Source organism: Colwellia sp. BRX8-9 (assembly GCF_014077245.1).
In the GTDB taxonomy this organism is placed as follows: Bacteria; Pseudomonadota; Gammaproteobacteria; order Enterobacterales; family Alteromonadaceae; genus Colwellia_A.
In genome coordinates, this window is the sequence record NZ_JACGVN010000003.1 from 115343 (window position 1) to 173013 (window position 57671).

Annotated in this window: 52 protein-coding genes and 1 other RNA gene (2 of these 53 running past the window's edge); 14 read left to right on the top strand and 39 right to left on the bottom strand. The window is 37.2% G+C overall.

Annotated elements, in window-relative coordinates:
- From H4J70_RS03590 to H4J70_RS03605, 4 genes are all read left to right on the top strand, one after another.
- On the top strand, positions 1-4914 hold the 3' portion of the coding sequence (locus tag H4J70_RS03590) for a hypothetical protein (RefSeq protein ID WP_182250630.1). 294 nt of this gene lie to the left of the window's left edge; the window shows 4914 of its 5208 coding nt (coding positions 295-5208); its start codon lies beyond the left edge, outside the window; its stop codon occupies positions 4912-4914.
- Between the two features lie 120 nt (positions 4915-5034).
- Complete coding sequence (locus H4J70_RS03595) at positions 5035-5226, top strand: hypothetical protein (protein ID WP_182250631.1); 192 nt, start codon at positions 5035-5037, stop codon at positions 5224-5226.
- The gene (locus tag H4J70_RS03600; protein ID WP_182250632.1) at positions 5202-5708 is read left to right on the top strand and encodes a MotA/TolQ/ExbB proton channel family protein; all 507 of its coding nucleotides are present in this window, start codon (positions 5202-5204) and stop codon (positions 5706-5708) included. The genes H4J70_RS03595 and H4J70_RS03600 overlap by 25 nt, the downstream gene beginning before the upstream one ends.
- A gap of 151 nt (positions 5709-5859) precedes the next feature.
- Complete coding sequence (locus H4J70_RS03605; protein ID WP_182250633.1) at positions 5860-7545, top strand: Calx-beta domain-containing protein; 1686 nt, start codon at positions 5860-5862, stop codon at positions 7543-7545.
- A gap of 227 nt (positions 7546-7772) precedes the next feature.
- Here H4J70_RS03605 and H4J70_RS03610 read toward each other — a convergent pair whose 3' ends face one another.
- The 18 genes from H4J70_RS03610 to H4J70_RS03690 form a co-directional block, all read right to left on the bottom strand.
- Complete coding sequence (locus H4J70_RS03610) at positions 7773-10649, bottom strand: serine/threonine-protein kinase (protein WP_182250634.1); 2877 nt, start codon at positions 10647-10649, stop codon at positions 7773-7775.
- Positions 10650-10771: 122 nt separating this feature from the next.
- Positions 10772-11515: a hypothetical protein gene (locus H4J70_RS03615; RefSeq protein ID WP_182250635.1), complete on the bottom strand. Its 744-nt coding sequence runs from the start codon at positions 11513-11515 to the stop codon at positions 10772-10774.
- A 299-nt stretch (positions 11516-11814) separates the two neighbouring features.
- Positions 11815-12144 (bottom strand): hypothetical protein, encoded by a 330-nt coding sequence (locus H4J70_RS03620; RefSeq protein WP_182250636.1) that lies wholly within the window; start codon positions 12142-12144, stop codon positions 11815-11817.
- Positions 12141-12734 (bottom strand): ECF-type sigma factor, encoded by a 594-nt coding sequence (locus H4J70_RS03625; protein WP_182250637.1) that lies wholly within the window; start codon positions 12732-12734, stop codon positions 12141-12143. The genes H4J70_RS03620 and H4J70_RS03625 overlap by 4 nt, the downstream gene beginning before the upstream one ends.
- A 65-nt stretch (positions 12735-12799) precedes the next feature.
- A complete protein-coding gene (locus H4J70_RS03630) occupies positions 12800-13600 on the bottom strand; it encodes a hypothetical protein (RefSeq protein ID WP_182250638.1) in 801 nt (266 codons plus the stop codon).
- A gap of 523 nt (positions 13601-14123) precedes the next feature.
- The gene (locus H4J70_RS03635) at positions 14124-14453 is read right to left on the bottom strand and encodes a YbaB/EbfC family nucleoid-associated protein (protein WP_146798582.1); all 330 of its coding nucleotides are present in this window, start codon (positions 14451-14453) and stop codon (positions 14124-14126) included.
- Positions 14454-14516: 63 nt separating this feature from the next.
- Positions 14517-16739 carry a DNA polymerase III subunit gamma/tau gene (gene dnaX, locus H4J70_RS03640; protein ID WP_182250639.1) on the bottom strand — a complete coding sequence of 741 codons (2223 nt, stop codon included), beginning with the start codon at positions 16737-16739 and terminating at the stop codon, positions 14517-14519.
- An 8-nt stretch (positions 16740-16747) separates the two neighbouring features.
- Positions 16748-17302 (bottom strand): adenine phosphoribosyltransferase, encoded by a 555-nt coding sequence (apt, locus tag H4J70_RS03645; protein ID WP_220465244.1) that lies wholly within the window; start codon positions 17300-17302, stop codon positions 16748-16750.
- 52 nt (positions 17303-17354) lie between these two features.
- Positions 17355-17747 (bottom strand): response regulator, encoded by a 393-nt coding sequence (locus H4J70_RS03650; protein WP_182221585.1) that lies wholly within the window; start codon positions 17745-17747, stop codon positions 17355-17357.
- 38 nt (positions 17748-17785) lie between these two features.
- Complete coding sequence (locus tag H4J70_RS20435; protein WP_182218003.1) at positions 17786-17962, bottom strand: hypothetical protein; 177 nt, start codon at positions 17960-17962, stop codon at positions 17786-17788.
- A gap of 397 nt (positions 17963-18359) precedes the next feature.
- Positions 18360-20732, bottom strand: coding sequence for a hypothetical protein (locus tag H4J70_RS03655; RefSeq protein WP_182250640.1), 2373 nt, complete (start codon positions 20730-20732; stop codon positions 18360-18362).
- Positions 20733-20742: 10 nt separating this feature from the next.
- Positions 20743-21486: a PKD domain-containing protein gene (locus H4J70_RS03660; RefSeq protein WP_182250641.1), complete on the bottom strand. Its 744-nt coding sequence runs from the start codon at positions 21484-21486 to the stop codon at positions 20743-20745.
- 584 nt (positions 21487-22070) lie between these two features.
- Positions 22071-23342: a lipopolysaccharide assembly protein LapB gene (locus H4J70_RS03665; protein ID WP_182230112.1), complete on the bottom strand. Its 1272-nt coding sequence runs from the start codon at positions 23340-23342 to the stop codon at positions 22071-22073.
- Positions 23343-23347: 5 nt separating this feature from the next.
- Positions 23348-23962, bottom strand: a complete 615-nt coding sequence (locus tag H4J70_RS03670) for an energy transducer TonB (RefSeq protein ID WP_070374081.1) — start codon at positions 23960-23962, stop codon at positions 23348-23350.
- A gap of 3 nt (positions 23963-23965) precedes the next feature.
- Positions 23966-24367, bottom strand: a complete 402-nt coding sequence (locus tag H4J70_RS03675; protein WP_070374082.1) for a biopolymer transporter ExbD — start codon at positions 24365-24367, stop codon at positions 23966-23968.
- A gap of 12 nt (positions 24368-24379) precedes the next feature.
- Positions 24380-24904, bottom strand: coding sequence for a MotA/TolQ/ExbB proton channel family protein (locus tag H4J70_RS03680; protein WP_146798594.1), 525 nt, complete (start codon positions 24902-24904; stop codon positions 24380-24382).
- A complete protein-coding gene (locus H4J70_RS03685; protein WP_070374084.1) occupies positions 24904-26247 on the bottom strand; it encodes a MotA/TolQ/ExbB proton channel family protein in 1344 nt (447 codons plus the stop codon). Before H4J70_RS03685 ends, H4J70_RS03680 begins: the two co-directional genes overlap by 1 nt.
- On the bottom strand, positions 26247-27029 hold the full coding sequence (locus tag H4J70_RS03690) for a DUF3450 domain-containing protein (protein WP_070374085.1): 783 nt from the start codon (positions 27027-27029) through the stop codon (positions 26247-26249). The genes H4J70_RS03685 and H4J70_RS03690 overlap by 1 nt, the downstream gene beginning before the upstream one ends.
- Positions 27030-27478: 449 nt before the next feature.
- Between H4J70_RS03690 and H4J70_RS03695 the strand changes: the two genes are divergently transcribed.
- From H4J70_RS03695 to H4J70_RS03705, 3 genes are all read left to right on the top strand, one after another.
- Positions 27479-28264: a TSUP family transporter gene (locus H4J70_RS03695; RefSeq protein ID WP_182244085.1), complete on the top strand. Its 786-nt coding sequence runs from the start codon at positions 27479-27481 to the stop codon at positions 28262-28264.
- Between the two features lie 22 nt (positions 28265-28286).
- Positions 28287-28892, top strand: a complete 606-nt coding sequence (gene priC, locus H4J70_RS03700) for a primosomal replication protein PriC (protein ID WP_182217995.1) — start codon at positions 28287-28289, stop codon at positions 28890-28892.
- Positions 28893-28991: 99 nt separating this feature from the next.
- Positions 28992-29255: a late competence development ComFB family protein gene (locus H4J70_RS03705; RefSeq protein WP_070374088.1), complete on the top strand. Its 264-nt coding sequence runs from the start codon at positions 28992-28994 to the stop codon at positions 29253-29255.
- Positions 29256-29821: 566 nt separating this feature from the next.
- On the opposite strand, the gene ffs is transcribed toward H4J70_RS03705, so the two are convergent.
- The 12 genes from ffs to pspA form a co-directional block, all read right to left on the bottom strand.
- An RNA gene (gene ffs, locus H4J70_RS03710) (signal recognition particle sRNA small type) lies at positions 29822-29918 on the bottom strand.
- Between the two features lie 170 nt (positions 29919-30088).
- Positions 30089-30946: a DUF3014 domain-containing protein gene (locus tag H4J70_RS03715; protein ID WP_182217997.1), complete on the bottom strand. Its 858-nt coding sequence runs from the start codon at positions 30944-30946 to the stop codon at positions 30089-30091.
- 145 nt (positions 30947-31091) lie between these two features.
- Positions 31092-31745 (bottom strand): maleylacetoacetate isomerase, encoded by a 654-nt coding sequence (gene maiA, locus H4J70_RS03720; protein ID WP_182217998.1) that lies wholly within the window; start codon positions 31743-31745, stop codon positions 31092-31094.
- 33 nt (positions 31746-31778) lie between these two features.
- The gene (gene tyrR / locus H4J70_RS03725; RefSeq protein ID WP_182218000.1) at positions 31779-33329 is read right to left on the bottom strand and encodes a transcriptional regulator TyrR; all 1551 of its coding nucleotides are present in this window, start codon (positions 33327-33329) and stop codon (positions 31779-31781) included.
- A 110-nt stretch (positions 33330-33439) separates the two neighbouring features.
- Positions 33440-33778 carry a 4a-hydroxytetrahydrobiopterin dehydratase gene (locus H4J70_RS03730; RefSeq protein ID WP_182250642.1) on the bottom strand — a complete coding sequence of 113 codons (339 nt, stop codon included), beginning with the start codon at positions 33776-33778 and terminating at the stop codon, positions 33440-33442.
- Positions 33779-33787: 9 nt separating this feature from the next.
- Complete coding sequence (phhA, locus tag H4J70_RS03735) at positions 33788-34600, bottom strand: phenylalanine 4-monooxygenase (protein WP_182250643.1); 813 nt, start codon at positions 34598-34600, stop codon at positions 33788-33790.
- 230 nt (positions 34601-34830) lie between these two features.
- Positions 34831-35874 (bottom strand): YcjF family protein, encoded by a 1044-nt coding sequence (locus H4J70_RS03740; protein ID WP_182230115.1) that lies wholly within the window; start codon positions 35872-35874, stop codon positions 34831-34833.
- A gap of 154 nt (positions 35875-36028) precedes the next feature.
- Complete coding sequence (locus H4J70_RS20445; protein ID WP_220470357.1) at positions 36029-36127, bottom strand: YcjX family protein; 99 nt, start codon at positions 36125-36127, stop codon at positions 36029-36031.
- A gap of 106 nt (positions 36128-36233) precedes the next feature.
- A complete protein-coding gene (locus H4J70_RS03745; RefSeq protein WP_182214950.1) occupies positions 36234-37664 on the bottom strand; it encodes a YcjX family protein in 1431 nt (476 codons plus the stop codon).
- A gap of 132 nt (positions 37665-37796) precedes the next feature.
- A complete protein-coding gene (gene pspC / locus H4J70_RS03750) occupies positions 37797-38243 on the bottom strand; it encodes an envelope stress response membrane protein PspC (protein WP_182214948.1) in 447 nt (148 codons plus the stop codon).
- On the bottom strand, positions 38240-38452 hold the full coding sequence (gene pspB / locus H4J70_RS03755; RefSeq protein WP_182214984.1) for an envelope stress response membrane protein PspB: 213 nt from the start codon (positions 38450-38452) through the stop codon (positions 38240-38242). The genes pspC and pspB overlap by 4 nt, the downstream gene beginning before the upstream one ends.
- A gap of 56 nt (positions 38453-38508) precedes the next feature.
- Positions 38509-39177 carry a phage shock protein PspA gene (gene pspA / locus H4J70_RS03760; RefSeq protein WP_182214946.1) on the bottom strand — a complete coding sequence of 223 codons (669 nt, stop codon included), beginning with the start codon at positions 39175-39177 and terminating at the stop codon, positions 38509-38511.
- Between the two features lie 191 nt (positions 39178-39368).
- On the opposite strand from pspA, the gene pspF reads away from it, so the two are divergent.
- From pspF to H4J70_RS03790, 6 genes are read left to right on the top strand one after another with little or no spacing between them, the layout of a single operon-like run.
- Complete coding sequence (gene pspF / locus H4J70_RS03765; RefSeq protein ID WP_182250644.1) at positions 39369-40460, top strand: phage shock protein operon transcriptional activator; 1092 nt, start codon at positions 39369-39371, stop codon at positions 40458-40460.
- 9 nt (positions 40461-40469) lie between these two features.
- The gene (locus H4J70_RS03770; protein WP_259364600.1) at positions 40470-42095 is read left to right on the top strand and encodes an ABC transporter substrate-binding protein; all 1626 of its coding nucleotides are present in this window, start codon (positions 40470-40472) and stop codon (positions 42093-42095) included.
- A 1-nt stretch (position 42096) separates the two neighbouring features.
- The gene (locus H4J70_RS03775; RefSeq protein ID WP_182214943.1) at positions 42097-43125 is read left to right on the top strand and encodes an ABC transporter permease; all 1029 of its coding nucleotides are present in this window, start codon (positions 42097-42099) and stop codon (positions 43123-43125) included.
- The gene (locus tag H4J70_RS03780; RefSeq protein WP_182214941.1) at positions 43115-44008 is read left to right on the top strand and encodes an ABC transporter permease subunit; all 894 of its coding nucleotides are present in this window, start codon (positions 43115-43117) and stop codon (positions 44006-44008) included. The genes H4J70_RS03775 and H4J70_RS03780 overlap by 11 nt, the downstream gene beginning before the upstream one ends.
- Positions 44008-44997, top strand: a complete 990-nt coding sequence (locus H4J70_RS03785; protein ID WP_182214940.1) for an oligopeptide/dipeptide ABC transporter ATP-binding protein — start codon at positions 44008-44010, stop codon at positions 44995-44997. The genes H4J70_RS03780 and H4J70_RS03785 overlap by 1 nt, the downstream gene beginning before the upstream one ends.
- A gap of 1 nt (position 44998) precedes the next feature.
- A complete protein-coding gene (locus H4J70_RS03790; RefSeq protein WP_182214938.1) occupies positions 44999-45781 on the top strand; it encodes an ATP-binding cassette domain-containing protein in 783 nt (260 codons plus the stop codon).
- 76 nt (positions 45782-45857) lie between these two features.
- Here the strand turns inward: H4J70_RS03790 and yeiP are convergent, their stop codons facing one another.
- From yeiP to H4J70_RS03835, 9 genes are all read right to left on the bottom strand, one after another.
- Positions 45858-46430: an elongation factor P-like protein YeiP gene (gene yeiP, locus H4J70_RS03795; protein WP_182174511.1), complete on the bottom strand. Its 573-nt coding sequence runs from the start codon at positions 46428-46430 to the stop codon at positions 45858-45860.
- Between the two features lie 95 nt (positions 46431-46525).
- On the bottom strand, positions 46526-47446 hold the full coding sequence (locus tag H4J70_RS03800; protein WP_182230117.1) for a M14 family metallocarboxypeptidase: 921 nt from the start codon (positions 47444-47446) through the stop codon (positions 46526-46528).
- A 158-nt stretch (positions 47447-47604) separates the two neighbouring features.
- Positions 47605-50181: an exo 1,3/1,4-beta-D-glucan glucohydrolase gene (locus tag H4J70_RS03805; protein ID WP_182250645.1), complete on the bottom strand. Its 2577-nt coding sequence runs from the start codon at positions 50179-50181 to the stop codon at positions 47605-47607.
- Between the two features lie 14 nt (positions 50182-50195).
- Positions 50196-51467, bottom strand: coding sequence for a sugar MFS transporter (locus tag H4J70_RS03810; protein ID WP_182250646.1), 1272 nt, complete (start codon positions 51465-51467; stop codon positions 50196-50198).
- Positions 51468-51860: 393 nt separating this feature from the next.
- A complete protein-coding gene (locus H4J70_RS03815) occupies positions 51861-52373 on the bottom strand; it encodes a tyrosine-protein phosphatase (protein WP_182214931.1) in 513 nt (170 codons plus the stop codon).
- Between the two features lie 48 nt (positions 52374-52421).
- The gene (locus H4J70_RS03820) at positions 52422-54044 is read right to left on the bottom strand and encodes a glycoside hydrolase family 30 beta sandwich domain-containing protein (RefSeq protein WP_259367990.1); all 1623 of its coding nucleotides are present in this window, start codon (positions 54042-54044) and stop codon (positions 52422-52424) included.
- A 156-nt stretch (positions 54045-54200) separates the two neighbouring features.
- Positions 54201-54968 carry a sugar-binding protein gene (locus H4J70_RS03825; RefSeq protein ID WP_182214928.1) on the bottom strand — a complete coding sequence of 256 codons (768 nt, stop codon included), beginning with the start codon at positions 54966-54968 and terminating at the stop codon, positions 54201-54203.
- 200 nt (positions 54969-55168) lie between these two features.
- On the bottom strand, positions 55169-55990 hold the full coding sequence (locus H4J70_RS03830) for a LytTR family DNA-binding domain-containing protein (protein ID WP_182214926.1): 822 nt from the start codon (positions 55988-55990) through the stop codon (positions 55169-55171).
- 15 nt (positions 55991-56005) lie between these two features.
- Entirely contained in the window at positions 56006-57172 is a 1167-nt protein-coding gene (locus H4J70_RS03835) for a sensor histidine kinase (RefSeq protein ID WP_182250648.1), read from the bottom strand.
- 409 nt (positions 57173-57581) lie between these two features.
- Here H4J70_RS03835 and H4J70_RS03840 point away from each other — a divergent pair, with 409 nt between their 5' ends.
- Positions 57582-57671, top strand: the 5' portion of a protein-coding gene (locus H4J70_RS03840; protein WP_182214922.1) for a methyl-accepting chemotaxis protein. Its footprint extends 1821 nt past the window's final position; only the first 90 of its 1911 coding nucleotides appear in the window; its start codon is at positions 57582-57584; its stop codon lies off the right edge, out of view.

The following is a 57671-nucleotide window of genomic DNA, read 5'->3' on the forward strand; positions in this document are numbered from 1 at the left end:
GAGGAATTTGAAATTATTAATGTCACTTATACCATCTCTGATGGCGAAGTTAGTGACACTAAAAATTTCTCATTTACCTTAAACAATACATCTGGCGCTTGCGAAAGTGATTGTGAAACTGATGAACCTACAGAGCCAGATCCAGAGCCTGATCCAGTACCTCTTGTTTTCACAACTTACTTAGAGCGTCAATCAAGAATGAATGAGGATTCTATTGTTACTATGCCTTTTTCTTTTGAGTATAACGGTGAAGGTGATGTTGTTATTAATGCTACTCTTGATGTCGATAGTGATATTGCTGAAGTTTCCTTTGATGATAGTAACATTGCAGTTACATCAAAGAAGATGAAAGGCACAGATGGAAGAACAGTTAATGTAACATTTACAGCGACTGCTGGTGAAGAAGTTCGCACAATAGTACAAGCGGTAACAATCCTAAATAACATTCCTGATAATTTTTCAATATCAATTAAACCTTTATTATCAGTTGATGAAAATAGTAGTGAGTCTATTGCTATTAACGTTAACTATGATGGTGACGCAGTAACTTCTCACTTAATATCAGATGATAGTGACTACCTATACTCCTATATTGAAGATGGAGAAATCAAAGTGGTTACTCAGCATATTCCTTGGAGTGGCGATGAGAAAGTTACACTCACACTTACTTCAAAAGCTGCTAATCAAACCATTACTAATACGTTCAGTGTTGTTATTAACAATGTCGTACCTGATACTATTTCTATTGAATACCAAAATATTTCAGTTGTTAACGAAAATACAGAAACATCACTTCCTTTTACCGTTAATTATGAGGGTAGTGGCATAACTTCATATGGCGCTGTATCAAGTGATACTAGCCTTATCATTGTAACAATGAAAAACGGTATTCTTAGTTTGACTACAAGTAATTCCGTACCTACATCCAATGTTTCTGTAAAAATCACTGTTAACGCAGTTGCTGACGGCGTTGTTTTTACTGAATCGTTCTTTGTTAGTGTACTAAGTGTAATTACTGACGAGTTATCTTTAAGCTCAATTGGATTAAGCACCTTAAATGAAAAAAGTCGTACAAGTATTCCTTTTGACACTTCTTATACTGGAACGGGCACAGTAACTTATGAAGCCTATTTAAATAACAACCAGAATGCAGAAGTGTCGCTTAATAATGGAATATTAATAATTAATGCAGGTAAATTGTCTGGCGATAATAATCAAAACCTTGTCGCTTATATAAAGGCAACTGACGGATATATTACCGAATTACTTGAGCTGCCATTTACCTTAATCAACAATGCCGCTGACGTTTTAAGGATTTTAGAGGATGATTTAAATGACGTTGCTGAATCGTCAACATTATCTTTACCCTTCCCTATTGAATACGATGGTGAAAGAGAGCTAGTTTATCAAGTTCAGAGCAATAACCCGCTTTTGCAAGTTTTTGTAGAACAGGGAATATTAACAATTACCACTTCTGATGTGCCTTATGCTTCTGATAGTGATGTAAACATTACTTTATCTGCCTCTGATGGTTTTATTAGAGATAGTCATGTTTTTGATTTCAAAATAATTAATAATGCACCTGATACGCTTGAACTCCAATTAGGTGATGATATTGATATCAATGAGAATTTAATCTCTGAAGTTGTCATGACAGTAAACAAAACAATAAATACACCCATTACTTACACTACAACATCTTCAAATGAAGAACTAATTTCTGCTCGTATTGAAGATCATATCTTATACCTAACTTCTTATGACAAGGTAGGAAGAAACAATGAAGATGTTGAAATTACAGTTAATGCCCTACAAGGTTCTCTTGAAAGCAGTGATTCTTTTATTGTTACTTTAAATAATAATATCGAAGATTCTCTTGAGTTCAATGTAGATAGTAAAATAAAACTAGCTGAAAACGCTACAATATTAAGCAATACGTCATTAACTTATAGCGGTAAAGATAATGTGACCTATAGTATTATCACTAAAAATGCTTTTGTTACAGCATCACTATCTCAAGATATTTTAACAGTCAACAGCAACAACGTATCAGGAATTGGAAATGTTAGTGATGTTATAACTATCATTGCTACGGACGGCTATGTATCTGACACACAAAAAATTAACGTTGAAGTTGTAAACAATGAAAGTGATGAACTCACCATAGATCTAACTTCACCTTCGACAATCAATGAAAACAGCACAACGGAAATCCCTGTAACTATTAACTATTCTGGTGATCTTCCTTTATTAAGTGAGCTTGAGGTTAGCGATAGCAATCTTGCTTCAGTTACTTTTGAAAATAATATAATCAACATATCCACAAACGATGTTATCGGACGCACAAACGAGTCATTAACTATCACATTACTCTTTACTGACGGTGTAGTGTCTTACAACAAGTCTTTCTCCTTACTGGTTAATGATACTACTGAAATCACACTAACAACTGACATTGAAGCGTTAGGTGAGATGAGTGAGTCAAGCGAAGAACGTTTACTTATCAGCACTAATTACAATGGATACAGTCAATTAAAATATTCACTATCAAACGAAAATGCGGCTTTGAGCGCTAGTTTAGATGGAAACTACATTGTTGTTAATTCAAGTAGCATTAACGGCACTATTAAGGAATCTGTGAGCTTAACCCTAACGGTGACAGATGGAACATTAAGTACTGATACAACGATATCCTTTAGTATATTAAACGACACACTTAATACTATAGGGATTACGAGTATTGACAGTTTAGTTGTTGATGAAAATGAATCAGGTTCAATACCTTTTACCCTATCCTATTCAGATATATTTACGCTAGTCGAGACTGTTACTTCTAATAACAACAATATGAGTGTTTCGCTTTTAGATGGAAAAATTGAATGGACTACTGAAGATGTTAATTCAATGACTAATGTTGTAATCACCCTATCTGTCACTGACGGTACTGTGACTACTGAACATGATATTTTAATTACTATTAATGATAACTCTTTAGCACTTGATATCGCTAATTTAAATACTTTAAATGAAGCTATTGTACATCAACTATCGTTTTCACTGTCATATTCGGGGACTGATAAAATAACATACACAGCTACTTCAAATGATAATAGTGTTGCTACCGCTTCTATAAACTCAGAGACCAAAAAATTAATTATCACAACGAAAGACATTAAAGGAGCTTCTTTTCGTGAAGTTACTCTAACTATAACTGCCACAGATGGTGTTATTACTGGTTCGGACAGCGTTACCTTCAGTGTCGTAAATAGCAATATCAACACTCTCTCAATCAACGAAATTTCTGACGTAAATATGACTGATAATAGCTATATAAGTCGATCTGTTACAGTTAACTACTCAGACGATTACCCTTTAACTTATAGTGCCACATCCTCTGACAAGACTGTTCTTACAGCCACTTTTAATGGCACATCATTAGTATTGAATTCAGTTGAATTAACTTCTGACGAAAGTGTTACCGTAACCATCACGGCAACTGACGGCGCTATAACAGCAACAAAAACTATTGCAGTAGTCGTTAATGATGACGACCTTATTCTGAATATCGATACTTCTGTTGATAGTGAAATCAGCGAAAGCAACTCCAGCGATTACAATATTACAGCAAATTATAATGGGGTAAACACGCTTTCATACAGTGTTTCATCATCTAACACATCTGCGGCAACAGCAGCTATTTCAGACCGCACTTTAACAATTATTACCCATGCCATTAGCGGCTCTGTAAGTGAAGTTGTTACATTGAACATTACGGTAACGGATGGTTCTACTAGCGACACAATAAGTGTTACCTTTAACGTACTTAATGATGCTATTAACACCATATCAATAACGGGTGCCTCTGATGACACCCTAAATGAGAACAGCGCTAAAACATCTTCAATAACGGTTAGTTACAGTGATACCAATCCCTTAACTTATAGTATTACAAGTAGTAATACTTCGGCACTTGATGTTTTATTTGATGGCTCAATGATGACTTTGACAACAAAAGAAGTCACAAGTGATACTGATGTTAATGTAACACTTACAGTTACCGATGGTATTGTGACTGCTTCTAAGACAATATTAATCAACGTAAAAGATACGATAGCAAACACGTTATCATTTGACCTTACACCTTTAACCACTATTGAAGAGTCCAGTACTGATACGATATCAATTTCTATTAGCTATACAGGTAGTGATGTATTAACTAAAACCGTTTCTTTCTCAAATGCCTTTGCTTCAGGGAGTATTTCAGGAAGCACTCTTACTGTTAACTCCGCAGATCAAACAGGTGGAGAAACCCAAGAAGTAACGATTGAAGTAACAGTAACTGATGGAACATTAACGGAAGTTAAAAGCTTCTCATTAACTATCAATAACACCTCGTACAGCGCTACTGTAGATTCTATTAAGACTAAGCAATTATTAGCTGGCGGATTACCTAGCTATAGTGAATCACTCACAATGTTAAACTTCCTTTCTGATAAAGGTTACTTAGATCAAAACCTAGATACTGACACTTACAACGCTTTACTAACAAGCATTGAGACTAACTTAGCAGCGTCTTGGGTTGATTTACAAGCTGAAGCTGAAGTTGTGACCGGTTATTCATATGGTGGAAAAACGGAAGCGGAAATCGACTTAACATTAATAAACTGGGAATTAGTCGTTGAAAGTTACATTTCAACAGTAAAAACATTATTACTAGACCTAAACAGCAATGGTGTTAACTTTGTTGATAGTAATAGCATTGACAACTTATACAGTAATGGCACAAAAAGTTCGTTATTTCATTTCAACACTAACCTAGGATCTTTTAGCGGTGCCACATGGAATTACAATAACAGCAATGCATTTATAGCTGAGATTATTCCAAGTGATGCGCTTTGCTACACTTCTCCTTAATCAATTAAATCATTAATATAGAAATCTTATGAGGGTATTAACCTTAACTTTGTTATTCCAGAAGTAATCCCCCCAGTAATATTGATACTAATTAGAAATAATTAGGTATTACCTTTACCAATGCAAGACGAACTCATAATACAACCCTCGAATGAGTGGTTGGCAGCATTCGCAGACCTAATGTCTTTATTGAAGCGCTACCGATACGATGTTTTTATTAATTCAATTAAAAATATCAAACATGCATTTTCACAAAAGGAAGTTAAGTTATCTTCAACTATTGGGGAATGTTTAGAACTCGCTCAGCAATAAGAAGTGAAGGGGTATTAGCGGCTGAATCATACACAACCGCAGATCCATTCTTTCAAAAGTCGCTAGCTATGCTTGTTGATGGTCTTTATGACGATACAAAATTAGAGGAAAGCCTTGCTAAAGAAATTTTTCTGACGAGAGAGCGACATAACTCATCGATTGAAGTGCTCAATTCCTTTTCTGAACTTGCACCTGCACTGGGTATGATAGGTACGCTTATTGGACTTGTCGCTATGCTAATGAATATGGATGATCCTAAGTCTATTGGCTCTGCGATGGCAGTGGCTTTACTGACAACATTATATGGTGCCTTAATGGCTAATTGTTTTTCATCCCCTTTAGCTAAAAAGTTATCAGAAAGAAGTCTTGAAATATATCAACATCAATCGCTTGTCAAAGACGCTGTGGTCTGTATATCAAAAGGTGAAAATCCAAGGTATACACTCGAATATATTCAAACCTGTATAGACCATAAATATTGAAAGTAAAATATAAATTTTACACTCCAATTTAAAAAAACCTCATTACGAGGTTTTTTTGAGGGTTTTTCCGTTCATAACGTACCTAATTTCAATAAGCTTACATAGATAGTATTTACTCCACGAGATACGTATTTATATAAAAGGATTGAAATTGAGAAAAATAATAATTACTGGCTTATTATCATTATTTATAGCTAATAGCCTCCATGCAACTACTTATCCTGAAACCAAAAGCAAACAAAGAACAGCACAAAAGTCAGCTAAAGCATCTTCAATTAATGGTTCAGGGGGGCAATTATTAACAGGCAAGAACGGCTTTGTCATGGACTCTAGATATGATGACTCAGCTTACAACCTCAAAGACTTTGATACCAACAATAATACCATTACTGATGTTTTATTCCTTTATACGCCTGAGGCATTGGAAGACCTAGGTCATATTGAAAATATACAGTTATTTATCAAGTCTCAAATTGAAGTTAATAATGTTGCGTTTAAAAATAACGGAATACCCATCACTCGACGGGTTGCCGGCGTACTGCCTTATCATCACATTATCGACCAAACACCTGCCCTTACAGAGCTGATTAAGAGCTTCTCTGAAAGTGATACTCGACATGTCTACGCTACGTATCAAGCATCTTACTATGTCTTAATTACTAAATATCGTGGCGATGGTGCCGTTGGTATGGGTGGCCTCGGCGGAAATCACGTGGTTATGTCAACGTATATGGGCGCACTTGGTACTGGTTACACTCATGTTTTAGCTCATGAGCTAGGTCATAACGATGGGGTTCATCATGACTCTAGCGAGACGGGCTATATGGAAACTTATGCTGTAGGCGCTCGCTGTGGTAACGACTTGAGCATTGTTCACCAATCTGGTGGGAGCTTTAAACATAGAACACCCTTCTTTTCTGATATTAATATAATTAACGGAGATATTCCTTGTGGTACTGCTGGTGTAGCAGAAGCGGCTTTTTCTTACAAATCAGCTACAGACGGCGGTCAATTTTACACAAAGACGGGAACATTCCGCAAAAGAAAGGATGCTAGAGAGGTTTTGGGTAAAGTTACTTTTGATGTCGCTGAGATTACCGTATCAGAGACAGACACTTACCTTACTGTACCATATTCATGGTTTGGCTCTCCTGAAAAATATTCAAGCATTGAGATTTACACAGAGCATGATACTGCATCTGAAAGTGATGTTGCATATACAGCAAAGCGCCGATACTTCGATCACGGTACTCAGGAGGTTGCTATTAATTTAAATAATGACACGCTTTCCGAATTTGATGAGGTTTTCTACATTAAGTTTCGTCAGCCAAATGGGATTGCAGTTGAAGGCATTAGTGCTATTAAGGTGACTATTATTTCTGATGAGAAGGCTGAAGCGGGCTTAATTTCATTTGACGTTTCAAACATCACTGTCAATGAAGGAGCAAGTGCAACAATCAACCTAATTCGAACAGGTGGCTCTGATACTGACATAGAGGTCACCATAAAAAGTAGCAATGTAACAACTAGTGATAATGACTTCATTCCTATTGAGCAGGTAATTACCTTTAAAGAAGGTGAAGTTGAAAAAAAGGTGACGATTCAAACAAATGCTGATCAGGTTAATGAAGCTATAGAATCGTTTAAATTAATAATATCTTCTGAGCTGGATGTTATAGGAACAGTAAATAATATCACTGTTAATATACAAAATGTTGAGCATATTACCGTAACGCCAAACAAAGAGTCAGACAGCTCAGGTGGCGGAACCTTCGGTTGGTTATTATCACTGTTGTTAATAAACCTAACGATATTACGCCTTCGAAGTGAGATTTAAAAATGCTAACACTCAACTTTTTGTAAAATAATAAAAGACTTCAATAACCTTATGCAACGAATTATTGTTGCTATTTTATTAACTATTTTCGTGGCTTGCTTTTAAGTTCTGATCGTTGAATTTAAGCATATTCTATTCATTCAAGTACTTGGAGCTGCCACCATGTTTTCATCACTATGGTTAGTTATAAAAATAAACAATATGTTACTTAGGGTGATGAATAAGAATTAGTGAATTGGTTGGATATACTCTGGATAATTTTTATTTAAAGCATCCAGCTTTTTCTTAGCGAGTATCAACCAATGATTATCTTCACTATTATTTAACTGAGTCTGAAAATTTACAACATCTATGGTTAAATCGTTGGCTTCTTTAAACTTATTGTTTGCAAGTAAACTTTGCTGATAAAACCACACTTCTTTTTGATAAAAATCAATTTTTTGAATAGGGTAATGTAAAAAGTTAGACAATACTTTTTCCCAATAAGCTAAGGCAGGTTTAAAATCTTTATTTAAAGATAAGAGCATCGCCTTAATCCAGTTGGCATACAAAATAGAGCTGTCTGTAAATTGTTCAGATTGTAGTTCCCAATAAGTGATCGCCTCATCAAAGCCTTGCTCTATACCTATTTTATAGGCAGTAAACTCTACAACGCTTTCTACCGGATCTTCTACCACATTAATTTGAGCATCATATTTTGACAAATAAATAAACTCAGAAATATATGGCAATGCCTCTTCAAAACGATTTAGTGTTAATAACAAATAGCAATACTGCCGCAATTCATTCCAATAGCCTATTTTAAATGGAATCGAAACTTTGGCTGTGGGCATATTTTTATAGATATCCCTTGCGCTAAAAATAATTTTCTCTGCTTCAACAATATTGCCTAAAGCTAAAGTTATTTTTCCTTGCTGAAGCAAGCTTTCTAAATATGCATAACTTTTTTTTCCTTCTAACTTCTCATTAATTGCAAATGCGTGATTAGACATTAAAAGTGCTTCAAGCATTTGTAAGTTGTCATAAGCAATAAACGACAGATAAATATAAAAACTCGCTACTAAATGGTTATTTTCTCCAAGCTGTTTTTTAAATTTAACAAGCTGTTGATTTAACAAAGTACGAAATTCTTGACTGTCTTTAGCATCTATTTCAAAGTATAAAGACCTTATTTTTTTTAGTATTAAAAACGTTAACTTAGGATCATCTTTAACTAACTCTAATATTTTCTGATATTTTAAAATCAGAGGCCTAATCGCATTGGCATAACCCTTTTTATCAAAAACATCCTCACCTACAAAGTAGTTCCAGTGTTTTAAGTATTCTTCGTGCACTTCAATAAATAAAAACGTTGCTTTTTCATTATCACTTAACCCACCAACTAAAGACTTGGCTTTATTTGTGTATTCAAAATATAAACTATCTCCTTCACCTTTATAATTTTTATACAGTAAATTTGCCAAGTTTAAATAGCTCGTAAATAGTTCTTTTGAACTTATTGGGTACTTCTCTGCGTGAGTTAAAAGATCTTTAAAAACTGTTTCTGCCTTATTATTCTTAAGTTGCCCTTGTAAGCTTCTCGCTAACGTTAATAGTACTTGCCCATACTGTTTTGGAGTTAACTTATCCTTATTCCTTAGTACCTCTTCTAAAAGACTTTCTGCCTGTTGGTTATAACCAATACCGCTATAGCTTTTAGCTAATACGGTTAACAAATGATACTTAACCTCATCACTAATGCTTTGTGATGACTTAATCGTTTGCTCACCTTTGGTTAAAATATCAATAGCCTTTAAATCAGAATTCCCACCATGGGTGGGATCTGTTGATTCAAACATTGCAGACAGTTGATTAGCAACTTCTAAGGCATTGTTTTTTTCTTTTTCTATTTGAATATTTTGTTGCCAAAATAATACTGAGGCTGACAGTGATATCAACAATAAAAACGCTTGTGCGGGAGAGCGTGCCAACCATTTTTGAGCGTTATAAATACGACTATTGCTTTTAATACTGATAGGCCGTTTTTTTAAATAACGGTAAAGATCACTACTGAAATCAGTTAATGTTTTATAACGTTGCTCTGGCGACGGAGACAACGCCTTTTTAACAATATCATTGATGTCCCCCGTTAATTGCCACTTTGCTTTCAATGAGCTAACTTGACTGATTAATGATGGGACTTGCCCTTTAACCACTTGCTCAATAATTTCATTTATTGCGTGTTTATCTCGAGAAAAAGGTGTTCGTTCAGTGAGTAATTGGTGAAGAAGAATAGCCAAAGAATACTGGTCTGTTTGCAATGTTAATTTATCATTCTTGAGTTGCTCAGGTGAGGCATAATTAATACTGAGTGCACGCAGGTAACGCTGAACCATTTTCTGATGTGGGCTTGTGCTGTCACCGTGAATTAGCTTGGCGATACCAAAATCTAAGACTTTTACCACACCCTCATTATTGACCAGAATGTTTCCCGGTTTTATATCGGTATGGGCAATATTTAACAGGTGTGCTTTGCTAATGGCATCACACACGTTTAAAAATAATTTTAGACGTTGCTTAATCGTTAGCTTGTTTTGTTGGCAATAAACATCAATAGCGATGCCATCAACATATTCCATGGCAAAATAATGATGACCATCTGCTGATGTTCCGGCATCAAGTACATGGGTAATATTTTGATGGTTTAGTTTTGAAAGAATATAAGCTTCGTTGTGTACAAGGTTTTCACCGATTAAATGCATGATGGATGGATATAGAAACTTAATAGCGACTTGTTGTGCTAATTTTCCGTCGGTTCGGGTGCCGGCATAAACAACTCCCATGCCACCTCGACCAATAACCTCTTTTAAAGTAAATTGACCGACCACAGTTCCCGATAAGTGTTCAACACCATCGTCACCGGTCATATCTTTAGCATGACCCGCTATAAGCGTACGCCACTGGGTATTCTCATCGGAAGATTGATAACAGTCAAGTAACGCAATGAGTTCAGCTTTATCGGCTGAGTCATCATTAAAATGTTGATTAAGGTAGGACGTTCTTTCTTTTTCGGTTAGCTCAATTAGACAATTAAAATGCTCGTAAACATTAGTCGTTTCTTTCATTTATTTATTTTCATACAAACCATTTAAAATCTGTATAGATAATAGAAATAACAAACGGTTAAGTCAACTTGCCCTTTCGTTAAAAGACTAATAATTGCAGTAATTATTACACTTTTACATTATCAATTATATTTTAGTAAATAGGCGACTTTAGAATTGATTTGCTCTCCTATAATACTCGCTCTTCGAATGAGCCTCATATAAAAGCACACGACGATTTGGATCATAATAAAATTTGTAACCATTATACTGCCAAGATCAACGTGGCCATAACGACCAAATATCCAAGGATAAGAAACCAGTAAAGCTAATATCAAACAACTTACCCCTGACAGAAGGATCTCTTTGAAAACAGGACTCATATCGATCAGTTTATATGCGTTAAAAATAATGATTGATCCACCTATAAATATTATAGGGCCAAAAATAACGCCCAATAGTGAAGTAATAAATGCGGCAAAAATTGCAACACCATGATAAAAAAAACTCAATAGAGTTATATGCTCATTTTCTACAAAGGCACCTGATTGGTCCCACTCCCCAGTATTAATATTAATTAGCCTTACTATTTCTCCCGTTTTTATATTACTTATCACTTTCATTCGATGTCCGGGTTTGAAGCTAACATCTAAGTCATTAAATTTTAAACAACACTTTTGTTTTGTTAGTAAATTAGTCCCCCATATATCTTGAGAACTATGAAAACTCATATAATTATTAATACTCTCTGTTTGGGTATTTACTTCTGTATAAACTGAAGATGTATCTACTATTTTTCCATCACTTATAACTGACGAAGAATAGCTATCTATCTTTGAGCTATTCACAATGTACTCTGTAACGTCCCAATATTCGTCTAGATTCATTAATATTTTTCTAATAGTTAGCATTAAGATCAAAAGAAGTATTAGGGATTTTTATCTAAGTGTGGATATACGATATTCCTTTTAAAAACCTCATGTAATTATGGATTTTACGAAAATAAAATTAACACGTTCAACATTTTAATGTTTTATCACATATTAGGTTTATTAGATGTTTAATGGAAATTCTGACGAGATGTTCTATAGAGTCGAAGACTATGAATATTTTGATTGGTACTTGAAGAGTGTTGTTTATAAACGATGATGATAAAAGCGCCAGACTTGTGTGTATTCTTATAACGCTACAAAAGTAGATTAGCAGGTAATTGTGACATCGGTAATTCCTTTTTATCACCTAGATCATAAAGAGCTATTTTATAAGGTAGGTTGGATATATATAAACCAATAACTAATAAGCACCGGTGACCCATAAGTTTTTTGCATCTTATCTGAAAGTAATCACCCTGAATTTCTATAATTTTGCTTACACTGCTTCCACCAAACCAGCGAATAAACTTAAGTGAATTATTACCGTTTATTTTTAAGGTAAATTTTCTCAATGAAGATTCACTTTCTATTTGAAGTGTTTCCCCATTAAATTCAGTACTGAAAATATTGATTGGGTGGCTCATGCCATTAACCTAGTTTTCATCCATGTTTTAGCAAAAGCGATATCCTTTTCTGCAGAAGAAAAAGATATATTCAAAGTCTCTGCGATTTCTTTTGTTAACAAACCACCAAAATATTTCAAAATCACGGCCTCAGCTTGTCTGGGAAAGTCTCCTTTCAATTTATCAATACATGATGAAAGGTCTAGTAAGCGTTGGTCTTTATCATTGTTATCAATAATCAATACATCTTTATAATTATGTATTGATGTAATATCCCCTGTTCGCTTAGCGGTTAAAGACTTACGACATTGATCGACTAAAATATTGTGAATGCTTTTTGAAACCATCACAAAAAACTCTTTTCTTGAGCCATACATTTCTGAAGTGCCATTATGCAACTTAAGGTAAATCTCATGAACCAGTGCGGTTGTTGAATTAATGTGATCTTCTAAATGATTATTTGACTCATATTCTTTCTCCGCCATTTTATTTTTTGTTTTACTTGCGAGTTGACGTAAGTGTTCATAAATAATGACATAGAAATTCTCTTGAGAGCCTTCAGTACCATTCTGCCAGTTCATGATTGCTTGGGTAATATCGTTATTTTCCATTTTATTCTCTGCAAAGCGGATAGAATGCAGTGGCAGCTCAAATTAGCCACTGCGTATATAAATAGCTAACTATTAACTACACCCTTGAGTTTTTCTTCTATTTCATTAAATATTGTTGACCAATTAATAGATCGTGTTTGATTGTTCTTACTGCTAATGCCTGTTGCAACAAACTCAACAATAGAACCATCTCTATAAGGATAAAAACCAACACTAATATGTACATCTGTATTGTTATTTAATGTCATTAAATAGGTGTCTTTAAATTGTCGGTGAGCTACATCGGCTTGTCCATTTTCCCACTTATGACGTTTAAGTAGTCGATCAAAATTGCCTTTGATCGCCTCAGAAGAATACTTAGAGGTTATTTTGGAACGAACAGTAACTTCTTGACTAGAAAGATAACCAAAGTAATCAGAAATATTAACATTAGGAAGGCTTATATCCATCAAAAAGCCACCAACCTGTTTTATTTCTTTTTTAGGGGTGATGATAACTTTTAAATCATCTTCCGATCTTGTTGTTTTAACGTCTGCCAGATAATTTATACATGATTTAAATACACTACCTGTTTCAAATTTTTGACCTCGACATATATTTGTTGTTAACTCTGAAGTTGCTGTAACTTCATTATGAGTAACTTGATAGAAGTCTTTTATAGTACTACCTTTTGCTATTGTATAATTAGTAAAAGGCCTAAAATCAATATTCCATCCAGTTGTTCCCTCTGACTCAGCACCTAAAGGTAATATTACTTCAAATGATTCAGCATTAGTTATTAATTCTATTTGAGGTGGTTTTTTTGTTGCCATGCATCCAGAAATTAACATAGCAATTGAAAGTCCTAATAATGTTTGTTTATACATTTTTATTTCCAAGTAAACATAAAATCAGAATTTACTATATAAAAGAAAAGACTTAACGCTAATATACGAGCTTCTGAAAATAACCCTCAAATATTTTTAAATTATCTATTAATAATATTACTACTTGCTGATTGACGACATCCCCCTTATCTGAATGAGAATTAGTTACAAAGTGTTATTTTTTGATATAATGAAGGCGTTCATTTGATACTAATTTATCTAAAAGTCTGGCTACATATATTTATATATCATCGACGTTAACTATTTCAATTGAGATAGATAGCACTCACCGGTGTGTTTGGTTAGCTAAACATATGGGCCATGCTAATTGGGAAATGATCCAATAATTTGATGGGAAGTGGATCGATAAAGAACAACCAAATTATGTTTGTGAGATGGCTGAAAAGCTTGGCCAGAAGTATTAGCACCATATTTATGAAAATATAGTTTATATTATTTGATCCACATATGACCCAAACAAAAAAGCCCGCTTTAAAAGCGGGCTTTTTTATACACTTCAAGCTTAAAACGGCATCTTCATCCCAGGAGGTAATTGCATACCACCTGTTAGAGCGCCCATTTTTTCTTTATTTTGTGCTTCAACGCGACGAACGGCATCGTTAAACGCGGCTGAAACTAAATCTTCAAGCATATCTTTATCGTCTGCCATTAAGCTGTCGTCAATTTCAACACGTCGAACACTGTGTCCGCCTGTCATAGTCACTTTAACCATGCCGGCACCTGACTCACCAATAACTTCCATTTTAGCTAATTCTTCTTGAGCTTTAGCCATTTTATCTTGCATTTGTTGGGCTTGTTTCATTAAGTTGCCCATGCCACCTTTCATCATAATTTTTTCTCCAAAGTTCTGTTGCCGCCAAAGATAGATCTTAACGCGACAAATATCAAGTAGCAGTTACAATGCTACAATCGAATTTTCATCTAATTGTGCTTGAAAATGAGTTTTCAAACCAATAATGATTTCATCATTTTGTAATAATTCTTTCGCATAGTCATAACGTTTATCATTAATATGTGATTGAATTTGATACGGATCATGAGAGGTCTCATCGACAATTGTCAATTCTACCGTAATTTTTCGTTGTAAAAAATCAGAGATACATTGTTCTAACTTTTTATGAGCAACATCACTGTTTAAATGTTTAGTCGCTTGATTCAAGTTAAGTAGCAATAAATCGTCGGTAGACCTTTCATCAACGGTTGCATGTATTGCCAATTGACGCAGTCGCCCTGTTAACGACATGGCGTCAATCATATTTGCCCATTTGTCGACTTGATTAGCAGAGCGTATTTTTGCTGGGTCTATCGCACTAACATCAAAAGCCTGCTCAGAAATAGATGTTAATGCAGGAACATCTGAACGAGGCTCTTCTTGAGTTATTGCTTCAAGAACATCTGGACTCTTTGTGTCTTGACGCCCTTTAGCGTCATTTGACTTTTTTGCGCTATTTTCCAACCCTTTTTTTCGACTACGTAACATGTTCCGGGTCGCTATAGCTTTTTCTATAGGCGATTGAGAAGTAGGCGTATCAATATTTGGGGCTATTTCAGCTAAATCTATAGAGGGAGGCATCGCACTATGCTCTTGCTCTGAGGGCGCATCGGGTACAGCAAAATACTCAGGCGCAGTAATCATAGATTGTTCTTCTAAAGGGCTTGCTGTTGCTGGCGAAGCATTGCCCGTTATAAGGTTAGGTCTACTTTCTTCAGCTGAGTCTATAGAGGGAGACATCGCAGGATGCTCTTGCTCTAAGGGCGCTTCGAGTACAGCTGAGTACTCAGGCGAAGTAATAATAGATTGTTCTTCTAAAGAGCTTGCTGTTACTGACGAAGCATTGCCCATTATAAGGTTTGGTCTACTTTCAGCTAAATCGGCTATAGGCTGATCAACTAATGGTTGCTCGACTAGGGGCTGCTCAACTAAAGAAGACGCAACAAAATTATCAGGTTTATTAATATTGCTTTTAGCAAAGCTTACATCGTCAAAGTCGCTGGTTTGACTAACCTGAGTATCGGGTAAACTTTCGCTATTTTTGATCGGTGTAAATGCTAATAATCTCAATAAAAGCATATCAAAGGCTGCTTGTTCATCAGACGCATAAGGTAAGTCTTTACGGCCATTGAGCACTATTTGATAATAAAGTTGAATATCTTCAGCACTCATTGCTTTACTGAACTTATCAACCAATTGGTTATGCTCAGGCGACAAATCAAAGTGTTGACCAACAACTTGCGTCATAGCTACTTGATGGAGTAACTGAATAAGCTCTGCGGTTAAGCGGCTGTAATTAGGTGCGTATGAGGCTATATCGAGTGAAAGCAGCATCAGTGCTTTAGGATCTTGCTTTAATAAGCTTATCAGTATTTTAAAAACCCAATTTTGATCGACACCGCCCAACATCTGTTGAACATTGGCGAGAGTAATACTTCCCTGCCCTTGGGCGATACTTTGGTCGGTTAAACTTAAACAATCACGCATACTGCCGCGAGCGGCTTTAGCTAATAAGGTTAAAGCACCGGGTTCAACTGAGACGTTTTCAGCGGTCAGAATTTGCTGAGTCTTTTGTTCAATTTGGCCGACGGTTAATGCTTTTAGGTGAAATTGCAAACAACGAGATAACACAGTTACCGGAAGCTTTTGAGGATCTGTGGTCGCTAAAATGAACTTCACATGTTCAGGTGGCTCTTCAAGCGTTTTTAATAACGCATTAAAGCTACTACGAGACAACATATGTACTTCATCAATTAAATAAACTTTATAACGGCCACGTGTCGGTGCGTATTGAACGTTATCAAGTATTTCACGAGTATCATCAACCTTTGTTTTAGAAGCCGCATCAATTTCAAGTAAATCGATAAAACGGCCCTGGTCAATATCTTGGCATGTATCACAAACACCGCAAGGCGTTGAAGTTATCCCTTGTTCACAGTTCAAGCTTTTAGCAAAAATTCGAGCTATCGTTGTTTTACCGACACCACGAGTACCGGTAAATAAATAGGCATGATGAAGACGTTGCTGCTCTAGTGCGTTAACTAGCACAGTGACAACATGCTCTTGACCCACTAATTCTGTGAATTTTTTAGGGCGCCATTTACGTGCTAATACTTGATAACTCATATGACTGCCTAATCGCCGTTATATTGCAGTAAAGAATAAATCGATAAGCCAAGATCCGTTAAACGTTTTTCACCGCCTAAATCAGGTAATGAAATAACAAATGCAGCATCTGTAACTTCTGCACCAAGCTTTTTAGCAAGCATGAATGTTGCTTCGACAGTGCCACCGGTGGCAAGTAGATCATCAACTATCAAAACTTTATCATCTGCGGTTAGTGCATCTTGATGAATTTCTAAGGTGTCTGTTCCATATTCAAGTTGGTAACTTTGGCTAATTGTCGCTCTTGGCAACTTGCCTGGTTTGCGGACAGGAATAAAGCTAATACCAAGCGCTAATGCCAAAGGTGCACCAAAAAAAAAGCCACGAGCTTCAGTACCAAGAATCTTAGTAAAGCCAGAATCTTTATATTTAGCAGCAAATAAATCTATGGTTAACTGGTAAGCAGCCGGATCATCAAGTAAGCCGGTAATATCACGAAATAAAATGCCTGGTTTAGGATAATCAGGTACGGCGTGAATAGAGTTTTGTAAAAGAGAGAGTTCTGTATCGGTCATCGTTAGCATATCAAAAGTAAAAATTTATCATGGCTAAAGAATAAAGCAAAAGTACGATGATTTACAGTGAATAACGACTTGTATTGGTATTATTTAATTGATTTATTTCATTTACTGCATTTAACAAACTGTTTTCATTAATAGGCTTGGCAATAATGGCATGAAAATAGAGTGAACGAGTTAAAGCGATGACATCAGTAGTGTTTTGAGTTGTCATGAATATTATAGGAGTGTTAACGGTAAAAGGTTTTTTTTGAAGGTTTTTACTTAACTGAATACCGTTCATAAAAGGCATAAGATGGTCAATAATATAGAGGTCAAAATGCTGCTGTTGCGCCTTTTCAAAGGCAGCTAAACCATTGCCTGCAGTTTCAACGATATGACCCTGTTGTTCGAGTAACGGGGTAATAAAATCTAAAACGTTCTGCTTATCATCAGCGAGTAATATAACCATAGTATTAATACTTCTTATTTTAATTAAACGAGAAAATACTAATTTGAAAGCAGAGTGAACCAACCCATTACCATAGGCAAAAGTGGCGCTGAAACTAATACAATAATCGCTGCTAATAAATGAAATATAGATGAGCTGTCTTTGAAGTCTTCGCCGTGTGACATGTTGATCTCGTTAACTTGAAAATATTCAGCGCGCATTCTAGCCGACAACAAGATTTATTTCTAGTAAAAGTTGATCTAGAACAATGATAAATCATGGCCTTTGTGGCTAGGCATAATGATTGATATTAGTCTCATTTACGCTTGGTCGTTTTTAAGGGGTGCAGTTAAGATGGCTTTTTGAAAAGACGACGGTTCAGTCATAATACTTGAGATAAACCGGAATATTTAGGATCACTTTGTGCGCATTCCTGACATTAACTATGGTTTGTTCTTTAGGTCACTGATTAGCCAAAAGCGGAAGTCGATTCCCCAGATTACACTTATTGATATTTGGTTCAGTCTAAAATAAAAAAAGCAGCCTAAGTAAAATACTAGGCTGCTCTGTAAGAGCGCATTTTTACTATCAACGAAGTAAGGTCACTAAATTAAACTTACTCTTTCTAAAGAACTACATCTCAATAAAAACGCCATCACCAGCACTTAAACTAGTAATAATACCAATATCCTTATCATTCATTTGTTGAATCGTATTAGAATTTGAACTGTAAGCAGTCCATGCTTGAGTCACGTTATTAAAGAACCATACAATTTTAGCATCATCAAAAATACTTAAATCAGTAACATCTTCAGGTATAGAGATCATCTTCCAACCAGTAGGTAACTGAGCAATACCTTCTTTAGACAAGCCTACAACTATATTAAGACCATAAGCTACTGGGTTATTGATTACATTATTTTCACCATCAGTTATACCAGAAGTATTTGAGGCTGCTACTGCGGTTGCTTGAGCAGCTTCAGTAACTAAACTGAACTCAGAAAGGTTATCTTGTACGTATTGCTTACCTGTTGCTATACCAGAAGTATTTGAGGCTGCTACTGCGGTTGCTTGAGCAGCTTCAGTAACTAAACTGAACTCAGAAAGGTTATCTTGTACGTATTGCTTACCATCCGTATAGTGTTGATTGGCTTGTTCTTCAATAGACAGTGTTAATTCAGATAAATATTCAGCCGGAACAGCGCGTTTTAGTTTTTGCTCTAGTGTTAACTCACTAAAAGGTAGTTCATCTACGACAATGGATTTTGAACCAATAGAAAACTCGCCTTCATTATCAGTAATTTTTACTGAAATAGTATATTGTCCTGGAGAATCGTAAGAATATGAATCTACCTCTAGATAGCCAACGCTTTCTTCGAAGGAATATTCTACTGATTGAAGAGTTCTATTTTCGGATAGTAGATAATCTACTTTAACCTCTAATTCATTGAACTGTTTTAGTTCTCCAATAATTTCAATTGCTTCTATTGTAGGTTTGTTAGAGCTAAACTCATACGGCCCAATATCTATCGAAGCACCAACCACTCTTTTTGAACCAGACATATCAAATACAGGGGCGTAACTTTCTATTCCCTCTACCGAACCAGCATCCACTAAATCAGATATCTCAGTAAGCCTATAATCGAAATTATCAACATCACTGAAGCCTAATTCAACATTTTCATAGATATTAGAACTTGTATCACCCGAATACCCAATCACCTTACTAGTATCTAAATAATTGTGTTTAATCTGTGTATTCGTAAACTCGTTAAACTCAAGAATGATCTCAGTCTCCGAAATGAATATATTGTTATAAATTACGTTATCGTCTCCATCAGATTTAACCAGTGTGTCATTTAACAATGTATTTATTAGATTTAATTGGTTTACTGAGTAAACCCCCGTTCCTAGCGTTAATGGATCGCCAGAATCGTTGATAAATTTCGAATTAATTATCGAAAGATAAGGTTTGTAAGAGTTGCTGCCGTTATAAATTCCATTATTAATAAAAGTTGAGCCTGTTATCACTGAGCCATATAAGTAGGCTGCACTGCCTTGTGTTGGCGATTGATTAGAATCGAAAGTTGAATCAAATATATCAACTTGACTCCCCCAAATAGCCCCTCCATTTCCCCAACCAGAATGGTCACCTGTACCTGAAACGCAATTTTTAAGCTCATTTCTAACAATGTTCGCTTTTTCGGTATGGATACACCCACCGCGTTGAGCCGCTGTGTTACTGTCAAAAACGTTGTCAATAAAGTTTATGACGTAAGTATCTGACCATGAGTGAGTTGATAAGAAAACAGCTCCTCCACTACCACCTCCATGACTATCAGAACCAACTGAGGAGTTTAACTTAAATGTTGAATCTTCTATGGTGGCAACGACAGAAGTGATATCCCCGTGAATCATAATTGCACCTCCCAAAACGTCAGCTGTATTCCCTTCAAAGGTTGAATTCACAATAACTATATTTTTCGCGTCATAACTGTAAATAGCACCACCTTGGAAGGCTTGGTTATTTGAAAATTTTGAGTTACTTACCGAATAATTGTCCCCAATGAACTTGAATGCACCCCCATCACCCCCTGTGATATTATTGGTAAAAATACTATTGGTAACAAATGCCTGTTGTCCACTGTCAATCGTAAGAGCGCCACTTGCAGATTCTGAATAACCATTTTGAAAAGTAACACTATCAATAGTTGCTGAACCTGGAGTGTTAATGTATAGAATTGGATCGCTTGAATTACCATCCAAAACTGAGTTTTCAATACCACTTATAGTTAAAGAAAAGTCTTCTTCACTTTGAAAAATAAAGCTACCTAACTCATCGTCCTGTGTGGAAATGTTAGCTGCTTCCACTTTTATAATATCATTTTGTCCATTAGAGGCGGCAACCGTCAGAGCAGAACGGAATTCTTGAGAGGTAGAAACACTAAATGTTTCAGCTTTAGTAAATGAAGAAACTACAATTAGTAGTAATAAATATTTTTTCATGATTCTTTCCTTAGAATACTGGCATTGGTGGTGGTGTTGAAATTTCATCTGATGGTATTTGTGCTATAGGGGGAATTGAAACTTGAAGAACCTGCAAGGTAAAATCAGTACTGTCTTCTAGCTCACCATCAGACACATTTACTGTAATCACCTCATCGCCAAAATATTGATTGATAGGCGTTATATGTAGAATACCATCAGCAATCTCGACTTCAAAACTAGCATTATTTAACAGTGAGGTATTAAAGGTAAGTGAGTCATCATTTGAATCACTAGCAGTTAGAGCTATTTCTATGGCTGTATCTTGATAAGTAACTTTGTCTTCAATTGTAGCTAACACAGGAGCCGCATTAATAGGGTTTATTGTGAAGTTAACCGTGTCGCTACCCGTTGCCCCATCATTATCTGTTACTGTTAACTGAAAGGTTAAAGTAACTTGAGTAGCGGTTGTTACATCAAAGCTTGCTGAACCAATAGTAGAATTATCAATCGTTACAGACTCCCCTGATGTTTGAGTCCAACTGTAACTTGAAATTGAGCCATCCGTGTCAGTACCACTGCCTGACAAAGTAATACTATTTCCTTCATCAACAGTTTGATCTTCCCCTGCATTAGCTGTAGGTGCTTTATTAGTAGGAGTAGGCGCTGTTTTTTCTCCACCATCTGACCCACCACCACAGGCTACCAGCGAAAGAATTAATACAGATTGTATTAGGGTTTTTCTAAAAAAATGATGTGAATTATATTGAAGCAAAATTAGAGTCCTTCTAATCAATTATTGTAACAATATGGAGATATGAAAAAAATAAGGAGGGATTCCTTTTTAACTTGTCATTTACATTTCAAGTAAATAGCACATTCCATTGTTAATGGTATCTTCCCTAATAATCTTTTTCATGTCAATAATTAAGGAAGCTTTGATTGAACAAACAATACAATATTTCATTTTATGGAAAGAAGTTAAGCATACCGTAAAAATCTTTAAGATGACCTTAGTAATGGCAAATAAAACAGGGAAACGATATAAATTAAAACGGAACTCGCAATGTCTTCTTTCGTATCAGAGAAGACCTTTTTGGTGATGATTTAGGGTGTTAGGAAAGGTCTCTTTTATGGCAAAAGTGATCATTAGAAGGCAATCTCATTTAGTGATTGGTAGTCTCAAACATTATGTGCTGTAACACTATACAAGGGCTCAATTATTTTAATGAGGCGGTCAGTCTAAAAATTTATCAAGGATAATCAACTAAATTTAACAAAGTATCTTTTGGATTGAAGGAATTTTAGCGATAAAAAAACCAGCCATAAGGCTGGTTTTTAACGCAAAGACAAAAGAAGTTAAATAGAAACGTTCTTACGTGCTGCGGTATCTTTGATATAAGTAACCCAACCTTTAGCCGTTCTACGTGACTTAGGGTCTTTTAATGCTTTTTGTACATAAACATTGGCTTGCTTATAATTTTCAAGATAAAAGTATGATTCTGCAATACTTTGGTTCAAGCGACCTTCGTTACTAACACCAATCTCGATGGCTTTCTTTAAAGCAACTATCGCTTTAGCAAATTGCTCATCTTGATTTAACAACATACCTTGCTTGCTGTAATGCTTAGATAAATTAGTCATTTTGGCTAATTCACCGTAGTAAGCAGCAGCTTTACCTATATGCTGAGCAGCATGCCAGCTGTTAGCTAAAGTAAAGAGGTTTTTGTCATCACGAGGTACAACGCCCGAATCAATATACTTTTCCATTAAAACAGCTGCTTTATGTGGAATTTGACTTTGAGCATACAAGTTAGCAAGCATCTTAATTTCGTTTTCTTTATCAAGATAGCCTTGCTTATAAGCTAGATCCAATGTCTGTAAACTTTTTGGGTAATCTTCAACCATCGCATAAAACGAGGCTAACTGAGTCCAAAATAGTTTAACTTCAGGGAATAATTGCACTGCTGTTTCTAAAACTTCAACACATTCTTTAAACATCTTACGTTCATAATAAGAGTTTAATTTAAGAACATGTGGGTTTTGGTTTTTCTTATCACCAAAAACCGCGATAGCATTATCGGCAGCAGGAATAACCTTAGCGTATTGTTTAAGTTCTAAATTAGCCTGAGCTATTTTGATCCAAACATTACCATCAGTTTCCCCTGTAAATTTCATCCAAGCATCATAAGCAACAAGCGCTTCTTTATAGCCTTGTACTTGCATCTGCAAGTCACCCACTAGTTTCAGTGAGTCGGCATGCTCTTTCTCATTTAAGATATCAGGTGCAAGTGCTTTATTAAGGTAGATAATTGCATTCTTTTCATCACTTTTCTGCGCATACATCACGCCAATAAAACGATCTAAAAAAGCAATATCATAATCTTTTTTTGCATTTATTTCTAAAAGCAAAGTCAGAGCATTATCGATGTTAGAACCATCTTCAGCTTCAACGCCGTAAGCTTCAAAAGCTTTGGCTACCTTTTTACCAACAGTTGGACCAACAAGCTGTGTTTTACGCTCTTGTCTCTCACTCTGTTCTTCCCCTATAGCATAAGCTACAGGAGATAAAGGCAAATGAGCAATCGTTACTGAACCTATGATCAATATAGATATAAAAATCTTATTCATTCTGATTACTCCTTATTCATACTAAAGTCTAGTTGTACCGTTAAACCAGGACGACGTTGAGCAACACCGTCAACAACTTTTGGCTTGTAACGCCATTTTTTCAAAGCGCGTTTAGCCTCTCTGTCAAATATACGTTTCGGTTCTGAATCGATGACTTCAACATCTTCAACACCACCAAGTTCGGTAATGGTAAATGAAAGCTTAACCCAGCCTTCTTTACCATCACGAGCGGCTTGCTGTGGATACTTAGGGTCAATACGTACGATTGGCGATGCATCACCGTCACGTCCAAAACCAGCTCCCGGAGCAGACATACCTGAATTAGCACCAGATAATTGCACACTAGGCATATTAAACGTTAGTCCACCTGAGTTGTTATTAGCTTCAGGCTCTGGAGCTTGAGGCTTAGGTGGCGTTTTTGGCGGCGGTGGCGGCGGCGGCGGTACACGCTGTCGACGTTCTGCTGCTGACTTAGGCGGCGTAGTATTAACTTCTACAATAATATTATCTAATGGATCTTGTTTCGTCATGTCACCACTTGAAACAAGAAAAGCCATAAAAGAAAATAGTGCAAAAGTAACCGCTGCGCCTAGTAGTAATGAAACTAAAAAGCGAACCATAAACTACCCCTTCGCTGCAGCAATAGAAATTCTATCTATACCTGCATCTTTAATCGCATCCATCACTTTAACAACTATGCCATGTTTTGCATCTTTGTCTGCTTGAATGATAACAACATCAGTTGGTTGCTCTGCTAATAATTTTTCAATGTTAGCAGCAACACGTTCGACATCAACGCGACGTTTATCTAACCAAATTTCGCCATTTTCTCTAACAGCAATAAAGATGTTAGCTGATTTTTGCTTGCTTTGGTTAGCGGCTTTAGGTTTGTTAACTTCAATACCAGCTTCTTTTACAAATGAAGTGGTTACTATGAAGAAGATCAGCATGATAAATACGATGTCTAGCATCGGTGTCATATCAATTACTGCTTCTTCGTCTTCACGAATACGTTTACGTGCCATTCGAATATCTCTCTAGTGATGAGGTAAACTGTCAATCAGTTTAGCCTTTGCTAGTTTAACTTTAGCGTCTAACCTTGTACTGAAAAACACTCCTGATAACGCAGCAACCATTCCCGCCATTGTCGGGATAGTAGCCATTGATATACCAGCAGCCATCAGACGCGGATTACCTGTACCTTGTTGAGCCATTGTCTCAAACACACCAATCATACCGGTGACTGTACCTAGCAATCCAATCAGTGGACACATTGCCACTAAGGTTCTAATTGTGAGCATACGTTGCTCTAGTAATTCTGTCGCTTCGGAGATCCAAGTATCTCTAATCCGATGGGCATACCAAGATGTAGTATCTTGGCGTGCATCCCAACGATTGACGATATCGTCTTTCATTGCAGGATAAATTCTTGATAAGAACCAGTAGCGTTCAATCATCATTACCCACATCAGTAAGAGAGCGAAGGCAACAACATATAATACGTTACCACCTGTCGCAATAAAACTCCTGACAGATTCCCAAAGCTCTATCAGGAATAACATTATTTAGACTCCTTCTCAGCAATGGCAGCAATTAATCCTGCGCTTTGCTCGTCAAGCTTTTGCAATACTGACTTACTTTTACCCGCAACAACGCTGTGGATTAAGATAAGTGGTAATGCACAAATTAGACCTAATGCAGTTGTTACAAGTGCAAGAGAGATATCACCAGCCATTATTTTCGGGTCGCCTGTACCAAACAATGTAATCGTTTGGAAAGTCATAATCATACCGATTACTGTACCTAATAGACCCATTAATGGAGCAATAGCAGCAAACATTTTGATTAAGTTGATACCGCGATCAATTTTCGGTGTTTCGCGTAAAATAGCTTCATCAAGTTTAAGTTCAAGTGTTTCAGCGTCAACATTTTTGTTTTCGTGATAAACCTTGATTAAACGTCCTAGTGGATTGTTATCATTAGGCTGTTCAATATTCTTTTCTTGAGTCTTGATGCGAGAGCTAATAGTCGTTAAGAAAATCATACGCTCTAAAGCAATTAAGAAACCAATAACAAGTAATACTGTGATTGCATAACCAACAGTGCCACCTTCATGGTAGAACTCCATAAGAACTTTCTTACGAGTTTCAAGAGCTAAGATACCGCCACGTGAAGGATCTACGTATAGAGGATGATAGCCAGAAGTTTCGCCAAAGAAATCAGAAGCTGTGCTAGAAATATAACCCGCTGGCTGTTTAGCCAAAGGTTGAATTTGACCAACTTCATCATTGTAGTTTAAGAAACCGTCAGCAGATACTAAGTTAAAAGTACCAATACGTGTAACAGTTTGCGTAGAGGTTGAACCATCTAAGCTTGTTACTTCAGCGCTAAACTGTGAAATTTTACCCGATTGAGTCATTTCAGTTTGTAAAGCAATCCATAACTCTTCAAGTTGCTCAAGTTCAGGTATTTTCTTAGAGTTGGCAATAACATCTAATGTTGCGCCACGTCCAGGAAATTCAGCACTTACAATTGATGTTACGATTTGACCGTAAGCATCAGCGGCAGCAGCACGAGTAACACCAAACATTTCGCCAAGAGTACCTTTAGCGTTGTCTAATTCAACTGAACGTTGCGCGATAGTAATATCGTTAGCAGCATATTCTTTAGTTAAACGGTCGTTACGTGTATTTTGATTAGCTAATTCTTTCTTAGCTTTATTCAAAAGTGCTTGCTTGTCTGCACGAGCTGAAGTGAACTCTGCTTCGCGCGCTTTATCAAGCTTGCCTTCAGAAATTCGATCGTTTTTAACTTGTTTTAATAAATCATCCAAGTCATTAGCTACGGCTGAAGTTGCTACAGTCATTGACGCAGCAAGCATTACAAAATTAATAATTTTTCTCATTATTTCGCTCCCGCTGCAAATACTGGTAATTTAGTCAAGTCTTTTGGTAATTGGTTACGCGCCATAGCGATTGCATCTTTAGTAGGCTTTAAGTATTCATCGCCTAATGCTTCCCAACCGCGTGTTTCATTGTTCCAAACCCAAACATTTTTCATGTCTAGTGATTGAGCAACTAGAGCTACACGGCCCATATGAACGAAGTCAGCAGTAATTGTACGGTCGCCTAAATCAAGCTCACCTTGGTAAGCTGCAAAAACAGTACCGTAGTTTGCTTCAATTTCGTAAGCTTCAAGTACTAAACGAAACTGTTCAGATACCGAAATATCAGAAGCGCCTAGCACGTCACGTAAATTAGCAACGCGCTCTTTACGATTTTCAATATTCACAGGAATATCTAACGCTACAAACTTGTCTAACGTATCAATCATCTTATACATAAGAGGAACGATACCTTGTTTAGTTTTGTCAATACCAGCGATCTGATCTTCTAAAGATTTGATATTCGCAAGTTGGTCATTAACCATCAATTGAATGTGATCATTGTATTGAGATAAAGTTTCAGCTTCATCAACAGTTAAACGATATTCACCTAAAAGCTCAATAGTTTGTTCATAAATACTATTGATTTTTTGTTGTGATTTTTTAGAAGCTTGAAAAGTGCTAGCTTCTGCTTTTTGTAGTTCTGATAATGCATCTGCAGAAGCGAAGTTGCTTGCTGTTAATGCTAGTGCGCCAATTATCGTCGAAGCGATAAGGCTTTTCTTGTTGCTAAATTTGGACATAGTTCCCAACCAATTGCTATTGAATGTGGATAACATGGAGATGTTAACGCAAATTTAATAATCTGCCATTTTAAGTTTTTATTTCTCTAGAATAAAACAATGCAATACTCCCAGACGACAGCGTTGCTGTCAACTAGGTACATAAAAAAGGCTGCTAATTACCAGCAAATTACATAAATTTGCTGGTTTCGTTACAAAAAATAAACATTAAGTTAAAAAAATCATAAGTGATTTGCAGTAACTTTCTGAATAAATTAGGCGACTAAACAAACACAATTTTCTGTAAATATATTTGCTCCTATTAGTTTTACTAATTCATTCGTACTAAGTCAAATTTATTTATTGAAATATTGATAATATTTATAAAAAAAAGGTTGGTAATTTGACATATTTAAAGATTAAAACCGTGCTACTATTCGCCTATAGCACTAATTTACCTATATTTATTTATGTTTATAGATTCAACTTTTAATTTTGAAATATGGTTCACTTTATGTGCCATTGGATTTATCGCAGGACTCATTGATGCAATAGCTGGCGGTGGTGGTATGCTAACTGTTCCAACATTACTCTCGGCCGGTTTACCACCACATCTTGCTTTAGGTACCAATAAGCTTGCCGCTACTTTTGGTTCATTAACCGCTTCAGTGACTTTTTATCGTAAAAAGCTATTTGATCCCAAATTTTGGCGTTTATCTATTTTATATACGGCGATAGGTGCTGTTGTGGGCACGTTTGCTGTTGGCTATTTGTCAGGTGATTTTCTAGAAAAATTTATTCCTATTGTTATCGTTATCACTGCCATTTACACCCTGTTTTCTAAAACCATTGTCACTGAGTTAAAGGGGCTACCTGCGTTAACTTTTCGTTTAAAAATCACCCAAAGTATTCAGGGTTTACTCTTAGGATTTTACGATGGCTTCGCCGGTCCTGGAACCGGGGCATTTTGGACCGCATCCTCAAGTGCACTCTACAAAATAAACATATTACTGAGCTGCGGATTGGCGCGTTCAACTAATTTTGTCAGTAATTTCTGTAGTTTATTAACCTTTATTTATTTTGGTTATGTTAATTTTATTATCGGTATTTCGATGGGTATATTTATCATGCTAGGTGCTGCTGTGGGTGCACATTGGGCAATAAAGTTTGGTAACCGCTTTATTCGTCCTGTTTTCATCATCGTCGTTATTTCTATGTCAGCAAATTTAACTTATCATGCGTGGTTCACTCAATAACAAGGTCAAGAGGTCGTCAAATATGCAATTAGCAATCGACAGAATTACAGCTGTTTTAGATAGTCTAGCTGAGCAGGCTAAAATTATTGATACTGAAAATCAGCAGACTAAATCACATTATCTTTTAAAAGATAAAGATATCTTTTCAGAAGCTTTATTTGCCACCAATAGTGATAAAATAGGCGCATATGTTGATGAGGTACGTGGTAAAACTATCGAATTAGCTCGGTTATTAAAGAGTGGAAAAAAAGAACTATCGCAAAATAGATTACAAGGTATTGAGCAACAAATATCATCAATAATCAATGCAATAAGATCAAACAAAGGGCTTCATCAAGAAGCACAATACCGATTAACAGCGATAAACGCTAGGCGCTATAAAAAAGCGGCAAAAGAACTCTTTAAATCCAGTCAAGCGCTCTATCAGCAATTAGCAGAGCACCACGAGTTTGAGCGCCGCTTACTTGCTATGCTCAATGAAAGAGAGCAACTTCGTCAAAGCGCAACGCCTGCCAAAGCAAAGAAAATATTGGATGAAGTCCTTGCCCTTCACCAAAGGTTAGGTCGATGTCGTCAAGCTATTTCAAAAATAGAGCGCGAAATAGAAGTTTCAGAAAAACCGCGATGATATCTGTTAAATAACTCGCTTTTTGCTTCATCTCGCATTAATCTTAAATAATAACAAACAATAAATTAATCTATTATTTAATCGTAAAAGAGGGCTGGAATGAGAATATCTGATGACATTCATAACTATTATGAAAAACTAGTCGTACAACATTTTGCCGCGCTAAAATTAGAAGAGAAATATGAAGCTGATTTTATTGCTGACCTAACCTGTGTAGTGCTAAATCAACTACCCACTCGTTATATTAGACATGAAGTTGATATGTCATTCTACTTGCCTGCTTCAGAACGTTTTGAAATGGAAAACAATGTAAAAGTTGCGATTAGTAAGGCAATAGAGTTTATGAAAACTCATAACACTTAACTACTGTTCTTTGATTTATTAAGAAGGCAAGTGGTCAAGTCAATGCTCACTTGCTTTTACCCTTAAGCATTCCCTTTAAATGATGACCTGCCCTTTTATTAAACCGTTAAAATTTTAATACCGATTAATATTCATTTTTTTAGCCATTAACTAGCTAAATGCTTTTTACTTCATCAGAAACCAGCTAACCCACTTAAATGGCCTTAAAAGTATAAAGACATAAATACACCTGCATTATATCTTTGCACTCATTTTTGAGCGTTTCAGTGCTTACAAGTAGGATTTATAAATGTGTGATGACATTAGCAAATAATTTATTAACGGCTGACAAGTATCATAACCCCTTTAGATAACATTGCTGCCAGTAAAATTATCTGTTGGTAAGTTGATATTTTCTTGGCTTGTTTGTTACTGGATATTCTTGGGACTTTAGATGGAATTATTTCGCTAGCGATAAATACCGGCTCGAATGTATAAATGGGGAATTTTAGTCGTAAAGAGTTGGTACTGAAAGTTGCAAGGTAACTAAAGATTGTAAGTGATTGATATAAAAAGAGTGGTGGCAACCCTAGCAGCCACACCTCGGCACATGAGTCGTCTGCTGCGGTTGCTTCCTTCCGGATCTGGCCGAGTTCACAGAGTATCATTGCGAGGGGACCGAAAGGGTCACCATAGAAAGTTGTCGTTCTCACTTCAACGGCGCGAATTATGGCTAAAGATTTAGCTTGATGCAAGCGCTAGTTATATAAATAAAATCGTTCGCTGTTTTTTTAACCACACTAGCAGGTGTATAGCTAAAATCACCTTGAAATTAGCTTAGAATTACCTTTAAATTATGGACGCTCGCGTGCCAACCGTTCATTAATTTCTAATAAGACTGATTTAATAACCAATAGGTTTTCTTTACCTAAACGTAATAACAGTTTGTCGGCAGCATCAAGGGCTTCTATTTTTTCATCTTTAAAGCGAAACATCACACTGGGGCGAACTAAGTCTAATGATTCTTTTGGAATTTCCATATCCAAGACCTTGGTAATAGCATCATGTAAAACCTCAGTAAAGTTGTCGTCTGGATAGCCTAGCTCTGCATAAGCTTGATCAATCAAAGGCTTCATTTCAAAGTACGACTGCACCAGTGTTTCACTGTCAAATGAACGCAGTAAATCAACATAAAGTGTAAAGCGTCGCGCTGCTGACTCATCCCACTTCCAATCACTACTTGCCCCGTTGCTAACCTCATTTGCTAAAAATTTAGTATTAGGTTTAATTAACGGACTATGAGCGTAAGCGATATTACCTTGTGCAAAATTATCAGTGAATACCACAAAACGGCGGATCATATCTTTATCAATGACCAACTTTAACAGTTCTTTACGCCAGGTAAAACTTGGTAGCTTTTCTTGTAACCAAACATCACTTTCATTTAAGGTTGGTAATATCGGTTCTGGCTCAATAGCAACGACGGGTTCTGTCACAACTAAAGGAAAAACTTCTTCTTCAGTTAATATCGGCTCTACTATAGGCTCGGGCGGAATTTCAGCTTTAACGATAGCCACTGGCGCCACTTCAACAACTTCTTGTTCGGTTGTCGATGACATATATAACCAAACTAAGGCGGCTATCACTATAGCAATAATAACGGCAATAATGCCCCAGGAGGTTTGTTTACCTTTTTGCGCTTGATCTTCCATAGGTACCTAATATTCAATTTATCTAAAGAATGCATGATGAATAACCATTGCAACCCGTTTTCATCTAAGTTGCAAGGGAATACGTGATCTAAAATAACTTTTATTTGAAATTGAGTTTTTATCTTTTTATATTATTACTTAACAATTATAAAATAGCATCGTCTTGATTTTCTGGTAGTGCTTTTATAAAAGCAGGTAACTGGTTGCAACGCTCAACAATGGCATTAATAAGCGGAAATGCTGACATATCTACTTTAAAACGATTTGCATTGTAAACTTGTGGAACAAGGCAAAGATCAGCAATAGTGACATCATCACCATAGCAATATTTTCCTGATACCTTTTGTAGTTTTTCTTCAAAGGCAGCAAAACCTATGCTCATCCAATGGTGACTCCAAGCTAATTTATCTCTATCTTCAGCACCTAGTGTATTGACGAGATATTGTTGTACACGTAAGTTTGTTACTGGGTGTACTTCACACGCGATATCTAAGGCAAGTGCTTGCACTTGTGCTTTAGCATAAATACTTTCGGGATAGAGCTGTGGTTGAGGGTATTTATTATCAAGGTAATCAAGTATTGCCATACTTTGATTTAATACCAAGTCGCCATCAACTGTCTCATCAATTAACGTTGGAACTAAATGGGTTGGATTAAGTGCAATATAAGCTGCACTGTGCTGTTCACCGCCATTGTTAACTAAATGAACGGGTACAGATTCACAATCAATGTTTTTCAAGTGCAAAGCAATTCTTACTCGATATGCAGCGGACGAACGCCAATAACCAAAAAGTTTCATTTTATATCTCTATTTGTTATCTGTATGAATTATTTAAATTTTAACGGTTTTTTTATTGATGTCATATTCACGTAATTTATTTGCAATGGCGGTATGGCTTAATCCTAATTTTTTCGCTAATTGTCGCGTACTAGGATAAGCCGGGTATAGTTTTCTAAGTAAATCAGCTTCAAAACTTTTAACCGCAGCATCTAAAGTTCCTTCAAATTCCTTTTCTAGATAACCATGTTCACGTGTATATGCAGGTAATTGCAGATGAGAGGTCATCACAATACTGCCTTCCATTAATGATACCGCACGAATTAATACATTTTCGAGCTGACGAACATTACCTGGCCAAGGATAATGTTCGATAAAATCACGACAGTCATCTGACATAGTGACAATCGTTTTACCAATACGTTGACCAAATTTTACAATAAAAAATTCAGCCAGAGGGATAATATCCGAACGTCGGTCACGTAATGAAGGTATATTTAGTCCAAGTACATTTAAACGGTAGTAAAGGTCTTCTCTAAAATCGCCGGTAGAAACCATGCTAAGCAGGTCACAGTTGGTTGAGCTAATGATCCTGACATTGACCCTAATCTCTTCCTCGTCATTGACGCGACGAAAAGTACCATCTTGAATGACACGCAGTACTTTAGTTTGTAATTTAGGTGACATCTCCCCCACTTCATCTAGAAATATTGTGCCACCGTCTGCTGATTCAAATAAACCCCGCTTAGCTTTATTCTCGCCTTTTGAACCTGCACCAAAAAGTTCTGTTTCTGCATCGTCATCAGGTAATGCTGCACAGCTTAAAGTCATAAAAGGTTTGTTACTGCGATCACTCGCGGCGTGACAAGCATGAGCTAACAGCTCTTTGCCCGTGCCTGTTTCACCAACAATGAGCATTGAAGAGTCAAGGAGTGCCATGCGTTTTGCTTCACGAATAACTTTACGCATCGAGCCACTACTTGCTTGTATACCGGCAAAATTGTTTTCATTCGCTTGTTTAAAAGCACTTATTTGTTGGCCTAAACGTGCTTCTGATTTTAAAATTAATACCGCACCCGCTAAAACGGGGATACCGCTTTGATCGGTCACATGGATAGGCATGATATCAGCCACAAAGTCATCATCTTGAAACTTTAAGCGACGCGTTTGAGCAAGTACTTCATCGGCATCTAACCAGCGATTAAAGTTAAAGCCTTTTAACCAATTGCCAACATTATCGCCAATAATTTCATGATCTTTACAGCCCATAATACCGGCAGCTACGGTATTTACAATACGGATATCACCTTTTGCATCAATAGATATAAAGGGATCAGGAAAAGTTTTAATGAGCGTGGAGAGTTCATTACGCTCACGTTCAGAGGGCATAAAAGGTGTTGTTTTTACATCATTCACGCCTTCAATTAAACGTAAACGTGGCATAAAAGTTTGTAATTGGCTAAATTCTAAGTCAGGTATGTTGATAAAAATTTCGCCTGGCTGCTTTAGTTCGATGCCACGTAAATTAATTTCATGTTCAACAAATATTTCTAATACTTCTCGGGCAATGCCGACTCGATCGCAACAAACAATTTCTAAACGCATTTACCTTACCTTAATAGCCAAGTATTCCTGTTCGGTATTGTAAACTAATTTGTACAACAAAAAAAAGCCCCCTGAGGTAGGAGGCTGCTATTATCTAATGTAAGCAAATATTACAAAAGTTTGTCAGTTTTTGCTGCACAAATAAAATCATTACGGTGTAGCCCTTTAATAGCATGTGTCCACCAAGTAATTTTTACTTTGCCCCACTCTAATAAAATCGCTGGATGATGGAATTCTTCTTCGGCTAATGCAGAGACTTTATTTGCAAATGCCCATGATAATTTATAGTTCTTAAATTTATACTCACGTTCAAGCATCATAACCCCGTCACGTACTTCAGGGATCCAGTCTGGTATTTGTGCTAATAGTGCCGGTAACTCTTCATCACTCACTTGTGGCGCGCCAACTTGGCATGCTTCACATTTTTGTACAGATAATTGTTCAGTCATTATTTTTCCTTAACTCACATTATTAATTTCTTTTGCTGGAAACTTCGCTGGGTGTAAGCCTAAGGCTTGTGCTTGCTCAACCAACTCCATAATATCAGCCACTTCAAACTTTCTTAAATCATCTAAATCACTTACTTTATTCAGCATATAATAAATAGGCTGCATAACATCTATTCGATATGGCGTTCTTAATACGTCAAGTATGTTAAGTTTTTCACGTTCAACAATCTCGCTTTCAGTCGCGTGAATGGTTTCGCTCGGTGAAGACAAAATACCACCGCCATAAACTTTAATACCCTCAGGGGTATCTAATAAACCAAACTCGACCGTAAACCAATATAAACGAGCTAAAAATACTCTTTGCTCTTTAGTCGCATTAAGACCCATTTTTCCATAAGCCTCAGTGTAATCAGCAAACGACTTATTGGTTAATAAAGGACAATGGCCAAATATTTCATGAAAAACATCAGGTTCTTGCAGATAATCAAACTCTTCTCGGCTGCGAATAAAAGTAGCTACTGGGAATTTTTTTTCTGATAACAACTTAAAAAACGCACCAAAACCAATCAATGCCGGTACTGGCTCGCACTGCCAACCTGTTGTTTCTTTAAGTACTTTACTAACTTCTGCCAACTGTGGAATTCGGTCATGTGGTAAATTTAATAATTTTGAGCCTAATTTATATTCGTCACACGCTTTGTTTTCAACACATTTTAATTGACGAGTGATCAATTCCTGCCAAACGCTATTTTCTTCATCTGACCAATGAATGTGACCATTTTCATCAGCAACTCGCGAAATATACTTCGTCGCCATCCCCATGATATTACCTTATTTTAATTTTTATCATTATTCACTCACCAATGAGTGAGTCATGTTCTTCACTGATAATAAAACAAGCTTGACGGGAAAAATACCAAACGCTAACTGACTATTATTTAACCAGACAATAATAGCGTATAGAAAAAATTACAAAAATGTAAATACAAAAACAATAACAAATAAAATCAATAAGATAAAAACAACTTATTTATTCCTCACAAGGAATAAAACTACCTTATTAATAATTTTTTTACCTGACTGAGTATTTTTTTCCTCACTTGAGCTATTTTAGGGGTGTTTTCTTCAAAAGGAATGGGTCGACAAAGCTTAATAGTTTGAATACCCAAGCGTGACGTTAACATACCCGCGCCGAGTCCTTGTGCCATGCGCGCAGATAATTTACCTAATAGTTCAGCACCAACCAAGTCAGCTCCTAAATCAATGACTAACTCACTCGCGCCGGCATAAGCCATGTTAACGAAAACTTGTTTAATTAATTTTATTCGACTCCAGTAGCCAATTTTTAAACCATAAAGGCCGGCAATTTTGTCAATCATCCGTAAATTTCGCCAAAACATTAGCATCATATCAACAAGAGCAATCGGGCTTAAAGCAACTAATACTACGGCTTCTGTTGAAAATTTAGCGACTTCATCTAATGCTTTCTCGTCAACTTTTGAGAGTATTTCACGGGAGTATAATTGGAGTAACTCTTCATCACTGTATTCCTCTTTGACCAACGACTGCCAACTTTTTTCATGCTCAGACATCAAATCACAAGGTAAGTTTGCTGAAATGCTTTCACATAAAGCTTTTGCGTCAATATGTCGAGGGGAAGCTAAGTCAGTTGCTAATATATCTTTTGCTTTTGCTTGTGTACTTTGCTGGCGTTTAAATTGTCTTAATGCTGAATACTCACGTATCGCCGTTGAACCAACAATAACTGACAAACCAAAGAGCAGAACACCATACATACCAGCTAAAATAGGAGATTGAGCAAAGCCCTGTTGAAAAAATGTAAAGGTTTCTACCATAACAACGCCAGCAAAAACAGTGCCTACAACCCGCCATAACCAACGAGGCCTAGTTTTTTCCTGTGGGTTATCATCATTTAAATACCCTTGCTTAATTAATGATAAATCTTCTGATGCCTGCCAATCGTCATTACCGACAATAACTTGTTGGCCATTTGAAGGTAAATGACTTTTCTTTGTCGTTAACTCATCATTTTCAAAAAGAATTTGCTGTTGATATTTTTCATCGAGTTCATTCATCTATTTTATCTCCAAGCAAAATTGTATTACTTGCTTCATTCTTATATTTATCAAGGTCGATCATTTTATTTATCACCGGGTAAAAACTGCATCACTTGATCCATGCGTATCGATGGCTGGTAAGCACTATGCTTAGCGGCCAACACATCAACAATCATTTCATTTTATCACCAAGTAAAAACTGCATTACTTGGTCCATGCGTATCGATGGCTGGTAAGCACTTTGCTTAACGGCCAACACATCAATAATCATTTCATTTCATTTCATTTTATCACCAAGTAAAAACTGCATTACTTGGTCCATGCGTATCGATGGCTGGTAAGCACTATGCTTAGCGGCCAACACATCAACAATCATTTCATTTCATTTTATCACCAAGTAAAAACTGCATTACTTGGTCCATACGCAGGTGAGGTAGACATTCATGTTGTCCAATCGGATCCATCGGAGCAAAGCTAATAAAATTAAAAGTCTCTTGCTGCCAATAATCTTGTTCGGGTAATTTACTCGGCACCGCACCCGGAAAAACCGTAATTAGCTCTCCATTTTCAGAGCGTTTGCCACGAAGCACAGGAATGTCTTGCCCTTGGTAACGACTCGTTCCTGCTTGTGTCGTTTTAACAGAAGCTAGCGCCAGTGTTTTCATTTCAATAACATCATAATTTAACTGATGTTTAGTTTGATAAACAAGCTGGTCGAGTAATTTTACTAAGTTATGGTGTTGCTCTGGCGTAACATGGTCAGCTTTGGTCGCAGCAAATAATAACTTATCAATTTTTGGCGCAAACAAACGAGAAAACAAACTACTTTGACCATAGCTAAAGCTTTCCATGATCATGGTCATCGCTGTTTTCAAATCAGCAAAACTCTCAGGACCATTATTTAACGGAGTTAAACAGTCTGCTAATACAATTTGTCTATCGAAATTAACAAAATGTTCTTTATAAAAAGCTTTAACAACACGTTCTTTATATTCAATAAACCTTGCTCTTAGCATACCGATTAAACAGTCATCACTGGCATTTTGATAAGCATTTTTATCCATTGTTTCAAAAGCAGTGAAAGGGAAAAATTGCAAAATGGGCGCATCTGCTAATTCTCCAGGTAAAATAAAGCGTCCGGGCTGAATAACCGACAAACCAAGTTCGTGACGAAAGTGTAATAAAAGCTCAGTATATTCTTTTGATAAGTCAGCCAACCTTTGCTCATCGACCTTGGCAAAGGGATCTATTTGATTCACTTTTTCTATAAAGCTTTCTGCTGATTTAAACCTAGGTTCGGTAAGCAATAATGCTGTTGTTTGTTGTGACCACTGTTCAAACGTTTGATTTAACATCGGTAAATCAAGTAACCACTCTCCTGGATAATCAGTAATATCTAGGTATAAAGTTGCTGTATCACTGGCATATTTCAACAATGACTCTTTGGGCTTATAACGAATAGCAAGTCGCATCTCACTAATACCATGGGTCGGCTCAGGCCATGTTGGTTCATTTTGCGAAAAAGCTGACATTGCTCGGTCATATTCAAAACGGCCAATGTGTAAATGCTTTTGAGGCACTCGTTTAGCGGCAATGAAGCGCCCTTGATGAACAACATTAAAAAAACCAAGCTGTGAATGATTGCTTTCATTAACGAGTTGGTTGACTAAAGAAGTAATAAAGGCTGTTTTGCCACTACGACTGAGACCTGTAACGGCCAAAGTAACGTGTTGGTCGAGCGTTCGATTTAATAAATCACTCGCTTTTTGCTTTAATTTATTCAGCTTTTTTTTATTTATAAATGCCATGAATTATCTTACTGAAAGTTATATTAATATTTAATGGATACACTTAATCACAAAGACAAGTCGTACGCTTAACTATTTGTTAAGCGAACAAGCTAAAAAAGCGGCAAAAGCCGCTTTTTAATTTTTTGTTGATCACAACTTATTGATTTCTCGAGAAACAGTAAACTCAGGTGAGGTAACATAATGCTCCATCGCTCGAACTTCCCTTTCTAGGGATTTAAATTTATGTCTAATATCCTGAAAAGCTTGTTTAGGCGGCTCTCCAGATTGCCAAATACGCGACTTCACCTTGATAGACTCAGAAGAAAGTTCTTCTTCTGTGTGCATGGTAGCTGATGCATATTGTGATTGTGCTGGTTGTGGTTTTTTAGCGGTAGCGCCTGGTTTTTTATCTAAAATAAACCAACCAGCAATATAAATAACCACAAACCAACCCATACCTAGTAAAACACCCGAAACCACTAGAATACGCACTAACCATGTTTCCCAGCCAAAGTAATCAGCTAGACCAGCACAGACGCCAGCAATTTTTCCTTGGCTCGAGTTTCTGTATAATTCACCACGGCGCTTGTCTGTCATACCTTGCTTCTCCAGTCAGGTGTTTCAGCATCTAAAATAGCTTCAAGCGTTTTAATTCTCTCGGTCATTTTATCGGCTAATTCAGAAAGTTCAGATAATTGCTTGTACTCTTCTTCACTAAAACCTTGGGTTATCTGGCGCTTACTTCGGTAATGTAAAATCAACCAAATAGGGGCAACTAACAACATAAAAATGATGACAGGAACCATTATAAGTTCTTCCACAGTACTTCTCCTTATAAGTTATTCAACACAAACTGAGTTATTTAGTTTTTCTTATCTGATTTCATTTTAGCTTTTAATTGCGCTAATTCATCATCAATATTTTCATCAGATTCTAAATCAGAGATTTCATCTGCTAATGATTTGCTCCCTAAATCAAGGGACTCAACTTGTGATTCGATATCATCAATTTTACGTTCATAACTATCAAAGCGACTCAGTGCGTCATTAACTCGACCACTATCGATATTCTTTTTCACTTTTAAACGAGACGTCGCTGTTTTTTCTCGCATGATAATTGCTTTTTGTCTTACTTTTGCATCCGCTAATTTTTCTTGTAACTGAGAAACTTCACTTTGTAATTTAGCAATATGATCATCAACGTGGTTCAACTCATCTAAAAGTGACAATGCATTCTCAGCACACTTTTTCTTTTCAACGAGCGCCGCTCTTGCTAAATCTTCACGGCCTTTGCTTAAGGCTAGTTCAGCCTTTTCTTGCCATTGTTGCTCATCTTTTTCAAAACGAGTCGCTTGACGAGATAAATCTTTCTTATCTGCTAAAATTTTAGCAGATGACGAACGTACTTCAACTAAAGTATCTTCCATTTCTTGAATGATCAATCGTACCATTTTTGCAGGATCTTCTGCTTTATCTAACAGGTTGTTAATATTCGAATTAATAATATCTGTAAACCTAGAAAAAATACCCATAACAACTTCCTCATTCAATAATTTAATTTAATGTTACTGATATTCTTTATTCATGTTTTGCGCCAAGTTTTACTATTAACTTAACTTCATGTTTTAAATAAAGTTATTATAATTAAAAAAAACACTTCAAACCTGGTGATTAATAAAATACACTATTTGTTAGTGAAATAAACCAATTATTAGGTCAAGTAATGTCGCGTTTTAACCAAAAGGATAATCTTCTTGGACAAGCAAATAATTTTCTTGAAGTTTTAGAGCAAGTCTCACAAGTAGCGCCTTTGAGTAAACCTGTGCTTATTATTGGAGAAAGAGGGACAGGTAAAGAGCTTATTGCGGCTCGGCTTCATTACTTATCTAAACGTTGGGATCAAAATTATTTAAAGCTTAATTGTGCGGCATTAAATGAAAATTTATTAGAAACAGAATTATTTGGCTATGACAGTGGTGCATTCACCGGCGCGAGTAAACGCCATGAAGGTCGTTTTGAGCGTGCGGACAATGGCACCCTCTTTCTTGACGAAATAGCCAATACCTCAGGGTTAATACAAGAAAAACTATTAAGAGTCGTTGAATACGGTGAGTTTGAGCGTGTGGGTGGCTCAAGAACTATTAATACCAATGTGCGCTTAATTGCCGCAACCAATGAAGACTTACCCACCTTAGCCGATGCGGGTGAATTTAGAGCAGATTTACTTGACCGACTTGCTTTTGATGTTATCACCCTACCACCGCTTCGAGAACGTATTGAAGACATCATGATGTTAGCTGAAAGCTTTGCGATTAACATGGCGCGCGAATTAGAATTTGAGCTCTTTAGCGGTTTTACTGAAAAAGCGAAACGTGCCATGCTTGAATATCATTGGCCTGGAAACGTACGAGAATTAAAAAATGTTGTCGAGCGTAGTGTTTATCGTTGCAATAACCCACATTTACCCGTGCATGACTTAGTCATTGACCCGTTTGAGTCACCTTACCGACCTTCTCAGCGTATTAAAACCCAAGACAGGATATCGGTAGCAGCGCCGAGTGTTGATAAAGAGAACAACGAAGAAAAACGCCAAGAGGTAATCCATCAACAGTTGCCTGTTAGTCAATCATTGGTCTTCCCTTTATCATTAAAAGACCTTTCTCAAGACTATGAGATTGATTTGATTCAATCAGCTTTAGAAAATTGTCAGTATAACCAAAAGAAAACTGCCGACGCACTCAAATTAACCTATCATCAACTAAGAGGTTACTTGAAAAAGTATAACTTATTAGAAAGTGCAGTAGACGAAGGGTAGTTGAGTTATATGTCGATATTCGCTGTTAAAAAACATTTATTGAAGATAATGACCTTGCCATTTTTATGTTGGATAACGGCATGTGATATTGATAATGATCCCTCATTAACTGACCATAGTATTGTCTATTGCTCTGAAGGCTCTCCTGAAAGTTTTAATCCGCAAACGGTTACCTCTGGTACCACCATTGATGCTACGTCTAATCAACTCTATAACCGATTAATTTCATTTAGAGGCGAAGAAAACACTATTGCTCCGTCGTTAGCAAAGTCATGGCATGTGACGCGTGACGGTAAAATGGTTACTTTTTATTTACGCAAAAATGTTGCCTTTCATCAAACCGATTATTTTACCCCAACACGTTTTTTTAATGCCGATGATGTACTGTTCAGTTTTAACCGTATTTTATTACCTAAGCACCCTTTCCATCAAGTTTCGGGTGGAAAATACCCTTTTTTTCAAAGTGTAAGTTTTTCAAATGTCGTTGAAAGTATTGAAAAAATCAATGAATACACTATACGTTTTAAGTTCAAATACGCAGACAGTTCAATTTTGGCTAACATTGCCAGTGACTTTGCCGTTATATTATCAAAGGAATATGCTGACACCTTAGTGTTAAAAAATATTAAGCGAGAAATAGACACGCTGCCCATTGGCACGGGTCCCTTTAAATTAAAAGATTATCGTCCCGGCGCCTATATTCGCTATGCTCCCCATAAAACGTACTGGGATCAACCAAGTACTTTAGAGCAACTTATTTTTGATATAACGCCCAGTAATACAGGGCGATTAACAAAATTATTAGCGGGTGAATGTGATGTAATTGCTTTCCCCATTGCTCATAACAAAATAAAAAGTAAACCTGAATTAGAGCTACAAGCGGTGACTTCTTTTAATGTCGGTTATCTTGGCTTTAATACCTTAAAGCCACCTTTTAATAATGTAAAAGTACGTCAAGCCGTTGCATTAGCCGTTAACAAGCAAGCCATTATTGATACTGTCTATCAATCTAGAGCCGATATAGCACATAGTTTATTACCAACAACCTCTTGGGCTTATGATAAGAATACTTTACCGCAAACATTTGACTTAGCTGAAGCTAAAAGATTACTAACTGAGGCTGGATTTCCTAATGGTTTTACTATGAACCTCTGGGCGTTACCGGTACAACGGGCATATAATCCAGACGCGGTTACTATGGCAAAGTTAATTCAAGCCGATTTAAAGAAAATAGGTATTAATGTGTTAATTGAAAACTCTCTCGATATGGGCTCTTTTCTTGAACAGCTGTCAAAAGGTGAGCATCAGAGTGTTTTATTAGGCTGGTCGGCGGATCACCCAGACCCAGACAACTTTTTTACACCACTGTTGAGCTGTTCATCGGCTAGAAGTGGTAACAACAGAACATTTTGGTGTCATAAAAAGTTTGATAACTTAATACAGCGAGCATTAGAAACAACAAATGTGGCCCAACGTAAAAAGTTTTATAGTCAAGCGTTAGCGATTATTTCAACTGAAGTGCCGTTAATTCCCATTGCTCACTCTAAACGATTTCAAGCAAGGAAAAACATTGTTAAGGGTGAACTATTATCTCCCTTTGGTGGCATCGACTTTAGCAGGGTGAGTAAAAACTAATATGCTGATATTTACCCTACGCCGTCTAAACTTATTCATTTTCACCATGTTTCTACTGACATTGCTGTCTTTTAGTTTGAGCTTTTTATTTCCTGGTGAACAGTTAATCAATATTTCTGGGCAAATCAATGCGACACCTAAGCAATTGATAGTTTTAGCTGAGCAGTATCAAACAAATAATAATATTGCTCAGCAATACTTTTCGTATATAAGTCATCTTTTCCAGGGAGACTTAGGTATTTCAATGGCCAGCCAATTGTCTATAAGTAACGAGATCATGCGCTTTTTACCCGCGACAATTGAACTGTCTTTAGTGGCACTTTTCATTGCTATGGTCTTTGGTATTCCTATTGGCTTTATTGCCGCCATTAAACACCGTAAAGCTACCGATAATATTATTTTAACTATTTCTATGCTGGGTTATTCAATTCCTGTTTTTTGGTTAGGCCTATTAGCCATTCTTATTTTTTCTATCCAATTAGGTTGGTTGCCATCAGCAGGACAGCTCAGCTTAGTGTTTGAAATAGAACATGTTACTGGCATACAGTTTATAGATATTTTATTAAGTGACAGTCCTTATAAGTGGCAAGCCTTTCAAGATGCCAGCGCACATATATTTCTACCTGCGTGTGTTATCGCCCTAGCTCCAGCGACCATCTTTGTACGCTTAGCTCGCACGGCAATGATGGATGTGCTCGACAGCCAATACATACGTGCGGCTAAAGCAAAAGGGCTAAGCTTTAAGCAAATTATTTATCATCACGCGATACGAAATGCTATGGTGCACGTTATTCGAGATGTTGGTTTACAGTTTGCTAACTTAGTAACTATTGCCATGGTGACTGAAGTTATCTTTAGCTGGCCAGGCATCGGCCGATGGTTAATAGAAAGTATATTTCAGCGTGACCACACTTCAATTCAAGGTGGGCTTTTAGCGCTTTCTAGTTTTATTTTTATTGTGCATATTGTCATCGATTTTATCTATGCAGCACTTAATCCTTTAGCAAGAGAGAGTCGAAATGGCGCGTGATAAAATATACTTAGAGGAAGAGTTTCCTTCACCATTACTGCAACTTTGGCATAATTTCAAAGTAAAACCCGTAGTGATGATAGGTTTTAGCTGTTTTATTTTCTTAACAATTCTCGCTTTATTTGCACCTTTTATTACACCTTATACTCCCGTTGAAAATCACTTAGATTTTTTATTACTGCCACCAGCATGGCACGAAGATGGTAATGTCAGTTTTTTATTAGGCACCGATAATTTGGGTCGTGACATGTTGTCTCGCTTAATGCACGGCACATCACTGACTTTTGGCTTAAGTTTTGTTGTGGTGCTTATTTCTTTAGGTATTGGTGGTGTTATTGGCTCGGTATCTGCTTTAACATCAGGAATAAAATCAAGTTTTCTTAACCATTTTCTTGATGTGATTTTATCTATTCCTTCTTTATTGCTGGCAATTGTTATTGTCGCTATCTTGGGGCCAGGGTTGAGCAATACCTTATGGGCGATTATTATCGTGCTTATCCCACAATTTGTTCATATAACCCGTAATGTCGTTACTCAAGAGTTCAGAAAAGACTATGTTCTGGCTTCACGATTAGACGGAGCAAGTTCATTTAGAATTTTATATCATTCTGTTTTTCCTAATGTTTTAGAGAAATTAATTAGCCAAGCAACGTTAGCCCAGTCTGCTGCGATACTTGATATTGCTGCATTAGGCTTTCTTGGATTAGGCGCACAAATTCCCATGGCAGAATGGGGGGCGATGCTAAAAAATGGTATCGATTTATTCTATATTGCCCCGTGGACGGTTTATCTACCTGGTTTGGCGATTCTTTTTGCCGTGGTGGCAACTAATTTAGTTGGTGAAGGCATGAGACACGCCCTTAAAATCAGTAAGGAAGCTTGATGAACCTTCTCGATATCAGAAATTTGTCTATTGTGCTGAAATCAGCGACTAACCCTATTTTAGCGGTTGATCGCGTCAGTTTAACCATGAAAGAGGGTGAAGTTCGTGGTTTAGTTGGAGAGTCTGGTTCAGGAAAATCTTTATTGGCTCAGGCTATTATCGGCGTACTTGATGAAAAGTGGCATGTTGACGCTGATAGGTTTCACTGGCGAGGAAAAGATTTAATGCGCTTATCTGTTGATGAACGCAAAGCCATTATTTCAAAAGATGTCGCGATGATATTTCAAGAGCCGATGGCGTGCTTAGACCCAACGATGACCATAGGGATGCAACTTACCGAGGCGGTTGATGGCGAACAATTAACGGGTTATTTTTGGCAAAAAAATCAACAACGTAAAGAAACCGCGATTAGTCTCTTACATAAAGTCGGTATTAAGCAGCATAAAATTTGTTTAAAAAAATATCCTCATCAGCTTAATGAAGCGTTATGTCAGCGAGTAATGATCGCAATGGCACTCGCTAAACGCCCTATTCTCCTCATTGCAGATGAACCCACCGCGGCAATGGAGAGTACCAATCAAGGGCAAATTTTTCGCCTATTGGCGAGTTTAAACCAATTAAAAAACATGTCGATATTATTGATAAGTCATGACCTTGAGAATGTCACACATTGGACAAATACCATTACGGTGATGTACAGCGGACAATTTGTTGAAGCGGGTACCACCAAGCACATATTTGAACAACCGTTTCATCCCTACACTCGAGCACTCGTTGATAGTAGCCCAAAGTCAAATAGTGGCTTGCCAGCAAAATCACGGTTAATGGCGCTACCTGGCAGTATTCCTATTTTACAACATTTACCTATAGGTTGCCGATTAGGCCCAAGATGCCCTAGAGCGCAACAGGCCTGTGTTGTAGCACCTAAGGTAACAAACTATCATGGTCATCAATTTAGTTGCCACTTCTCGCTAAAGGGAAGTTATTAATATGCCAATATTATTACAGGTTAATAACTTAAGTAAGTCGTTTAGAATAGGCAGAAAATGGTTTAATCAAAAATATTTTACCGCACTCGAACCGATTTCATTTGAGGTACAAGCTCACCATACCTTGGCTATTGTTGGAGAAACAGGATCGGGTAAATCAACCTTAGCAAAATTATTGGTTGGTGCGGAACTGCCTTCAACGGGCAGCATAAAACTTAATGGCCAAACATTACAACCTGGAGACTTTAAGCAAAGATGCCAGCATGTACGGATGATATTTCAAGACTCTGGGACAACATTGAACCCAAGCTTAACCATTGGGCAACTACTGAATGAACCTTTGTTGATCAATACCAAATTAAATGAAGAAGACCGCCATTGTCTAATACGAGAAACATTACAAAAAGTAGGTTTGCTCGCTGAACATATGAATTTTTATCCACATATGTTCTCTGGTGGTCAAAAACAGCGCATATCATTAGCTCGGGCGATAATATTACAACCACAGGTGATTATATTAGATGAGGCCTTAGCTTCTCTCGACCCTTCGTTACGCTCGCAAATGATTAACCTGTTGCTCGATTTACAAGAACAGATGGGACTCGCTTATATTTTAATTTCTCATAACTTAGGTATTGTTAGGCATTTTAGCGATAAGATAATGGTTTTAAGCAAAGGACAAGTCGTAGAGATGGGCGACACAGCAAAAATTCTCAGTCGACCAAAACATCAATATACCAAGAAACTTATTCTCAACCAAAGATTCCAACTGTTACACCGCTAACAACTAACCTAATGGTTAGATCAATAAAGCCAGCAAATGCTGGCTTTATAAAAGTGGAGATAAAGTAAACGAGACTTTATTTCTCAGCGCGTCCCATAAATTTACGTTCTTCAGTGTTCACTTTGATTTTATCACCGATTGAAATATGTTCAGGCACCTGTACGGTTAAGCCCGTAGATAAAATTGCCGGCTTAGTGCGAGCTGTTGCCGAACCACCTTTAATTGATGGGTCTGTTTCAGTAATAACCAGTTCAACACTCGGGGGTAAATCAATACCAACCGCAGCACCATCAACAATAATAATTGATAAACCTAAGGTATCTTCACAAATAAATAGAGCTTCGTCAGCAATACTTTCTTTATTAAGGTTGTATGGCGTGTAATCTTCATTGTCCATAAAGACATATTCATCACCATCGATGTATGAAAACATCGCGGGACGTCGGCTTAGGTCAGCGAAGTTCAGCATATCTGAGTCTTTAAACGTCTCATCAATCTTACCGCCAGTGACAACATCGTACATACGCATACGGTATAAACTACCACCGGCACGACCTTGAGGAACTGAACGCTCTATATCTCTTACAATAAATACTTTTCCGTTATGCTCTACCGCAGCATTTTTCTTTATATCACTGGCCTTTGGCATGGATAATAATTCCTAAAATTAAATGTCAGAGAAAAATAGCACGAACTTAACATTATGAAAATGTTTTAGTGTGCAAATTTTTCGGTTTTATCAGGTTATTCACTTTTTAAAATATAATCTAAACCACCCGTTATAGCAGCCACTTGCGCTAGAATGCAGTTTTCATCATCAACTTTTGGGCTGTCGGGGTAAACTTCGGTGGTGGTCAAGAATTTAGCATTGGTTAAGCCCATACATAATCCTAACTCGCGCGCAGCATAATTAATAACGCCCTGCTGTTCAAGGGGTACACCGATCAATTTACCGCTTTCGTCAGCAGGCGCTATATGGGTAACTTCTTCAACGGCATCAATAATCGCTTTTTGAAAGTCAGCGACTGGCTTCACGCTATCGGCGACTAAATAAAAGCCATCAGGGATTTGCCATTCTTTTTCTTCTATCGCATCTCGAGCACAAAGTGCTGGTCGAAATGTTGAATTATCGGTGTCAGTCGTTTCGTGTAAATCTATATGCACAAAAATATCACTGTTGAGCTCGGCAACATACTGCATTATCGCTGCTGACTCTTGGGCTGGGCTGTTTTGATAGAAAGAACGATTGGGATCTATCGCTTTGCAATTCCAACGGTTAACTGTTTCATAACCCCAAGGGCTGATACAAGGCGCAACGACAATATTAAAGTGTTCCGCATATTTGCCGGCTTGTGTTTGGGCAAAGCGTAATGCCCCCTGCACTCCACTGGTTTCATAGCCGTGAACACCACCGGTCACTAAAACTGTTTTTTTATTGTCTTGCCAGTTTTTTGTTTTAATCACATACAAAGGATAACGACTTTCATCAAGCGATAATGCGCCATATTGAAGAACATCAAAATCTTCTTTTAACGCGTTTATCTTTTCAACGACTTCATCTTGATATGAACGGGTTACCGTTTGTGCTTTAAACCACTGAACATTTTCTTTTTCAGTCCATTTTTTGCCTGGCGTTCCAATCGGATAGTTTTCTTCTTGATTCATATGATTTTCTTTTGATATTGTAAATATTATCAGCAAGTTTACACGCACATAGCGACAACCGTAAGGTCATTATCAATAAATACGCTGATTCGACCAGAAAAAAGGATAAAGCTCAACAATCAGACTTATCCTTATCCTTATCCTTTAAGTTAAATAGACTACTGCGGGCAGTTCAATGGCGCGCTAGTCGCTTTATTTGGCACTAATCGAATATGGTTAACAGATAAATTAATCGCGCCCGAGGTACGCAATTCAAAAGGCACAGCAACTTTACTCAGCTGCAGACCTTTTTCAGCAAAGCAATGTAAGCTAATAGCAATATCTTGCCACTCACCCTGCTTAAATGCCGCTAATTGTGCTTGAATATTATAACTTGCCTGACAATTTGCGCTGTCGCCAAGCGTTTCACAATTCATGGTGATATAAACAGGCGCATTAATATCACTGTCTCTTTTAACTGAAAATGTTAAGTCAGCATTTTTTTCGAGTTCACTAGTAAGATCTTCTCTAAAACCGTTGCTGTTAATAAATTTAACTCCCGCACTCGCTGCGCCAGTGGTCTTAAGTCGAAATGAATCTTCTTGTATCTCTTTATCAACCGTTCGATAAGAAATTCCTTTAAGTGATTCACTACTCGACTCTATTTCAATGTTTTGTTGTTGAGAAAACAATAACATTTTCCAAGGCGCTATCGCCTTACCTAAGAAAATATCGGTAATTAAATGCGTATTAAGCGCCACATTAGATTGCTCAGACAAGTCAGCTAATAAAGTGTCGTCTTGGTAGGTTAAACCATAGCCATATGAAAATAATGGTTGGTAGTCTTCGTCAAAACGATTGACAATTTGTGTTGGTAATTTAGGCCAAGAGAAAGACAATTTACCGGTAAAGTCGTGTTGGATATTATCAGTTGGGCTTTTCAATAAAACATCTGCGATTGCCTTACCCTCAGAGCCCGGTAGCCACGCAGCGACAAATGCATCGCTAGCATTGAGTTCAGCATTGACCCACATAGGTCGACCACTAATAAAAACAGCAACAACAGGTACTCCTTTTGCTTTAAGTGATGTAAGTAACGCTAAATCTTTTTTATGACCACGCTGATATTCAAGGTTATCAATATCACCATGCCCTTCAGCATAAGGTTCTTCACCAAAAACGACAATCGCTACATCGGGTTTGTTTGTGTAACTGCCATCAACACTCAAGGTTACTTGACCACCTGCGGCACTGACTTGTTGTTCTATCCCAGAATAAATAGAAGAGCCACCGATAAAGTCTGAATTTTTATTACCAGTTCCTTGCCAAGTAATACTCCAGCCCCCTGACTGTTTACCGATATTATCAGCGGCATCGCCAGCCACTAAGATATGTTGCTTAGGTGATAAAGGTAAGAGCTGTCCGTTGTTTTTTAACAACACTAAGGATTCGCGAACCGCCTGACGAGCAACTTCGCGGTGCGACTCCCCGCCAATTAAAGCGATGTTCCCTGATAAAACACGCTTGGCAGGACTGGGCTTTTCAAAAAGCCCGGCGCGGACCTTTACCCGTAAAATACGCGTTACGGCATCATCAATACGTGACTGCAGAATATCGCCTTGCTTTACTTGTGCAATTATATTGTCATAAAGTGGTCGCCATGCTTCTGTTGGCACCATAAAAATATCTAAGCCAGCATTAACCGCTTGAGCGCAATTTTCTTTGATACAGCCTTTAACTTGCCCGTGACCATTCCAATCACCGACAACAAAGCCGTCAAAACCCATTCTATTTTTCAAGACATCGGTTAGCAAATATTTATGACCATGGACTTTATCTCCATGCCAACTATTAAATGAAGCCATTACCGACTGAGCACCCGCAGTTAAACCGCCAACATAGCCTTGGGCATGCACAGTAAAGAGCTCTTGCTCGCTCGCTATGTTTTCGCCTTGATCATCGCCACCTTGCGTACCGCCGTCACCGATAAAATGTTTAATGGTACTGATCACGCGTTTATCACCTAAAAAATCTTTATTGGCATGACCTTGTAAACCTTTGACGACTGACGCTGCGTATAAGCGAACAATTTCAGGATCTTCTGAGTAGCCTTCATAGGTTCTTCCCCAACGATCATCTCTAACCACGGCAACAGTTGGAGCAAACACCCAATCAATACCGGTAACCATGACTTCGGTCGCGGTTATTTCTGCTATTTTCTCAATAAGTGTCGGATTATTTGCTGCACCCAAGCCAATGTTATGAGGGAAAAGTGTCGCCCCGATAACATTATTATGACCGTGCACCGCATCAGTGCCCCACATCGTTGGAATTGTTGAACCGTCGAGTGAATCATCAACAGATGCTTGATACATTTTTTCAGCCAATAAAACCCAATCTGCAGGGGTAGAATGCTTATTATTATTGGGGAAACCCCCACCACCATTTAAATATGAGCCAAAACCATAGGTTCGCATATCCTCGAGGGTAATATCACGAATTTCTGGTTGGATCATTTGCGCCACTTTTTGTTGCAAGGTCATATTAGCGAGTAAGTCAGCTACTCTTTGCTCGACTTGCGCATCTTTTTTAACGTCACTTTCAAGTTGAGGCCAAATCTTATCGGCTTTATTGCTATCAATAGCTTGTGTCTCTTGCCCCGTTAACGTCGAATTTTCAGCAGGGCTGCAACCAAGAATTAATAACGAAAGCGTGATAAGAAACCAATTTTTTTTGTTAAATTTTAAGTATTTCATTGCGTTCATATTCATTATTTTTCTGTGACTACCTTGCTACCCTTCAAACCGTAAAAGACGATATAGACGTAACAAAACAAAGGTAAGATAAAAGCAAACTGCACACTAACACTATCCGCTAACAGGCCCTGTAATACAGGGACGATGGCGCCACCAACGATCGCTAAGCAAAGGATGCCCGCTCCCTGGCTGGTGTGCTTTTTAAGGCCACTTAACGCCAAACTAAAAATAGTTGGAAACATAATAGAGTTAAATAACCCTACTAATAAAATTGCCCACATCGCTATGGTGCCAGAGCTTAAAATAGTGATGGCAATTAAAACCACTGAACAAAGCGCATTAAAGGCTAAGGTTTTACCCGCATCAATTTTTTGCATGACTGCAGCGCCAATAAAGCGCCCAACCATAGCTCCGCCCCAATAATAAGTAAGGTACTTTGCCGCTTGAGTTTCTTCTAAACCGGCGATATCAGTTTCGCCTAAAAAGCTCACCAAAAAGCTGCCAATTGACACTTCTGCGCCAACATAAACAAAAATACCGATAGCACCTAAAACTAGATGGCGATACTGCCATGCCGACCCTTCAATTTTTTCTCCGTCAACCACCTCAGCACTTTCAATATGTGGAAGTTTTAAGAAAGCAAAAATAGCAGCAAGCACTAACAAGGCCGCCATCAGTCCTAAATAAGGCAGTTGTACCGATTCAGCACTGTTCGCTGACATTGAATCAGTGACTTCGTTTAAAATTAATAACGCGCCAAAATAAGGTGCGATAGTTGTGCCTAAAGAATTAAACGCTTGGGTCATGGTTAATCGTGACGAAGCGGTTTCTTTTTTACCCAGTAAGGTCACATAAGGATTTGCAGAAACTTGCAAAACGGTAATACCACTAGCTAAAACGAATAAAGCCGCCAAAAAAACGGGATAACTATGTACAGAAGCGGCGGGATAAAACATTAAACAACCCAAAGCCGCAATCACTAAACCGACCACAATGCCTTTTTGATAGCCCATTTTTTCGACAAACCATCCTGCAGGCAGAGAAACCAAAAAGTAAGCACCAAAAAAGCAAAATTGCACTAGCATAGACTGTGCATAACTTAACGAAAAAATGGCCTTTAAATGGGGGATCAAAATGTCATTTAAGCAGGTAATAAATCCCCACATAAAAAACAATGATGTCAGTGAAATTAACGCAAAGCGAGTAGAGTTATCTCCACCAAATCCATTAGATGAATTCGCTTGTGAGGTTTTGCTTTGATCTAAAGTAAAAGATGTTCCAGCCATTGTGGTGAGGTCCTATTGCTTAAAAATAAACACAAAGAATTTAGCTACGTCAGGTAGCAAGTTTATTCTTTATATCGCTTAAAATTGGTGTTGTTAATAACAAACCTATATCAGGCTTTATTATTTATCTATTTTTATTATAATTTGGCAGTAAAACCGCGAGACCACGGCTTACTGTCATTAATTTATCTTGAGTGATACAACAAATAGTTGCAATTTAAATGAGGTGTAGTGGGTAATCAATGCGTTAAAAGCGAATTTAAATAACACCGTAAGTTGAATTAACACGATAGCAGACAAAATTAAATCGCTAAAGGGTTTAACTAATTACCTCTGAGCTAAGTTAACATGAAATCAGTACTCTTCTGGCTGAAAAGTGGCTTTATATTGTTATCAAAACAGTGTCTCGGCTTTTGTTAACTGACGATTCAAATAATCTCGTTGTTTTTTAATTTTCAAAGCTTTAGGTTTCACTTTTTGTACTTCTGTAACAATTTTATCGACTGGCCAACCTAGTGCTAATAGTAATAGAGCAATAACAGTTCCCGTTCGGCCTGTGCCGCCTTTACAATGAATAGCCACCGTACCTTTATTCTTCAATTCATCGACTATGGTCGTTTTATTTATTGCCCATTGCGCTTCAAAAGCAGTACTCGGCGCTTCATCATCAATAATTGGCAATTGTAGCCAACTAAGCTGATACTGGCGACAGAGTTCAGGTAAAGAAAGTACCTTGTTACTTGCCATTTCTTCATCAAACATTAATGTGATCAGCATTGAAACACCCTCTTGCTTCAACTGCTTAAGTGATTGTTCAAGGCTAACTAATTTAGTGCCAGGACAAGGGGTAAATATCAGCTTAGCACCGTTATCCAGCGCTATAACTTCAAAGGGATGTTTATTCACTTAATCTTTACTCTTATTAATTATATGGCTTGTTAAAACGATTAAAAACTAAAGCTTAACACGTACTGTTTGCACGGCATTAGCGGCAATAGTTACTTGCGCATATTGACTACCAATTTGTAATGAATAATTTATTGGTGCTTTAGTGGTATTAAGTAACTGTACACTGACCAAACCATTGTCATTAATTGCAGCGCTGGCGTGTAAAGCATCTTTGTCTAAACCTTCTAACTGCTGATTAACCTGTAATGCCGTATCACCTGGTCGAATGGTTTTACTAAATTGTGCTAATACATAATAAATCGGGGTGTAATAAACCTCACCTGTGTCAGTATCAATCATGATAGGTGCACCACAAAAGTTACCTACGTGATTAGGCCCACCATGCTTATCGAGTACGATATTCCAATCTATCCAGCCCTCTAACCAATGATCTAAACTAACAATAATATTACGTGCATAACGATGAACGGGGGTGTAAATCGGATGATCCTCAGGTTTAGGTGCCCAAGTTGCGGTGTACGCCCAGTCGGTCGCATTTTCGTTCCACCAAAAATCATCATTATTGAACCAGTTACTTTCTTTAAAGCGGACAGGATCTAAGATACCTGCTGGTGCATCTTTACCTAGATCATCAATCGTGCCTTCGGTATGTATAATTGAAAACTCTGGAAATTTTTCATGAACCCGGTCAAACACATCTTCATTAACTTGATTACTGCTTTCGTACCAATGAACGGCTGTACCATAAACATACTCAGACGTTTCTTTATCCCCGAGTATTTCATCAGTCCAATGCTCCATTTCATCACGATTTTGGTCATAAATAAGTAATTTAACCGCTTTGTGCGCACTCGCTTTTAATTTTGGTCCTAAATGGTCCTTAATAAAAGTATTTTGGCTTTTAGGCGTAAAATGCATACTTTCCCATTGACCACTGTTGCCATGAGGTTCATTTACTGGCGTTAGTGCCCAGAGTTCAATACCTTCTTGCTGATATGCATCGAGGTACTTAATAAGATAGTCTGCATAAGTAGCGACGTACTGTGGTTTTAATTCGCCGCCCGTGCCTTGGTGATTATTTTCAGGTGTTGGTTTAACATAATAGTCTTCAATTGTTTTCATCCAAGGTGGCGCAGTCCATGCGGAAGCGACAATTTTTAAATCTTTATCGACTTGCTGATTTTTTATCGCGTAAGCTTCTTTTATCATTGGCAACAAATCAAATTTCTCATCTTTAATACCAGGGTAATCTTGAGCGCTAAAACCATCGCTATCTACCGCGATACTGAATGATGTTAAGTTAGCGTCATCTTTACGTTCTGCATATGAATAGCGACCGTCCACGGCAAAGTCTGTTGCGCCAATATGCGTGCGTGCTATTGAAAAATTAGCGCCCTTTTCGCCATAAATATTTTCCATCACCTCTGCACGCTTATCTTTAGGTAAGTGTGCAAGCACAAAAGCGGAAGATTCAGTGAACGATGTACCAATACCAACAATCTTTTGTTTTTTAATATCTGGCCTTACCACAATAACCTTGCCCGTAGCTTTACCTTGTTGAAAGCTTAAATTCTGCTGTGGCGCTATTTTGTCACCGGCTTCGCTAGTCAGTAATATTTCTTGGGTCATTGAAAGCTGGTAATTAATATCGGTGGTGTCTTTATTCATTTGAGTTGCCTGATTTACCGGTGCACAACTCATTATGGTGAGAGAAGTGATTGTTATAATAAATAACTTATGGATGAATTTTTTTTCAATATTGTTCATTTTATAATGCTCATGTCTAGGAGAGGGAAAAGAAAAACTTAACGCTTATCTAAGCGATTATTTAGCCAAGATAAGCTTACCGAACATACCCGCATCTATCCAACCACGATCGGGCGCTCCACCCTCTGCAGACTCAGAGCCAATAAAATTTTCACGTAGTTCACTGCCGTCGTTATCACAATAAGCCACCATGAGTCCCATCACTTTGCCAGCAAACAAGGCGACTGGTTTGTTAATACTGCTTGAGTCTGTTGTGGTATCTTGATATTCATCGTTATAAATATCGATGCTTAGTTCCCAAATAACCGTATTGCCTTGTTGTTTCCAGTTGCTTTGAACATGATGTGAATAGTTCTGCGGCTTTTTGTTGGTGCCTATATCTATGGCTTGGTTATCAAGAGACATATGGTAGGCAAGTGCATTATGGTTATATTGGTGATCACCGCCAGAGAAATCTTCATCAATAAAAATCTCTAAGCAATCGTCATCCCAATATTGGCTCAAGGGGTCGCGATGGGTATCAATGAGAATGTCATCAATAATTTCAGCCATAATATATAATTTAGCTTGCGTCCAAACCACTTTGTATCGGCCTTGAAAGTCTTCTTTTGAAAATTCTGGACCTAACCATCGTTGATCTAAATTTTGCCACTGTGCTAATTGCCAAACACTTTCATTGGCAATACCATCAACACTTGGCGCTTTTTCAGCATGTGGTGCATAATAATTAAGTCGATTAGCCGCGTGACTATCGGCTGCATAGCAAGGCACTATTAATGCCATAGAAAAAATGGACGCAATAATTATCTGTTTAATACTTAACATTTAATATCCCTTAATTAACAATGACTGTTTACCCAAGTGAGTAACATCTACAGTTATATCAATCATCTAATGAGCGGCTTTTTTTAACAACCGTATTACGATAAAGGGGATTTTAGAAGCGGTAGGCTGGTCAATATAGGGCAATAACAAGATCACTTAAATAAAAAATGGCATATTGACCACGAGTCGTCGTCAATATACTACATGTCAGTTAAAAAACTCTTGATCACTTCTCGATAATTACGGCTCACTTTAACTTGGTCATATTCACCTAATTTAAGAAAAAACTCACCTTTAGTATGCGGGATCACTTTTTGAATATAATTAAGATTAACAATCGTTGAACGGTGCACACGTTTAAACATTTCAGAGTCTAAATCTTCTAGCAAATTTTTCAAGGTGCAGCGTTTAATATGAGTAACGCCTTGCGCATGAACACAAACATAATCTCCTGCTGCGTCAACCCATTCAATATCGGTTTGTTTTAACAAGGTTATATCGTCTCGGTCTTTAATGACGATTTTACGCTCAACTTTGTCGGTATTAAGCTTAGGAAGGCTGATACTCTGCGAAGAAGCATTATCAGGGTTTTCCATTTCATTGATTGAGTCTATCGCACTAATAATGCGAGATTTGTTTAAAGTGTCTTCATCACTTTCACAACGAACCAACGCACGCTGAATGGCGCGCTGAATTCGTTCGTCATCAATAGGTTTAAGAATATAGTCAACGGCATGCACATCAAACGCATCTAAAGCATATTGCTCAAATGCGGTCGTGAAAACCACCATAGGAACAATATCAGATTGTAATTTTTTAATAACGCCAAAACCATCAACACCTGGCATCTGTATATCTAAAAAGAGTAAATCAGGTGCTAAGGCCATCGTCGCTTCAATCGCTTCACGGCCATTTTTACATTCTGCAATAATTTCTATTTCAGGAATTTTATTTAACTTTGCACGCAAGAGATTAAGCGCTAAAGGCTCATCATCAACAATAATTGTTCTTAACTTATTCATAAATTTAACTCACCGTCATTGAGTTTGGTACTGGCTAGCAGGTGTTATTTCATAAAGCGTTTCAAAAGGCAGCTTAATGATAGTTTTTAAACCACCTGATGGGATAATATTAAGGTTAAATACGTAGTCATCTGTATATAACACTTTAAGTCTTTCATCGATATTACGCAAGCCGACACCTCGACTCCTTTTTCCTTTCATTTTACTACCGTCAACCGCGGTTCCAGAACCGGTATCACTTAACTCTAACACCAACATTTTATCAACAACGTCAGCCCATAGACTAATAGTGCCACCCTCTTCATTTTGAGCGATAACATGTTTCATTGAGTTTTCAATAATAGGTTGTATTAATAAACTCGGTATTAAAGCTAACTTTGCTTTATCAGAAATTTTAAAATCTAATTTAAGTCGCTCGCCAAAACGGGTTTTCTCTATTTCTAAATATAAGTTAAGTGCGATAATTTCAAATTCTAACGCAATTTTAGTATCAGGGTTATTGTCTAATGAATAACGTAAAAACTTACTTAATTGAACGGTCATCCGCTGAGCTTTCTCTGGAGCTTCGCATTCGATCAGAGAATTAATGGCATTGAGGGTGTTACAAAGAAAATGAGGGTTGAGTTGGTAACGTAACATTTTTATTTTTGCATCTCGGGCTACCGATTGCGCGTTCACTCTTTTTAATTGCTCTTCTTTAGCTTCCGCTGCCTTTGAAAGCAACATTTTATGCTCAAATTGCAACAATTGATAATAGCGAATACCATGAAAAAAACCGGTCCAACAAAAGAAAATAAAAATACTACTAAAATACCAGCCGCCAAACTCGTCCCAATTACCGGCAGAGCTGGTCAGTTCTATATAAAGTTTGACTCGGATAAGTGTCCAAATAAAGGAAATACAAATCACTGAAACGATGGTTATCAGTACGCGGGTAAAAATAGGTGAGTGCCAACACCTCATGAAAATCCAATACAGTGGCAATGAACAAAATATCCCCACAACAGACTGCCAAAAAGTGTGATTAAGGTGCTCGACATCGATTTGGACATACCAAAGTGTCAGTGATATCAGACTAATTAATGAAACGAAAGACCAAAAGCAGATTTGTAAAACCCAAAATAGATACTCTGGCTTTTTTGAAATAAATTTATTGAAACGTAATAGTGGGTTGTCAGACATATTTGCTCCGAAATCATCTGATATTATACTACCCCTTCCACCACTGATGGTCGAATAAAAATTTCCTTACTATCGTTGCTAAAGACCGTTTCATCTCATTAAGGTAAAAATAGCTTAACTTAACTTAACTTACTGAGTCATTAAGTCAGTAAGTTAATCGATAGTTCATTGTCATCAAAAAATATTTTTGGTATTTAAATAAAGTGATTTTATATTTAATCAGCTGAAATAATTAGCTATCTTGAAAGAAAGTTAAATTGTTGTGGTTTTAAATGGTGCGACTACATGGATATGTTAAGCTCAAGCAAATTGAGAGCGAATCTATTTTAAAACCCTTATAAAAAGGATTTTATGGACAAATCGCCGTAACCGAAAAGTTTGTGGAAAACTTGCAAATAGGATCTATTTAATGAGATTTTTAACCACCCTTTCTATCCGATCTAAGTTAGTCATTGCCATGTTAATGGCCGTTATCATATCGACCAGCATTGTTGGCTTT

Coding starts and splice junctions, on each gene's coding strand:
- H4J70_RS03595 (WP_182250631.1), top strand. CDS start 5,035: ATGCAAGACGAACTCATAATACAACCCTCGAATGAGTGGTTGGCAGCA.
- H4J70_RS03600 (WP_182250632.1), top strand. CDS start 5,202: ATGTTTAGAACTCGCTCAGCAATAAGAAGTGAAGGGGTATTAGCGGCT.
- H4J70_RS03610 (WP_182250634.1), bottom strand. CDS start 10,649: ATGAAAGAAACGACTAATGTTTACGAGCATTTTAATTGTCTAATTGAG.
- H4J70_RS03615 (WP_182250635.1), bottom strand. CDS start 11,515: ATGAATCTAGACGAATATTGGGACGTTACAGAGTACATTGTGAATAGC.
- H4J70_RS03620 (WP_182250636.1), bottom strand. CDS start 12,144: ATGAGCCACCCAATCAATATTTTCAGTACTGAATTTAATGGGGAAACA.
- H4J70_RS03625 (WP_182250637.1), bottom strand. CDS start 12,734: ATGGAAAATAACGATATTACCCAAGCAATCATGAACTGGCAGAATGGT.
- H4J70_RS03630 (WP_182250638.1), bottom strand. CDS start 13,600: ATGTATAAACAAACATTATTAGGACTTTCAATTGCTATGTTAATTTCT.
- dnaX (WP_182250639.1), bottom strand. CDS start 16,739: ATGAGTTATCAAGTATTAGCACGTAAATGGCGCCCTAAAAAATTCACA.
- apt (WP_220465244.1), bottom strand. CDS start 17,302: ATGCTAACGATGACCGATACAGAACTCTCTCTTTTACAAAACTCTATT.
- H4J70_RS03650 (WP_182221585.1), bottom strand. CDS start 17,747: ATGGTTATATTACTCGCTGATGATAAGCAGAACGTTTTAGATTTTATT.
- H4J70_RS03655 (WP_182250640.1), bottom strand. CDS start 20,732: ATGAAAAAATATTTATTACTACTAATTGTAGTTTCTTCATTTACTAAA.
- H4J70_RS03665 (WP_182230112.1), bottom strand. CDS start 23,342: ATGAATAAGATTTTTATATCTATATTGATCATAGGTTCAGTAACGATT.
- H4J70_RS03670 (WP_070374081.1), bottom strand. CDS start 23,962: ATGGTTCGCTTTTTAGTTTCATTACTACTAGGCGCAGCGGTTACTTTT.
- H4J70_RS03675 (WP_070374082.1), bottom strand. CDS start 24,367: ATGGCACGTAAACGTATTCGTGAAGACGAAGAAGCAGTAATTGATATG.
- H4J70_RS03680 (WP_146798594.1), bottom strand. CDS start 24,904: ATGTTATTCCTGATAGAGCTTTGGGAATCTGTCAGGAGTTTTATTGCG.
- H4J70_RS03685 (WP_070374084.1), bottom strand. CDS start 26,247: ATGAGAAAAATTATTAATTTTGTAATGCTTGCTGCGTCAATGACTGTA.
- H4J70_RS03690 (WP_070374085.1), bottom strand. CDS start 27,029: ATGTCCAAATTTAGCAACAAGAAAAGCCTTATCGCTTCGACGATAATT.
- H4J70_RS03695 (WP_182244085.1), top strand. CDS start 27,479: ATGTTTATAGATTCAACTTTTAATTTTGAAATATGGTTCACTTTATGT.
- priC (WP_182217995.1), top strand. CDS start 28,287: ATGCAATTAGCAATCGACAGAATTACAGCTGTTTTAGATAGTCTAGCT.
- H4J70_RS03705 (WP_070374088.1), top strand. CDS start 28,992: ATGAGAATATCTGATGACATTCATAACTATTATGAAAAACTAGTCGTA.
- H4J70_RS03715 (WP_182217997.1), bottom strand. CDS start 30,946: ATGGAAGATCAAGCGCAAAAAGGTAAACAAACCTCCTGGGGCATTATT.
- maiA (WP_182217998.1), bottom strand. CDS start 31,745: ATGAAACTTTTTGGTTATTGGCGTTCGTCCGCTGCATATCGAGTAAGA.
- tyrR (WP_182218000.1), bottom strand. CDS start 33,329: ATGCGTTTAGAAATTGTTTGTTGCGATCGAGTCGGCATTGCCCGAGAA.
- H4J70_RS03730 (WP_182250642.1), bottom strand. CDS start 33,778: ATGACTGAACAATTATCTGTACAAAAATGTGAAGCATGCCAAGTTGGC.
- phhA (WP_182250643.1), bottom strand. CDS start 34,600: ATGGGGATGGCGACGAAGTATATTTCGCGAGTTGCTGATGAAAATGGT.
- H4J70_RS03740 (WP_182230115.1), bottom strand. CDS start 35,874: ATGAATGAACTCGATGAAAAATATCAACAGCAAATTCTTTTTGAAAAT.
- H4J70_RS20445 (WP_220470357.1), bottom strand. CDS start 36,127: ATGATTATTGATGTGTTGGCCGTTAAGCAAAGTGCTTACCAGCCATCG.
- H4J70_RS03745 (WP_182214950.1), bottom strand. CDS start 37,664: ATGGCATTTATAAATAAAAAAAAGCTGAATAAATTAAAGCAAAAAGCG.
- pspC (WP_182214948.1), bottom strand. CDS start 38,243: ATGACAGACAAGCGCCGTGGTGAATTATACAGAAACTCGAGCCAAGGA.
- pspB (WP_182214984.1), bottom strand. CDS start 38,452: ATGGTTCCTGTCATCATTTTTATGTTGTTAGTTGCCCCTATTTGGTTG.
- pspA (WP_182214946.1), bottom strand. CDS start 39,177: ATGGGTATTTTTTCTAGGTTTACAGATATTATTAATTCGAATATTAAC.
- pspF (WP_182250644.1), top strand. CDS start 39,369: ATGTCGCGTTTTAACCAAAAGGATAATCTTCTTGGACAAGCAAATAAT.
- H4J70_RS03770 (WP_259364600.1), top strand. CDS start 40,470: ATGTCGATATTCGCTGTTAAAAAACATTTATTGAAGATAATGACCTTG.
- H4J70_RS03775 (WP_182214943.1), top strand. CDS start 42,097: ATGCTGATATTTACCCTACGCCGTCTAAACTTATTCATTTTCACCATG.
- H4J70_RS03780 (WP_182214941.1), top strand. CDS start 43,115: ATGGCGCGTGATAAAATATACTTAGAGGAAGAGTTTCCTTCACCATTA.
- H4J70_RS03785 (WP_182214940.1), top strand. CDS start 44,008: ATGAACCTTCTCGATATCAGAAATTTGTCTATTGTGCTGAAATCAGCG.
- H4J70_RS03790 (WP_182214938.1), top strand. CDS start 44,999: ATGCCAATATTATTACAGGTTAATAACTTAAGTAAGTCGTTTAGAATA.
- yeiP (WP_182174511.1), bottom strand. CDS start 46,430: ATGCCAAAGGCCAGTGATATAAAGAAAAATGCTGCGGTAGAGCATAAC.
- H4J70_RS03800 (WP_182230117.1), bottom strand. CDS start 47,446: ATGAATCAAGAAGAAAACTATCCGATTGGAACGCCAGGCAAAAAATGG.
- H4J70_RS03805 (WP_182250645.1), bottom strand. CDS start 50,181: ATGAAATACTTAAAATTTAACAAAAAAAATTGGTTTCTTATCACGCTT.
- H4J70_RS03810 (WP_182250646.1), bottom strand. CDS start 51,467: ATGGCTGGAACATCTTTTACTTTAGATCAAAGCAAAACCTCACAAGCG.
- H4J70_RS03820 (WP_259367990.1), bottom strand. CDS start 54,044: ATGAATAAAGACACCACCGATATTAATTACCAGCTTTCAATGACCCAA.
- H4J70_RS03825 (WP_182214928.1), bottom strand. CDS start 54,968: ATGTTAAGTATTAAACAGATAATTATTGCGTCCATTTTTTCTATGGCA.
- H4J70_RS03830 (WP_182214926.1), bottom strand. CDS start 55,990: ATGAATAAGTTAAGAACAATTATTGTTGATGATGAGCCTTTAGCGCTT.
- H4J70_RS03835 (WP_182250648.1), bottom strand. CDS start 57,172: ATGTCTGACAACCCACTATTACGTTTCAATAAATTTATTTCAAAAAAG.